The sequence below is a fragment of the Hassallia byssoidea VB512170 genome (genome assembly GCF_000817785.2).
Taxonomy (GTDB): Bacteria; Cyanobacteriota; Cyanobacteriia; order Cyanobacteriales; family Nostocaceae; genus Hassallia; species Hassallia carrinoi.
The window spans coordinates 1-57,671 of record NZ_JTCM02000032.1 but is presented as its reverse complement, the minus strand read 5'-3'; the positions used below and the strand labels follow the sequence as shown (position 1 = coordinate 57,671).

Sequence of the window (57,671 nt, the reverse complement as noted above, 5' to 3'; positions counted from 1 at the left end):
TTATTTAATCAGCCTCTCTAACTGTTCTGTTCACAGCGCTGGTTGCATCTTGAGCTGTACGCTGAACATTTGTCTTGGCATCATCAGCCGCACCTTTAGCACCTTTTGTCAAGTCACCGACAGCATTCTTAGTGTTGTCTTTGATATTTTCAATTCCTCGCTGAACTCCCTTGGCGAAATTATCAGCGGAATTGCCAGTTTTATCTTTTGTACCCTCAGTGTTTTGCTGAAGATTCTTGCCGAAATCTGCTGCGTTTTCACCTTTTTTATCTAAGATACGGCGGGTGTTTTCGCCCACAGTACTTGTTTGGTCAATGACGTTTTGTTCCGCATTTTCCTTGAGAGCTTCAGTTTTGGTTTTTCCTTCATTTGATCTGGGATCTGTATCGCTGAAGTTATTCATTCCACCTTCGTAGCGATTAAGAACTTTATCACCTTTGGGAACGGATAATTCAGAATTAGCTCCTGCTTTTGGTTCTCCTGCTGTTACCGGACCACAAGCTTGTGTAACAATCAGTAAAACCCCCATACACAAAACCGTCAATATTTTGATTGGGCGAATGTTTTTTACCCAAGCAATTACTTTGCTCATGTTGTTACTCCTTGTGTTTGTGTGAATAAGTTAAACTTTAACTAAGATAACCGAATGATTTTAAGTTTGAGATTTGGGATTTCTGCACAATCTCAAACTTCAGATAAAAAAGGGTTTTATCTGCTGCGTGCTGGATTTGGTTTTAATTCAGGTCTTGCACCCGCTTCATCTGCCTTATCTTTCAAAAAGGTTGAAGCTTCTCCAACTTGTTCTTGAACAGTGCCAAGTCGCTGTTTTAGTCTATCTCCTACATCTGGGATGCGTTGATTCAAACCACCTTGTTTAGGACGAAAATCTTTTTCAGTGATGATTGGTAATTCGGCTTCTTTTTCAGCTCTACCTTGTGGTGTTTCTGCACCTGGGTAAAGTATCCTTGAATCGTCATTTGTAGCAATCAATAGTTGTCCGCTTGGCTGTATACTAGCTTGATCGCCCTTATTGGCTTTGGTGTTATTAACTTTATTGTCTGTGGACAAATTGTAGTTTGTGTATTTGTCCCCACCACTTTTATAAGGATTGTTTGCCCCACCAGCTTGCACAGCCGGATTTTGGGGATTTGCACCTTGAGCATTTGCCCCACTACAAGCAGTGCTAACTAACAATAAAAAAGAAGCAAAAAAAACTATTACAATCTGGCGTAGTTGTAATTTTTTCCAAAAAGTTCTCAAACCGTTCACGAAGTCCTCCTTTCAACTTGAAACAAACCAATTTTTTTCGGTCAACAGATTTGTTTACCTTTAAGTTGATGAATATTTAATCAACGCTTGTCAAGCTTAGAGTGAAAAAGGCAACCTTTGCCTCTAGCGAAGGTCACATTTTGACTACTACATTCACGTCATTGTTCTCTAACTTAAGAGAGATATAAGCTACTATAATTAGCTTTGTATTCGCTTGTGCCAATTTACTTTTCTTTTCTCTTGTATGAATATTTAGTTATCAACTAATGTTTACTTATGTCAGCCTTGAGATTGAAGTTAATTAGTCTATGGGAAACTCTCGATGCGGCTTTACATAAAATTACACAAAATTTGTAGTTGTTCGCCGTTTTGAAAGAAGGAGAATGCCAACACTGATTTTTAATTTAGGAAAAAATTTAATGATGATGAGGATATGAAAACTTGTTAAGACTTCACGTTTTCAGAAAAGTTGGGTATATTTGGCTAATTTACCATAAGATTTTAGGTGTTCAGCCATAAAAAAGTTTATCAGTTAAATTACCAAAATGATGAAGCAATTTTTACGCTGGCTAATTTTGGGGGGAACGCTATTTTTTTTAGCCAGAGCTTTTAAGGATCACTGGCTTGAGGTGACAGCCATCCGCATTGATGCAGTTGGATGGGCAATTATAGCGATCGCCACAGGCGTAACTTTGCTTGCACACACTTGGGCAGGCTGGGTATGGACTTGGGTTCTGCAAGACTTAAATCAACCTGTAGAACCTGTCCATTTTATTCAAGTTTACCTGAAAACAAACATCGCCAAGTATTTGCCAGGTAATATCTGGCATCACTACGGGCGAATTGTCGCCGCCAAAAATGCCAATGTTTCACCAAGCGCAGCCACCTTGAGCGTATTGCTAGAGCCGTTACTAATGGCAGCAGCTGCTTTAATTATCATTGTCTCACTTGGTGGCACATTTGCAGCAGGCAATGTCAACTTGTTCGCGCAAATAGCCCAACTGCTAACTTTGCTGGGAGTGCTTTGTGTAGTTCATCCTCGATTTTTAAATCCGGCTATTAGCTTTTTGCAACGCTTGAAGGGGAGAATGTCTAATACTACTACCGAGTCAAACCCTAGGGTGAGTATTAGACGCTATCCGGTGCGACCTTTGTTAGGAGAACTCGGCTTTTTGGGATTGCGAAGCACTGGGTTTATATTAACTATGTTTGCTTTGGGTCCGTTGAATTTCAGTCAAATTCCTTTATTAATCGGTGCTTTTAGTTTCGCTTGGTTAGTGGGGTTTGTTGTTCCTGGGGCACCTGGGGGTTTGGGTGTATTTGAAGCCACAGCGATCGCCTTATTACAAAATCGCTTTCCGGCTGCTATAGTCATTAGTGCGATCGCTCTCTATCGTCTGATTAGCATTGTCGCTGAAACCGCTGGTGCTGCATTAGCTTGGCTCGACGAACGTCAAACTCAATCATAAGTGCGATCGTGCGATCGTTAGGAGTTAGGAGTTAGGAGTTAGGAATTAGGAGTTAGGAATTAAAAGTTAAAAGTCAAAAATCACCCTTGTCCCCCTTGTCCACGCCAGGCGCCTCAACGGAGGGAACCTCCGCACGGCGCTGGCTCCCCTTGTCCCCTTGTCTCCCTTGTCCCCCTTGTCCCCCCATCCCCCCATCCCCCCTCCGAAGTGCATCTACTTTTAACTGAGAAAACACACGATAGCCATCTAAATTCACCTTTGGTTGAGAGGTTTGCTCATCTTGTTTCATGTTAATCAAGTTATATTCAACGTTTTCGGCATAAATTGCAAAAGTGATATTAAAAATTTCTATAAAATTAATAACCCATTGGCATTCCTCTTCTGGATAGTTATCGTAATAACCAATCAAATCAGCCATTCTAATTTCTAAATGACTGCGGGCATTTTTACAAATCAAAATTACTTTTAGCAGTACAACCACCAATGTTAAAGGATGACCCTGAGAAAGCAATAAAACGAATAATGGCGAAGGTTCTCGTCCCTTTTCTGTTGTTAGACAATCAATCACTCGGTTACAGGTTCTCAATAACAATTCTTTACTAATAGGTTTTTCATCATATTCTTTCTTCCAAGGCGATATTTTATCTGACAACTGCTGTTTCAACGTTTCTACAAAGTCTTGGCGTTCTACAGAAAAAATCATATATTTTTGTAAGCTGTCTTTAAAGTCTTTGAAAGTTTGATTTTGAGTCTGTCTGAGAAATATATTCGCCAGATTTTCGTGACTAAATGCACCTTTTTTTAAAACAATTGTCTTGATTAAATGCAAAACATTATCTCCCAAAATAGTGGGATTTATGTAACGTGTTTCGCTTGATTTAGCAGACTGAGAACGAGCAATATACATCGCTAGTTCAAACTTAAATTTGTCTTTCATCTGCTTGGAACGCTTTAAAGCCGCTTCTTGTTGCTCTTTTGGATTGTTTTTATCAAAAGATTGAGCAACTAATAAATATGTTGTGTAGCGATTAGTCCAATGACCTTTGTTTTGTTCTTTATGTCTAAGAGCAAATAATTTTAGTTCTTCATAGTCGTTGCTGTTAACAAAATTTATTAACCATTTTTGGTAAATATTTATTTTATTTGAACAAGATTCAGCAGTCCATATCTGAATTTTGTAATTAACAAATAATTCCACTAATTCTTTGATGTATTTGTGTTTTCTCTGAGAATCCCAGTTATTAACTATAATGTAGCAACATCGCTTAAGTGTATGGCGAAACTCTTGTTCGTTATTCTCAGAAAACATTGCATATATACTTGGCGCAGAATTTAAATCAACTGAATCAAGACAGTCTATAAATAAAAGCTTAAATTCTTTTAAAACGTCTTCCGGCGACCATTTTTGCACAATTTCTACTAAAAACTTATAAGTTCTCTCTTGTGCAGTTTGCAGATTTATCTGTCTAGAGTTAGACTTAACAAAATGCTTATTTCCTTGACTTTTCTGTAATTTATTTGCGGTCATTGCAGTTCTCAAGACCAAAAAGTTTGCCGACTATATTCTTATCAGCTTAACCTTGGCGAACAAGAGTATCAATCTGTTATTCAAAGATTAAGTAATCTTTTTACATAAATTTGATAAACAGAATATTAAATTCATTTATTTCTTATGTATATATATATATACGTATTTATTTATACTAATTATTGTTTTAAATTACGATGTACCTGCAATTGCCATAATTAGTAACAGGACAAAAGCTGCGTGTCACACAAAAAACGTAAATTTAAGCTCGTAGTAAGCGCTTAAGCGCTTATTTTAGGCACTTCAGTGCCTACTACAGCAACTATAAAAACGACAATAGGCTTGCAGAACAAGCCTATTTGAATCTTGACTTTTTTTATGGGGGTGGAGGGACTTGAACCCACACGACCTTTTACGGTCAACGGATTTTCATTCTCCCGCAGCTTTCGCTACTGCCTAATCGGTTTTACCTTTCGGCTTTGAGAATTGGACTCTCCCTTTACCCTCGACTTGACGTTAGGGTAGCTCCCGTCGGGTCTCTGCACCTTCCCTGAATTTTAAATTTTGGATTTTGGATTTTGGATTCAAGAGCAATCACAAATCTAAAATCTGTCTTGAAAAGCTTTGATCGGAGGAAACCTCCGCTCAAACTTTTCGCAAAATCTAAAATCGCTGGGCTTGGCTCAGGATTGCCATGTCTGTTGCCAGATTTAGGTTTCCCTGAGTTTGAGAGCGGTCACTTGAGGGATTTCTCCTTCAAGGCTCAGTTAGCTAAGTCCGTAGCGTCTACCATTCCGCCACACCCCCATCAGCTATTTGGGATTTGCTTATTTTATTGAGGCAGCAAATACCTCCTCATCTATTCCACCATCAATTGCGTCTTTTGTCCAACTGAATTAAAAAAATTTTTTTCTGGCTTACCGTCAGAGTAGTAAGTGGGAGACGATCGCTCTTTGAAGTAGCGAATCATCAAACCTATATCAGACAAAGGCTTTCACGCTTATAGGTAGATTTTAGGCGATCGCGATTTTATCCCAAAGCTACGCAATTTAAATTAGCTATAGTTTAATTTCAAATTTTCTCTATACGTGTTTTTACGACTGTTTTATATAACAATTTATAACAAAAATAGTAAAATATCCAAACCCAAAAAATTTTTAGATATTCAATAAGAGTAGAACATATGGGAGATTCGCTTACTAAGCATGTAGGTCTTACTCAAGAGATTTTTTTACACCGCATTGCAAATCGCATTCGGCAATCTTTAGAACTTCAAGAAATTTTATCGGCGACGGTTGCCGAAGTCCGTTCGTTTCTCGGCACCGATCGCGTAAAAATTTATCAGTTTCAACCTGACAGTCATGGATTAGTAATTGCCGAATCAATTCAGGAAGGACGTTTACCTCCTTTGCTAGGGCTGAATTTTCCCGCAGATGACATTCCCCCCTATGCGCGTGAATTGTATGTTCGGGCACGCCAGCGAACAATCGTCAATTTGGCAACACACGAAATCGGTATCAGTCTTCTTAATTGCCGAGAAACAGGCGAATTGTTAGACCAGCAAGATATTCGTTATCGCCCGGTCGATCCTTGCCATGTAGAATATTTAACGGCAATGGGTGTAAAGTCTTCGGTTGTAGTGCCCATCGTTCTAGAAAGCAAGGAAACCGGTAAAGATTCTTTACCTTCTTTACAGCAATCATCTCAATTATGGGGGCTGTTGGTGTCTCACCATTCAGAACCACGGGTAGTAACAGAGCAGGAATTATTATTTATTCAGTCTGTAGTCGATCAAGTGGCGATCGCTATTTCTCAATCGATATTGCTCAACCAAGTGCGACAGCAAGCCCGCCAAGAAGCCATTATTAACCAAGTTACCCAGCAATTGTACAGTACTCCCATTGTTCAGCTGGAAGCTGCCCTAGAAGAGACTGTGGCAGCCTTTGCAGGCTCTGGAGGACGCCTCTACTTGCTGCCAGATAACGAGCAAAGCGCAGAAATCTACATTTGTGGGGTGCAGCCTACCCAACTCGATGGCGGGCAAGGTAGACATATTGAGGAGCATCGATTGTGGCAGAAATATCTTTATTCTGCCTCGATGTTACCCGTCGGCAATCCAGAACAGCCAAGTGCTAAATCTTGGTCGGTAAACTGGATGAGAGCCGTTTATGCTTTGACTGCCCCACCTAACGAACTAACTTCAGACTCAAATTTGTGGGCGATCGCCGACGTTTATAAAGAACCTTTATTTCGCTCGCTCGCTTGTTGTTTCCAAGCAACCCAAATTCGCGGCTTGTTAATTGTACCGCTTCTGCATGGTTCTACCGTCGTTGGCTGCTTGACTATCTTCCGAGATGAGGTAGATATTGAAACGATTTGGGCAGGCTGTTTTTCTACTGATTCTCGCCAAATGATGGCGCGTCAGTCGTTTGAAGCGTGGCGCGAATTGAAAACTGGGCAAGCACAACAGTGGGGAGAATCAGAAGTCAAGCTGGCGCAAGCATTAGGTGAGCGCTTTTCCACTGCTGTGAGACAATACCGACTTTACCAACAGGTACAAACTCTCAATACAAATTTAGAGCAACAAGTACGCGATCGCACTGCCCAACTGCAACAAACTAACACCGACTTGCAACGCTCAACTATTGAGCTACAGCGCTCTGTTGAACGGCAGCAAGCTTTGGCTGGGATCATAGCCAAAATGCGACAATCGCTGGATGTGGAAAATATTTTTTATACCACAACTGAGGAAGTTTGTCAACTAATCAAAAGCGATCGCGTCGCAGTTTATCGCTTTAATGACGATTGGGGAGGTGAATTTGTCAGCGATTATGAATCTGCAAATCCCCGATGGCACAGAAGCGTCAAACTTGGAGTAGGCATGGTATGGGACGACACCCACTTACAACAAACCCAAGGGGGACGTTATCGCCATAATCAGCCGTTTGTGGTCGATGATGTGTACAGCATGGAATTTAGCCAATGTCACATTGATTTACTCGAACAATTTCATGTGCAAGCGTTTATGATTGCGCCGATTTTTGTTGGGCAAGAGCTATGGGGTTTACTGAGTGCTTATCAACACTCAAGCAGTCGGCATTGGGAAGCTTTGGAAGTAGAGTTTTTCACGCAAATTGCGACTCAGCTAGGGGTGGCAGTGCAGCAAGCTGAATATCTAGAACAAATGCGATCGCAATCTATACAATTGGCTCATGTGGCAGAACAGCAGCAAACCCTAGCGAGTGTGATTACCAAAGTTCGGGAATCGCTCGACTTGAACGAGATTTTTCAAACCACCACGCAAGAACTCCGCCGAGTACTCAATGGCGATCGTGTTGTTGTTTTTCGCTTCTACTCCGACTCTGAATATGACGGTGGCGAAGTTATTGCTGAAGATGTTGCCCCTGGTTTGCCATCAACCTTAACCGCAAAAGTATACGATCGCTGCATAGGTGAGAAGTATACCGAGAAATTCCGTCAAGGTCATATCCATGCAGTTAGTGATATTTATAACTCTGAGCTAGACGATTGTTATATATCAATGCTGTCTCGCTTCCGAGTCAGGGCAAACTTGGTAGTTCCCATGATTAAGCAAGATAAGCTATGGGGCTTATTGTGTATTAATCAATGTGAAAAATCCCGTGAATGGCAAGACTTAGAAATTGAATTTGTCAGCCAAATTGCCTCTCAGTTAGGAGTTGCCCTCGAACACGCAGTACTGCTCAAACACACACAGCAGCAAGCCACACAACTTTCCCAAACACTCGACGATTTAAGGCAGACTCAAGCTCATTTAATTCACAGTGAAAAGATGTCGAGTTTAGGACAATTAGTTGCTGGGGTGGCACATGAAATTAACAATCCTGTCAACTTTATCTACGGCAATCTCGCTCATATTCATGAGTACACGCAAAACTTGATTGAAATGCTCAATCTCTATCAACACTACTATCCCGAACCCGAACCAGAAATTAAAAAACAAGCAATAGTGGCAGATTTAGAGTTCATCGCAGAAGATTTGCCTAAACTATTTTCTTCGCTGGAATTAGGTGCTGAACGCATTCGGGAGATTGTTCTTTCGTTAAGAAATTTCTCTCGTTTGGATCAAGCCGAGGTAAAACCCGTTAATATCCACGAGGGACTTGATAGCACTCTGTTAATATTGCAGCATCGTCTTAAGCCTAATTCACTGCATTCAGGCATTGAGTTGATCAAGCAGTATGGTGAGTTACCGCTGGTAGAGTGTTTTGCCGGACAACTCAATCAAGTTTTTATGAATCTACTCTCCAATGCAATTGACGCATTAGAAGAGTCGTGCCGTCAGTCTCGTAAATCCGGTAATGATAAATATCATCCGATCGTTACTATGAAAACCCAGCTTTTAGAAAATGATTGGGTACAAATTTCCATCAAAGATAATGGAATCGGCATGAACCAAGAAGTACACGCGAAGCTATTTGACCCCTTTTTCACCACAAAAGAGGTGGGTAAGGGTACAGGTTTAGGACTCTCAATTAGTTACCAAATTGTCGAAAAGCACCTAGGCAAATTACAATGTGTGTCCCAACCACAAGAAGGGGCTGAGTTTTTGATCGACATCCCTGTAAAACAACCCGCAAAAAAAATTGCCAGACTTTCGTCGTCTCAAAAAAGTTAAACTAATCGGCGTTCAGCCTATGATGGAAAACAGATGCACCTCTATATAGAGACACAATTATGGTTGTAGCCCTACTGTATCTGATTTTGGCTGGAGCTTATCTATTAGTCATACCAGCAGCAGCCTTAGTGTACCTCACACAGCGGTGGTATGTGGCTAGCTCCTTTGAGCGCGGTTTTATGTACTTTCTCGTGTTCTTTTTCTTACCGGGTTTGTTGCTTTTGTCACCTTTTGTGAATCTTCGACCCAAACGGCGACAAATTGAAGTTTAACGATATTTGATTGGTAGGTCATAAATCTCATGCGACGGATTGACGCTGTTGGAATTGTCTTTGGCGTTTTTGTAGCTGGCGGTTTGGCTTATGTATTATTCCTGCTAGTAGGCTTAGATAGCCAAAAAGCCGGGATTTGGAGCCAAGCCTTGCTAGTCTGTGGGTTGATTGGCTGGGTAGCAACCTATCTTTTTCGTGCGGTTGGGCAAAAAATGACCTACCATCAGCAACGGGAAGAATACGAAAAAGCTTTTTTGCAAAAGCGACTCGACGAACTCACCCCCGAAGAACTCGCAAAACTTCAAGCCGATATAGAGAGTAGGGACTCTTAAGAGATGGGGAGAGTTCTTGAGAGGGGGGGATGGGGAAGACAAGGGAGACAAGGGAGACAAGGAGGCAAACTCCTCCTGCCCGCTGTCCCCTGCCTGCTGTCCCCTGCCTGCTGCCCCCTGCCCCCCTTGTCCCCCTTGTCCCCCTTGTCCCCCCTGTCCCCTTGTCTTTCCGTCCCCTTGCCCAATGCCCAATGCCCAATAACTAATGACTGCGATTTCTGATTGCTTTGAAAATCTCTCGCGTAACTCCGAGTGTGCGCTGATTCCGTTTATTACTGCTGGCGATCCGAATTTAGAAACAACTGCCCAAGCGTTGCAGGTTCTGGATCGCAGTGGAGCGGACATAATTGAATTGGGTGTTCCTTATTCAGATCCTCTGGCGGATGGACCAGTAATTCAAGCTGCTGCTACCCGCGCTTTACAAAAAGGAACGAAATTTGATTCTGTTTTGGAAATGGTGAAAGCAACTATTCCAAGTTTGCGATCGCCTATCATTCTATTTAATTATTACAACCCAATTTTGTACCGGGGAATTGAAAAGTTTCTCACTCAGATTGTAGATGCTGGTGTGGCGGGATTGGTAGTTCCGGACTTACCTTTAGAAGAAGCTCAAGGTTTGTTGCAACCTGCTTCTGAGATGGGAATTGATGTTACTTTATTGGTTGCTCCCACAAGTTCAACTGAAAGAATAGAAGCGATCGCTCGTTCTTCTCAAGGATTTATTTATTTGGTTAGCGTCACCGGCGTGACGGGAATGCGATCGCAAATTCAATCAAGAGTGTCAGATTTACTTAAAGAAATACGTGGTGTTACTGACAAGCCTATCGGTGTTGGCTTTGGCATTTCCCAGCCAGAACAAGCTCATCAGGTGCGCGAGTGGGGCGCTGATGCAGCAATTGTTGGTAGCGCTTTTGTCAAACGTCTGGCAGAAGGTAACTCAGAACAAGGATTAAAGGCGATCGCTGAGTTTTGTCAAACCCTCAAGCAAAGCCTTGAAACTTCTGACAAGTAGCACAAATACTCCGGCTTGCTCAAATCGCTAAAGTAGATTAAAAAATTTAAAGTGCAAAGTTTTTTTGCCCTGACTTAGTAGACAATTTAACCGATATGTTCTTGAATATTAACAGCAAATATCAAGCTGTAAAAAAAATAGCTGATACGTCGGCTTATAGTTTGAGTATTATGTAAACTTGAATAGGTTATAAATAATGAGTGTGAGAGTGAGTAAGTCACAAATGGATATAATTACGTCGCACTTCAGGGGGACAGGCGATGAGTGAAAGTATGGCGTTTATCGGCGGAGTTGCTGTAGCTGGTCTAGCAGCGCTCGTGTTGCTCAAAGGGACAGGTACTCCAAACCTACAACCTAATATTGCTGTTGCCCCGCCTTTTCCAGCCACTGTAGCCGCACCGCAAGTGATGCAGCCAGGACAATATCCTGCTTACGGGCAACCATACCCCAATCCAGCGCCGATCAATCCCAGCGGTACTGAAGAGTTTCGCGTACAAATGGAACGGCAGAAAAATCAGCTTGACGTGTTACAGCGAGAAAACGATCAGCTCAAACAGCAAATTCCCCAACTTCAGTATCAAGTCGAAAATTATAAAAACCAAGCTCAATTAAGCGTCAATAACCAAGCCGCTCAACAAGCAGCATTGAAGCAGCAGACTGAAACTCCTTGGTCGTCTTCACCGATAGTTTGGGCAGTGGCAGGTATGACGCTGACGATTGGCGGTGGTGTTGTTGTAGCTGGTGTGTTGGCTTTGTTCTCACCACGGCAGCGTTCTACCCGTACCGTACAAGTAATTCATCCTTATAATGGTCCAACACCGCCACTGGCTCCTGTACGACGGGCTGAGTTTCTTCCCCCTCGTGTAGAAACCAGACGAGTTGAAGCCACAGAATACGACGAAATGCATTGAAGTTGAAGCAGTTGTAAGCACAGCACAAAGTAATACCCTATGGTCAGCTCAGTTTCGGGCATCTAGGGTGAGAATTATCAAAGGGTAAAGCCAATAAATTCTCGCCTCGGAGTTTTGTATGTAAATTATTTCTTTACGCCTAACTTGAATTGGGTAAAATTTTGTCTATGAGAAAATGATTACCCATAGGAACTTTGTATAGATAAGTAGGGGCATTGGGCCCTATCGCAATGGGCCCTATCGCAATGGGAAATTGAAGAGGGGAAAAGGGGAAAGGGGAAAGGGGAGGCAGTGCGGACCTTCCCCAGCCCCCGACGGGCGCGGTAAGCGAGCGATCGATGGGGGACTGGCTCTAGAGTTGGGTCTTGGGGTTTCACGCCACTCCCTACAACGGGGCGGCAGCTTTTCGGGGGAAGCTTCCCCCGAAAACGTGCCTTGGGAACCCCCAAGGGCGGGGTGGCTCCCCAAGTGGAGCATCTGCCTATGATTGGGACGGAGTTATTTAAAATTAGTAAAAATACTTCTTCACCTTTTCCCTTTACCCTGCTTTGGAGCGCTTTCCCTTTACCCCTCATAAATGCCCGATGCCCCATGCCCGATGCCCCATGACGGCAGGTGCTCCACGCAGGTCCGACACCAAGACCCTTCGGGTTCGCCAGTCCCCCATCGATCAGGGAGACCGCGCCCGTCGGGGGCTGGTCTCACCGCACTGCCTCCCCCATGCCCGATGCCCCATTACCAGTTTCCTACTTATGTCAAGAAAATTACTTTAAATATTAAACTACTAGTAAGAGAAATGCGCTATAAATGTAATCCTTGCAGTGTATGATTCATCATTGCAACCATACAAGTCAAGACAAAAGCCGGATGGTCGCGTGACAATTGCCTTCTTACTAACTGATTGGTATCATCTTTTATAAACTTTATTTATTAATCAGAGAATATACTGATACGTACAAAAATACTAATAAAAACTATAAGAAAAAATACTGAATAATTTTTTTTATCCCTGATGCCTTAAATATAATTTATGGGTATTCTTACTTAAGTGTTACCTGAAGATAGTGATTCGGCAGATGATCGTATATCGGCTACTAGATTATTCATTACAAACATATTGATGAGGTAGTTCAGGTGAGCGGAAATTAAGTTGCTATTGCAACTTGCCATTACTTAGTATCCATTTTTTTATTTGCTCACTTTGCTTGATGTTCAGGTGAGCGGAAAATAAATACGCATACAAATGTTTAGCAGTTTGATGATACATCAATCACGACGCTTTATATTTTGCAGCTTGATTTTCATGCAATTGCTGCATTGAGGCACTGTCATACATCCTTTAAATAAACTAACCAGATTATCGAGTGGTGTTAACTTATTGGCAACAACCTGGTAGAATCGCAGAATCATCAGTTGTGTTCATCTGTTGGCAGCAATTGCCAATACTTTTTATTCTGCACATGAATTTGAAGTAGATATATTTAGCTTGGCAGTTACCGTAAAAGTAACAAATTTTGTTTTTAAAATTGACACAGCTTTGATAACATGCTCTAATCACAAAAAAATAGAAATGTTTTTTTAGGAGTAGTTAGCAAAGCGTAATTGTATTTGGGTGCAGTAGATACAAGCAGTTAGTAAACGGTAAGCTTTCTGCCTGCTTAGTCTTGCAGTGAATTTGGAACAAAAAAGACATTTCATCTACCAAAAGGAGGAAATTTTACAATATTTTGCATCCTGAAGACTGAATTTAATTCCACTCAATCGACAGCATTGCCCCGCAAGACAAAGGAAAAAAGAGCAAGCGGACTAAGGAAAGCTGTTCGGTGCGAATTGATAAAAGCAAGTACAGTTCTGTAGGCTATTTTTCATGCGTTGCACTGAAATTTGGCTAATATTTCTGTGAATTAAGTTTCACAACTATCAGTATTGCTAATATCATGGCAGCAATAATCGCAGTGATTTAATCGTTAGAACTGAACATAGAAACGGCATTCGCATGTCAAATCATCCATTATGTGTTGAACTGATTGACACATGTTTAAGAATATGCTCTCCTACCAAAAAAAGTTAATTAAAGATTGTGTAAAAGGAATTGTGAAAAAACTGCAATTGTATCAAAGTTAAAAGACCGCTTGTTAAGATTTAGTGATACGATACTTGCGTCTAAAAAAATTTAAATTCATCCCAGAAAAGAATTAGGTTTTTCCACAAAAACCTAACTCCATAACAATCCTCTGCTATTGCTTGATGCCTTCCAATGACATCTATAAATTCATGGTTGAGGCATAAGAGCCTCTTTTTTACGTTTTTTTCATTGAGTATATTTACTTACGGAGTTATACCTGTTCTTGCTCAGACAGGAGTAATCAGGAATACCGCAGGTGCAGGTGCTGATAATCTTCCACAAGTTCGCTCAAACGAGGTGACTTTAAGCGCCGGACAAGCAGCTTTGGAGATTATCAAAACAGGTGACAGGGCAGCAGCCGAACCGGGCGAAACAGTAGTTTACCGTCTTGCCATCAGAAATGCTGGTAGGGCAGCAACAAGCCAGATATCGGTTACAGACAGACTGCCCTTAGGAGTGCGATTAATCAACAGGTCGCTAAGAGGTATCATCGGCGATCGCCAAGTCGCCTTAACCGTTGACCGGGGTTCAAATCGGACAGTGACAATTAATGCTAGTTCCGGACTGCAACCGAACGAAACCTTAGTTGTGGTATATGGCGCTGAAGTAACACCCGATGCGATTCGAGGAGATGGTAGAAACCTAGCACAAGCCAGAGCCGGAAGTTTGACAAGTAACCAATCCAGCTATCGGATACGGATTAGACCTGGTATCCTCTCCGATTGCGGCACCTTGATTGGTCGCGTGTTTGTTGATAAAAACTTTGATGGCGAACAGCAACCGAACGAACCAGGAGTACCGAACGCCGTAATTTACATGGACGACGGCAATCGAATCGTCACCGATGCCAAAGGACTCTTTTCCTTGCCAGCTGTTATATCCGGTTATCGTTCGGCAACACTGGACTTGAGTAGCTTACCAGGTTACGCATTAGCACCAAACACATACTTTATCGAAAAAAATAGCCAATCACGCATGGTGAAATTAGCACCTGGTAGTTTGGCACGAGTCAATTTTGGGGTTACGCCTGCCTTTTCAGGGGGTAAGCGATGAAAACTAGAAAAAATTGTGTATATTTTTCCAAAAATTTGGGAATGAGGCAGAACAAAGTCGGACATCAGCTACAATCCTCGATATTGCGCTTTGTCCTACTTCCCAAGGGTAGTGTCGGCATATTGCCTGTATTTTTAGCGATCGCCGCACCCTTTTTCTCCAGCAGTGTTTATGCTTCCACATTAGGCGATCGCCTCCGGGGAGTTGCTGAAACTTCGACCGCAGTCGAGGAGATGGGGGGACAGGGGGACAAGGAGATAGGGGGACAAGGGGACAAGGAGATAGGGGGACAAGGGGACAAGGAAGACAAGGAGGACAAGGCAGACAAGGGAGAATTTACTTCTTCATCCCCTACTCCCCCCCTCTCCCCCTCCCCCACTCCTCCTCTCCTCCCATCTCTCATCTCACAAATTTCCCAACTTTCCCCGACGCCGGGTGGATTTCCTGAAGATCCGGCAACTCAGTTTCAACAAAATCCGGCTTCCCCAATTCAACAGACAGTTCCTCCACCTTCGCAACAAACACCGCTACAAGCACCACCGACGACTCAGGAAGTCTTACCCAACAGTACACCGCAGACTGTTGGCGATCGCAAAGCACGAATTGAATTTGCACCTGTAGGCGATCCGCGAGTTCAAGCTGATGGACGTTCAACCATCAAGCTTTCTGGGCAAATTACCGACGATAAAGGTCAACTCATCAACAAAGATGTGATGGTGACATTGACCACCACAGCCGGTAAATTTGTTGGGGCAGACCAAGACAAAGACCAACCAGGATTTCAAGTTCGGGCGATTGGTGGTGAGTTCGTCGCCACTTTGCAATCAGAAATTAAACCGCAACAAGTCCGGATTCGAGCCGGGGTAGACAAAATTAAGACACGAAATCGTGTTAGACAACTACCACCGCGAGCGATCGGGCAACCATCAATACCATACATTGGTGAAACCGATACAACCGGCGAAAGCAAACCATTTCCCCAGCAAAACGATACCTCTTTATTTGAATTAATTGGCAACAAGCCATTAGAAGCTTATACCCAAGTTGAATTCACAACTTATCTGCGTCCATCGCTGGTGACAGGGATAATCAATTTGCGGATTGGACAGCGGGGAACTGATTATTGGGGGAGTAGGAGAGATTTTCTCGCACCTGGTGAAAGTGGCGGTACTCAAGTTGATTTTTATAGTGCTGTCTTTGCCACAGGTAAAGTCGGAGATTGGTTATTTACCGGCGCGTATAACAGCCAACGTCCGCTTAACCAAGATTGTGAAGATAGAAATCGCCTGTTTGGTGGAATTCAATTCTGCGAACAACAATATCCCGTCTACGGTGACAGTTCTACTTTCACATCAACCGCGCCCTCAATAGATAGCGTCTATGCTCGCTTTGAGCGCAGTTCTTCAGTACCTGGAGCAGAGACAGACTACTTGATGTGGGGGGACTACAATACCCAGGAATTCAACCGTTCCTCGCAGTTGTATACGGCAACCTCGCGCCAATTACACGGGTTTAAGGCTAACTACAACTTTGGTAACTTACAAGTAACTGGTTTGTATGCCAATAACATCGAAGGTTTCCAGCGGGATACCTTCGTCCCCAACGGAACTAGTGGAAATTATTTCCTCTCCAAGCGGTTGATTGTTCCAGGAAGTGAAATTGTTTATGTAGAAGCAGAGGAAATTCAGCGCCCAGGTACAGTACGTGGGCGCGAACAGTTGTATCGCGGACAAGATTATGAAATAGATTACGATCGCGGAACACTTTTGTTTCGCCGTCCCATCCTCGCAACAGACTTTTTTCCTAACTTCGGTGGCGTAACTTTGGTTCGCCGAGTTGTCGTTACCTACCAAAATGAAGGTGGTGAAGATTCCAAACTTTACGGCGGACGACTGCAATATAATCTCTCCAACGATCTAGAAAACAAAACTTTCGTTGCCGGTTCTTATTTAAGAGAAGACCAAGGCGATCAAGATTTTCAATTGTATGGAGCTGATTTCTTAGTCTCCTTGGGGAATTCAGGTAGGATTGTTGGGGAATTTGCCCGTTCTAACAGCGATTTGCTTACCGGGCAAGAAGTCACAGGTAATGCCTATCGCTTAGAAGCCTTTGGTAATATTGGTGACAGACTCAGCGCTAGTGCATATTACCGGGGAGTTGAACCAAACTTTGCGAACAACGCCACCTTTAGTTTTGCACCCGGACAAACACGCTACGGCGCTTCGTTGTTGGCAAGGGTGACTGACACCACCAGCTTTACTGTTGGCTACGACTTAGAAGAAAACTATGGCAGGTCTACAGGTAGGATTGTAGACTTTTTTGACTTATTCAATCCGCAACCACAAACGCGAGTTGGGGACAGAGTTAGTAATGAGTTGAGAACCTTCCGCGCCGGCATTTTGCAAAGAATAGGAAATGCAGATGCGAGTTTAGAGTATGTGAACCGATCGCGTGATGATAGAGTGAGCGATCGCTTTAGTGGCAATGCTAGTCAGTTAGTATCTCGCCTCAAATTGCCTCTAACTCAATCATTGACCTTTCAGGCGCAAAATGAACTGAATATAAATGGCTCTGACCCACTTTATCCTAACCGCACCACCTTCGGCTTAGATTGGAAAGCTTTTCAAGGAGTGACAGTGCGACTCGCTCACCAATTCTATGATGATAGCGAGTTGCTGCGCGGCAACTCCTTCACCACCTTGGATACGATTTTCGATCGCAAGTTAGCTGAAGATACTGCCATTACAGGTCGCTATTCGGTGCTATCCGGTTTCAATGGCTTGCAAGGTCAAGGCGCTGTAGGATTGGATCAAGGCTTTCGGGTTGCCCCAGGATTAAAGGTGAATGTTGGATACCAGTACATATTTAGAAATATCTTCAACGCCACCGCTGCTGGAAACCGCAACGAACAATATTACGCTGTTGGTCAAACCGCTTCCTCACTCGGACTGTTTGCTGGTTCAGTGTATAGTGTAGGGCTGGAATATACTGATAATCCGGATTTCAAAGCAAGCACTCGCTTTGAATATCGTGATGGCGATGAAGGCAACAATCTAGTTATTTCTGCCGCAGCTTCCGGTAAACTCTCTCCCGCTTTAACCGCACTAGTTCGCTTTCAACAAGCAGGTGAGGCAAACGTCTTTCTGCCAACTTCTGCGGGTATTGTCAGCGATGGAGTCAGATTTCAAGAACTCGGCGACACCTCCAACTTGAGATTTGGTATAGCTTATCGCGACCCCAGCAACGATAAATTCAACGCCTTGCTGAAATATGAGTGGCGGCAAAACTTTGACTCAATTCCAGAAGCCCAATTGACCGGCAGCACCGCTACCGGGCATGTCTTTTCTGCTGAAGCGATTTATGCCCCAAACTGGCGCTGGGAATTTTATGGCAAATACGCTCTCCGTAATGGTGTTACATATGACGGTGGTAACAGATACGACGGTAGTGTGAACTTGGCGCAGATGCGGGCAAGTTACAGACTCGGTTATCGCACTGATTTAGCAGTAGAAGGACGCTGGATTGGGCAAAACTCCAACAGCGGCACTGATTACGATGAATTTGGCATCGCTGTAGAATCTGGGTATTATTTAACACCGGATTTGCGCGTGGGTTTGGGCTACAGCTTTGGTAGCGTCGATGACCGCGATTTCACCGGCTATAGGTCTGAAGGCGGTTTTTATGTGAATATCAGCTTGAAGTTGAATGAACTTTTGGGCGGTTTTGGATTGCAAAAACCCGTACCCAGACAGCAACAAGAGTCGGAAGTCGGACCAACGGCTAGTAGGAATGGTAACTCACAAAGCAAGTTGATTAACCGTCTGCGGCTTTCCTCAGCACAAAATTCACCAGATAAGTTGGTTAGCCGTCTCAAACAAACTCAACCACCTGTGGTTGAGGAAAGCAAAGCTGAGTTAATTAAGCGTCTCAGATAGCACTTCGTTGCTATAGCCGGAGAATGCGAGGTGTACAGGAGTGAGTAATGTTCAGTGTGAAATTTCGTTTATTGTTGCTGATTAGTGGTATGGCTTTCGTTGTGAGTAAAAAATTCTCGCAACAATTATCAACTAACAAATATCAATTAACAATTCTTTACCTTTTACCTTTTGCCTTTTGCCTTTTACCTTCAAAAGTTGCATTTAGTCAAACCCCTACTCCCCCAGCTTTGCGGGTGGTGGTGAACAGTAACTCTGATGGGAATATTCAAGCTGATTCAGTACTGACATTGCGAGAAGCGATCGCTCTGGTCAATGGTACGCTAACAGTTGAACAACTCAGCGATAGCGAAAAAGCTTTAGTTCAACCACAAACCGGCGGGGGTTCGCGCATTGAGTTTAATTTGCCCAATGGCGCAACGACGATTCAGTTGCAGCAACAATTACCCGATTTGTCAAGTCCGGGATTGGTAATTGATGGTGCGACGCAACCGGGATATGATGCTGCTACTTCAGCTACAGCAGAAATTGCCATCCCGGTGCCGGTAGTGACAATAACTCCAGCGACAGATAAAGAAATATTTCGCGGCTTGACTATTGTCGCCGATGGTGTAACTATTCGCGGCTTAAGTATTTATGGTTTTAATGCCAGTCCGCTTAAGCAGCAGTTGGGCAACTTATTAATTTATGATGGGATTCCCAAGCCGGTGACACTGACGACACCGCCAGGAGATATTGTTATTTCTCATCGCTTTCCGCCTCCCAATACCAAACGACAGCAACCACCTAATAGTAGTTTTCCTTTTTATGACCGAGATGTCCCACCCAAGAATGTTGTTATTGAAAACAACTGGTTGGGACTGACAACTGATGAAAGGGTGCCACCAACGACATCGGCTTTTGGGGTTTATGTTTTTAATTCCCAAGGAGCGACAATTCGCAAAAATCGAATTTATTATCATGATGGTAGCGCCATTATTACCTCAGTCAGGGGTGAAAATACGGTAGTACAACAAAACATCATCGTCGGTAATGGCATAGAAGGTATGCCGGATGCCTTGCGGATTGAGGGTGTGGTTACAAAGTCGCAGATTTTAGGTAACTTGATTTGCGCCAACGATGGGGCAGGCGTGTATTTATTTAAACCTCAAGGTGACGTGTTATTACAAAATAACAAAATCACTTATAACGGTAGACGATTGCGACGGGCAGCGGTTTATGTGATGGGTAGCAATCATCAAATAATTGGTAACGAGATTGACCATCAAACAGGACCTGGGGTAGTAGTGTCAGCGTTTCCTGATACTGAACGCAACATCATCCAAGATAACTTGTTTGCCGCTTTGGAAGGTTTGAGTATTGACCTCAACACCCAGCGCAATCTTGATGTCAGCGACTTTCAACGGGGAGATGGTCCCAACCCCAAGCGCGATTCAGGCAATCGTCGTCGGGATACAGGAAATGCAGCGATTAACGCACCAGAATTTACCGCGAGGGCGTTTGTACCGAGTGGTAACGGCGTCACTTTACAAGGTAAAGCTGACCCAGGTTCGCAAGTAACAATATATCGTTTAGGAGATTATCAAAGAGGAAAACAAGCACTTTATGAACCAGGTTATGGTGCGTTGAGTCAAGTGTTGGCGACAGCGCCTGTAGACAGCAAAGGCAATTTTAGCATCACGGCGACAAACTTGCAGACCGGAGAAATGGTGAGTGCGATCGCCACCGATCCTAAATATGGGACATCGGAACCAGCGATCGCCGCCGTAATTGGCACTCCTGGGACACCAACCAACCTCACACCATCTTCTCAACCAACGCCCATACAACCACCGCAGTGTACTTCAAGACCTGCGCCACCCCCACCACCAGAACCGCCAGCACCACCACCACCACCAGCACCACCAGAACCCCTACGGATACGCGTACCGCGTAACGTTCACTTTGCCTTAGATAAATCTTTTATTAGTCCAGCGAGTGCGTTGGTTTTGGATCGGATAGCGCAGGTGTTGAAGCAATATCCGGTGATTGTCATTGAAATAGTTGGTCACACTGACCCCCGCGCCAGTGACGCCTATAACCAAGCGTTGGGTCAACGACGGGCATTATCTACGAGACGTTACTTATTACAGCAAGGTATCGCTCCCGAAAGAATGACCATTCGTTCTCAGGGTGAAACCCAGCGTGTAAGTGAAGGTTCCGGTCGAGTAGATTATGCACGCGATCGCCGTGCGGAAATCATTTTCAAAGACATTAGAGGCATCGACATCATTATTGAAGGACAAGAACAAGACTTACAAATCGAACCACCTAGAGGTAGAAGAAGGTAGCCCACAAGTATAAGTATGAAGTATGAAGTAACACAATTAAGAAGAGCGATCGCGCGTCAAGTCTGACGGGGAAAGTTTCTCTGTCAGACTTGACATGAATCCTGATATCCTCATACCCGACTTCTGTTTGAATGTAATACTTAATTGCCTTCAAAGGTAGTATTTAGGATTTGATTTCTCCTTTCTCCCTGCAAAGCTGCCCCCTTTCTTGGTTTTAATTACTATATTTGACCGCAACTCAGTATAACTTCGATCCCCACTATTGATGAAAGCTACCCCTTAAAGTGTTGTTTAGGATCTTGCAATGAAACCTTTATTTAAGCGTTTACCAGAAATCACCCACACTCAGATATTTCAACCTTTAAAACGTACACTTTTGACACTGCTGTTTACAGTGCCGCAAGTTCCCATACAATATCCATTGCTAGGAAGCATTTCATCGGGTGGGAAGGCTTTGGCACAAGCACAAACAAGCTGTCCGGCTGGGACATCACCCGCAACTTTACAGTGGAATCCCACCGCCAACCTCCAAGAATTTTTAAGTCAAAGTTTGAGCGTTGGCGGCATTAGTACCACCTTCAGCTTCTCTGAAAGCAGCCCTGGAATCATCGACCCAGGCGAAACACGTATTAATCCAGAAGAATACGGTGGTATTGAAGAACCCAATCTCAGGTTTAATATCGGAGGAAATTCGCTAGGTAGACCACCCGAAAATCGAGATAGCAGTCCGGTACCAGTTGGCAGTAGTGCCACACTCACGATTACCTTCTCACAACCAGTCACCCTAGCATCTCCGCTCACTTTTTTAGACATTGACCGAAATGGTGCGCGAGACCCTGTGGGAAGAGTCTTCCAAGATAGAGTGACAATTAGAGCACTTAATGGAACTACACCAGTTGGTGTGACAGGTACGGCATTAGGTACAAATACTAGAGTCACTAATCAAGGTAATAGCGTTCTGGCAGAGGGTATAAACGAGAATGCCGAAGTCACTCAAAATACTGGCAACATTCAAGTTACGCCAGCTGGGGCAATTACCCAAATTCAAGTTTTATATGAGCCAGGAACAGAATTTGGTGCTCCTGGGCAGGATGAAACTATCGGTCTTGCCCGGTTAAATATTTGTGCGCCTGTTCCTGGCGGCACACTTGGCGATACTGTTTATAATGACACCAACGGCAACAGTCAGCAAGACGCTGGTGAAATTGGGATTAACAACGTTACTCTCAACTTAATTGGTGCAGGTCCTGATGGTAACTTTGGCACAGCTGACGATTTCACCCGCACCACTACCACCGATAGTAATGGTAGATACAGTTTTCCTGGTTTGCCTGCGGGTAATTATAGAGTCACCGTTAATAATCCCTCTGGTTTAACAGCAACTCAAACTCAACCGAATGCGATCGCTTTAGCTACTGGTCAAAATATTGATACAGTTGATTTTGGCTTCACTCAACAGGCACGCGGCACTATTGGCGATACTGTTTTCAATGACACCAACGCCAACAGTGTCCAAGACCAAGGCGAACCGGGAATCGGCGGCGTTACCATCAACCTGAGAGATAGTAGCAATAACATTGTTGCTACCACGACTACTAACAGCAGCGGTAATTACAGTTTCCCCAATCTGGCACCAGGTAACTACACAGTATCTGTTCCCAACCCACCTGCCGGCTTTAACCCAACTCTCGTGCCGTCACTCATCACCTTACAACCTGGTCAAAATGTTGATACGGCTGATTTTGGCTTTACTCAGCAGCCACGGGGCATAATTGGGGATACTGTATTCATTGATACTAACAGCAACAACACTCAAGAACCGGGCGAACCAGGAATTGGCGGTGTGACTGTCGTTGTCAGAGATAGCAGCGGTAACACAATTGCCACCACTAATACTGATGCTAACGGCAAATACAGTGTTAACGTGCCACCTGGTAGTTATACAGTAGCTGTTACCAATGCGCCTCAAGGCTTCACCCCGACTCTCACGCAGCCGAATCCAATCAACGTCAGCAACGGTCAGAATATCGATACAGTTGATTTTGGCTTCCAGCGACCACCTGGAGGTTCAATTGGTGATTTTGTCTTTAATGATAGAAATGGCGATCGCACTCAAAACCCAGGCGAAACCGGAATTCCTAATGCTACTGTAACTCTGAGAAACTCTAGCAATCAGATAGTTGCTACCACTACAACTAATAACAACGGTAACTACATCTTCAACGGCTTGGCATTAGGCAATTACACCGTTGAGGTAACAAGACCAGGTGGTGGCTTAAACCCAACCACCAACACAACCTTGACAGCTAACCTAACTGAAGCAAATCCAGTTAACCTCAATATTGACTTCGGTTTCCGTGGTGGTACTGTCGGTCAAGCAAATACTGGTCTGCGCTTGGTAAAACGAATTACCAACGTCTTTAGAAATGGTCAGCCTGTCAACATTGCCAACTTCAACACCTTTATCGATGACCCTAATGATAATAACGACAATATTTTACAGCAAGCCGGACGCCCACCTGCTGGCGTTAGCCAACTACAAACACCTTTGCAAAGCGGTGATGAAGTAGAGTACACAATTTATTACCTTGCGGAAGGCGATCAAGACTTGCAAAACGTCAGCTTCTGCGATTTAATTCCACCGGAAACAAGCTATAGTTCCGGGGAAATTTCAGTTAATCGAGCCGGTGCAACTAGTTTGCTAACTAACGCTCAAGATAGCGACCAAGGAGCATTTTTCACTCCCTTACAACCGTTACCTCAGCCCAATCAATGTATAAGTCAAACAAATACTAAAGGTGCTGTGATTGTCAATGTGGGCACTATCACCCCTGATAGAAACTTCGGTTTCCTGCGCTTCCGCGTCAGAATCGATTGAAACTGGGGATTTACGGGTGGTCAGAAACCCGACTTCTTTAAGAAGTCGGGTTTCTATGTATGTTGATAAAATTTAATTATGAATGCATCAGTTGTCGTCACGAAAACTAATCGCTTCGTGACCAACGTTAAAGCTTTGGTTATGAATGCATCAGTTGTCGTCACGAAAACTAATCGCAACGTTCATGAACGTTGAAGCTGTCGTTATTTATAAGGTTCAGAATTCTCAAGAAGTCGAACTTATTTAGCTACTTTCGATTTTTATCTGTCTGGGGATGGTGGCGTGAAGCAGATATTAAAATTAAGCTGCTAAAAGCTTATATCTATTTCAGCGCCCGATGCTTTGTTAAGCGACAAGTGACTGAGCAAACCTTAACTCCAAATGATTCATCAATGCCTGATGAACGCATCGAAATTTCTCAATTTTATAACGTTGCTCCTCAAGAACTTGCAGTCGAGTCTCTGCCCAGTCACTTGATTGTAATTCATACTACGCCTCAGGCAGTACAAGTTGTAGAGCGTGACGATCGCCTGAAAATCAAAGAACTGGCAAAACCCGGCGATATTAACATTCTCTCAGCTAGCAGTATGGCTTATTGCCAGTGGAAAGAGGCAATTTCTTTTATTCAATTAACCGTCCCCCCTGCATTTATCGAGCTTGCAGCACAAAGCGATAATAATTCCCGCGCAGCTTACGAACTAATCAATACCTGGCACACTCACGACGCGAAAATTCTGCAAATTAGTCAATGGCTTTTAGACGAACAGCACAGCGGTGGAGTTGGCGGTAAACTATACATTGACTCGCTGCTCAACTTACTGACAGTGCATTTATTAAGAACTTATACTGACCAATTTCGAGAAGCGCGATCGCCTCAACGTTTAACTCAGCAGCAGATTAAGAGTGCGATCGATTACATGCACGCTCATTTGAATCAAGATATCTCACTAGACGCACTCGCTCAAAGTGCCAATATTAGTTCTTCTCATTTACGTCGGTTGTTTAAGCAAACAACCGGAATGGCGCCGCATCAATACTTAATTAATTTACGGGTGAATCGAGCTAAGGAACTGCTGCTTACAAACAGTTTATCAATAAGTGAAGTTGCCGCTGAAGTTGGTTTTGCTGACCAAAGCCACTTGCATCGCCATTTTAAGCGGATTTTTGGGATTACACCCAAAGCGGTTCTCACAAATTGAGGCAGGATAATCATTTTGTCCAAAAGTTTGCTTAAATCGTTCAATTTTTCCACAGTTGAAACTTTGTATCCTGATAAATGTGAACCAAAATCAAAGGACGAAGAGTCATGTCTGTTGATACTTATTACACATTGGGTCGCTCTGGTTTACGTGTCAGTCGTCTGGCATTGGGTACAATGACCTTTGGTACAGAATGGGGTTGGGGAGCTGACGAGGATACGGCTCGTCAATTATTTAATACTTATGTTGATGCGGGTGGAAACTTCATCGACACGGCAGATTTGTATACTAACGGAACGAGTGAAGCTTGGATTGGTAAATTTGTTGCAGAGCGAAAATTACGCGATCGCGTTGTGATTGCAACTAAGTTTAGCTACAATGCCGAACCCGGAAACCCCAACGCCGGTGGCAATGGACGCAAAAATATACTGCGAGCGGTGGAAGGTTCCCTCAAGCGTTTGGGGACAGACTACATCGATCTATATATTCTCCATACTTGGGATCGAATTACACCCGCAGAAGAAGTAATGCGATCGCTTGACGATTTAGTGCGATCGGGAAAAGTTCGTCATGTGGGACTAAGTGATACACCCGCTTGGTATGCAGCACGCGCACAAACCTTAGCAGAATGGCGTGGTTATGAACCTCTCACCACTTTACAGCTTGAATACTCGTTGGTTGAGCGGAATATTGAAAACGAATTTGTTCCGCTCGGTTTGGAACTCGGTATGGGTGTGATGGTGTGGAGTCCTCTGGCTAGCGGTTTGCTGAGTGGCAAATATAAACCCAGTGAGGGTAGCTTTAGCGGTGGGGGACGACTGGATACACTTAGAGACAGTCAAAATCCAGCTTTTCAGAAAATTTCCGAGAGAAACTGGCAAATTATCAGCGAATTAGAAACTGTAGCAAAAGAACTTGATCGTAGTATGGCTCAAGTCGCGCTGAATTGGACAGCAAATCAACCTGGTGTTGGCTCAGTAATTATTGGAGCGACAAAGCTGACGCAACTGCAAGATAATCTTAAAGCATTGGATTTTCAGATTTCGAGTGAATTAAGCGATCGCCTCCAAACAGTCAGTCGTCCTAAATCTCAATTTCCCTACAGTTACTTCGAGTCAGAGATTCAAGGCATGATTCATGGTGGTAAGCCAGTTGGCTTGAAACCAGCAGGATACTATCCCCATATTTTCATCGAATCTGCGGGTGCTGGAGTGTCCTAAAACATATTAATTTAAGCAAAAATAACCGAAAAAGCATTTGCTAGCAAGCACAGATGATGACAGACAATATCCGCCAACAAAATCGCCAGTTAGTTGAAGAATTTTTTACTCGTCTTGAATCGATGAACATCGACTATTGGCTAGAACTTTGGGATGATAGTGGTGTTCAAGAGATGCCTTATTCTCCAGAAGGCTTTCCCAAGCGACTTGAAGGTAAATCAGCCATTAGGCAACAGTACTCCAGCCTACCTGTAAATTATCATTCGATGCAGTTTGTCGATCGCATCTTTTATGAAACATCCGATCCTGCCGTTTTCATTGTCGAATTTAAAGGCGTTATTGACGTTAAGTTGACTGGTAAAACCTACAACAACAACTATTGCGGAGTATTCACAATTCAAAACAGCAAACTCGTCCACTATAAAGAGTACTTTGACCCGATTATCCTTCAGACTGCCTTCGGCACAAAGCTTCAAGAAAACTTTAATGTTAATGAATGATTGCGATGAAGACACATTTATCTAAGTTTCTTGCTGTTGCGCTAGCTACATCGCTCAAATAGCAGCAAACAAGATCCCCGACTTCTCGCTTTTAAGTCGGGGATCTGAGTCTATCATAAATTTGGGGTAATCTCACATCAGATGTATTAACGTAACACTGTATTAGGTATTATTATTGAGGCTTTTACTTATCGCCTTAAATATTACAGTTCCCAGCCCCAATGCAAAAAACTAAATTTATTAGCTCAATTATCACCAGTGCTGTGCTATTATCTACCTTCATCGTGGGGGGAAAATTTGCCCAAGCACAGCAGCGTCCCGTTCCTCTTTTGAGAGCGAAATGTGTTAGCAGTGGACTTGGCACTTACCGCGAGCAAAATCTTGATGTTTCTATCGGCAAAGCAGTTTATACAAGTCAGTTTTATTTAGGAGCAGGCAACCGCTCGGCTTCGTTGACTTGTAAAATTAAACCAGATAATCGCCCGGAATCTCCTTTTCAAACTTTCAATTTAGGATTTGGAATGCGTGACAATGACGCAACAACTCCAAATGTGGTAGTTAAGGTTTACTTAGATGGTCAGCAAGCTGAAAGCCGAACTGTAATTGCAACACAGCCAATTTCATTATCACTTGATGTCAGCAATGTTAGTAATGTTGCTATAGAGGCTGTTTGCTCTCGCTCAAACCAATATTGCGATAGAGTTTACTTTTATAAGGCTGATTTAGAGCGCAAAATTGTCTCTCCACAACCGAAAAAGTAAATTTGTTATTTGTTGGTGGATAGTTGATAGTTGATAGTTGATAGTTGATAGTGGATAGTTGATAACTGTTGACTGTTAACCGTCAACCAACCACTAACAACCAACCACTAACAACCAACCACTAACAACCAACAATTAACCTAAAAACCACTTTCATCAGTTTTTGTTGTAGTTTCACTATCTATATTATCGGATTCTTCAGGAGAGACGTTCCGCCGGAACGTCTCTACTTGATGCCGGCGATGATTTAGATGATGGGGATTACCTATTTTTGGCAACTCCTGTTTTGCTAAATTATCGGCTGCTTGCTTAAATAATGGTTCCATTTTATCTCGCCAATATTGAATATTCGGCAACTTTTCTGGATGGTCTTTATAAGCTAAAACTTTATCCCATTGACCGTTATCAAGTGCTTTATTGATTTCATTAGATAAAGCTTCGGCTTTTGCCCAATCTTGCTGCCATTGAGAAACTGTTTCTGCTGTTTGGTTCCAACTAGAAGAAGCGTTTGCAGGCAGAGATTTGAGGAGTGCGATCGCTCCCGCTAAATCTCCATTATCATACTTCTCTCTTGCTTCTTCTACAACCTGAGAATTGTTCTCTTTATTCTTTAATTTATCTGTTTCATCAGATGTAAATGGTTCAGCACGAAAGAAATCTGGTAATTCTTGCTTTGGCAATGAAGTTACAGCAGGTGGTTTTGGTATCGGTTGGGGAATCGGTCGAGCTGCAATTAAGTCACTATCATTTACTGTCTTAATCGCAATACCTTTGTCTCGCAAACAAGATACCCATTGTTCTGGATTGGCTATTACATGAGAGTTCGCCCAAGCTGACTTTCCTTCCTCAAGTTTAACTTCTACCCAACCGAGTTTTGTCCGCTTGCCAGTCACCTCAAAAGGAGTGTTATCGCTAAGTGTTTGTACAATATTATCAGAATTAATTGCACTCGGCTCAGAACGAATATTAGAATTACCTGTAACAACAGCTTCGCAGATATTTGCTGAAGCCGCACCATTACTAGCAAAATTAAAACCGAGATTTTTCGCACTTCCAACTAAATTGGTGGCAACAGCAGCTGCACCACCTGCCAATAATGCGGCAATGACTAGCGGCAATAAGTCGGGTCTGTTAGACTCTTTACGGGCAGGTTTGGCAGCATGATTTGCCGGCGCTACGGCGATCGTTTGCTGCCGAGACATTTGAGAAGTTGGTTTGATTGTTTGGTAGCTGCTGGGAGTTTTCGCGTATTCTTGAGGTGCGGGTACAGAAGAAAGCAATTGCAATGATAGCAGTGCTTGCATGACGCTGTTATAGCGGTCTTTGAAGTGATAGCGCACCATCTTGCTTAACACCGCTGCCAATTCCGGACTTACAGGTGCTAAATGCTGCCAGATAATTTCGCCTGTATCGGGGTCTTCTTGAAAATCCATTGGTGAGACTCCCGTCAGCGCTTGAATGGCGATGATACCCAGAGAATAAATATCACTGTTGGGACGGGGTTTGCCTTGTCCTTGTTCTGTGGGCATATAACCGGGAGTGCCAATCGCTACAGTAGCGGTGGTTTGCCCAGCAAAAGTAAGATTAGGCGATCGCAGTTGTTTAACAGCTCCAAAGTCTACTAAAACTAATTTATTATCACAAGTACGACGAATAATATTATCTGGCTTGATATCGCGGTGAATTACGCCTTCGCGGTGGACAAATTCTAAGATGTTCAGAACTTCTAGCAACATCTGAATGACTTCGCTTTCACTCCAACGCTGATTTGGTACAAGTTCTTCACTGAGGGTATGTCCTTCAATAAATTCTTGGACTAAATAAAATTCTTGATTTTCGTCAAAGTAAGCTAAAAGTCTGGGTATTTGGTCATGATTACCCAGTTTTTCTAAAGTTTCCGCTTCTGATTGAAACAAGCGCTTGGCGGTTTCAAAAACTTTCGGATCTGAGTTTGCCCCTTTGAGGTGCTTGACAACGCAGATGGGGTTGCCCGGTCGCCTAGTATCTTGGGCAATGTATGTTTCCCCAAATCCCCCCGTCGCAAGGACTCTCACTACCTGATAACGATGGTCTAACAGCTTGCCGATCATATTCCCTCCCCAGTTTGAACACCCATTTTCCGGATGGTAATAAATATCTCCAAGTTTTCTTTGATGAAATCCGCTATCTTGAGAAAAGATTTAGGCGGAAAACACAATTTTTTCACAAAAACGTTGTTAATTTTTATTTCAATCTTGCTTTGAATTTACCATGCCACCGAAAATAACCAATTCAGTCACCTGGCAGCAGGCTGAACTGCTGATGCAACCTGCTTTCATTCGCGTCGTTGATAACATTCGCAAGCAACTGGATGAATCTGCTTGGAAGGGAACTTACCAAGATGTATTAGTTTGGGCTGCTGACACAAGTGATGAAACTAAAGCGATCGTTACCCAGCTGTTGCAAGAAATGGAAGGGGCAACACCGGAACAAAGCGATTTAATCAGACAGTCTCTTGCCAATTTACCAACGCCCCATCCAGGATATCATCTATGTTTGCAGCGTCAAGATCGACAAGTGACAGTTGATTTGTGGGAACTGTGTTACAAAGTGTGTTTTATTGACTACAGTACAGGTGATGAAGCGGTAAAAATCGATACTGATTTGATTGATGAAACCGGTGATGTAGATTGGCTGCGTTTGGAAGCGAAGACAAAGGAGTTAGTTGGGCAAGTGTTTGCAAGTTTACCAGAGTAGGGAGTGGGGAGTGGGGAGTGGGGAGTAGGGGAATAAGATGCCCGCAGAATAGAATTTGCTGGCTGACGAACAAAGCTTACCTGCGTGGGCTAAGAGAGAAGGGGAGGCGATCGCTTTGTGTCTTAGGTAGTAAGGGCTTCAGCCCTTAATTTGAGCGGTAAACCGCTCACTACGAACCAGGACATTATTTTGCTGCATATACTCATAAAGGCATTTAGCAACATACTCAGCTAATTTGACGGGAACTGCATTACCTATCATTTGTTCTAAGTCAGTTTTGGAACTTTCAAAAATAAAATTAGGTGGAAATGTTTGTATATAGCTGCGTTCAATAGTAGTTAAAGGTCGTAATTGCGGCGTAACGGGTGCAGCATCACCAGGATGGATTTTATAATTTTTAGGAATCGGTCTATTAACACCTCTAATTGTCGGACTTGGTTCGTCAATACTAAATATTGCTCTTCTTTTATAGCTTCTCGGATGTCGATAATAATACTCAATGCCTAAATCGCCCAAGTATTCTCTAATTGTTTTTGGTTGCGCTGCTAATTTAGCTTGTAAATAAGATTCTAAAGCTTTATCTTCACCGTTAAATTCACCTAGACAAAAAAATCTTTTACGCTTTTGCGGTACACCACATAAACTCGCATCTAATATTTTTTCAGTGAGTCCGTATCCAGCTTGTTTAAAAATATCTCTAGCTATTTTATATTTGGCACTTTTGGCTAATCTATCTACATTTTCCATGACAAACCATTTAGGTTTGACACTAGCGACGATTTCCGCAAACACAATAGTTAAATCACCTCTTCCTAAGTTTTCATCACGTTTGCCAGCGCTAGAAAAATCTTGACAAGGTGGACCGCCAATAATTATATCTGGATTAATATTTTTGAGAAGTTCCAAATTATCTAAAGCGGCAATATCACATAATATGACATCGTGATGAAAGTTTTTTTGATAAACTTTGATGGCGGTTTCCCAGTTATCAAAGGCTGCGGCTATTTGAAAACCTGCATTTTTAAATCCTAGAGATAAACCGCCACATCCGGCAAATAAGTCTATGACTTTTAAGGATGAATGCGATTCTAATTTATAATTTTCTTTCACCATTACATTTATATAGTCTTAATCAATAATATAGCCCTCAGAATGGAATTCTGGGGCTACACGAACGAAGCCCACCTTCGTGGGCTAAGAAAAAGCGTTTTTAGCTAGTCTAGATTAGCGCTATTTTATTACTCTGGAGAGAGGAAACTTGAAACCCTATTTTCAGATTAGTCCGCGTAGGCGGACTTTGTTTGTATAGCCGCGACTTCCAGTCGTCAGGGCTTCATTTGATTGTTTGCATTGGCTTCCAACTATACAAGGATGCTTGAATTGTGGTCAATTCATGTAAGTATTGATTTAATTGGGCTTTTTGGATCTCAAGCTTTTCACGAATGCGATCGCCTTCAGCTTCCTTTGTCTCCCGTTCTTTCAGCAAGCGGTCAAACTCATCTTGAAACCTTTTAATATAGTCGTTGATTTGCTGTTCTGCATTTCTAAAGTCTTCCGCAACCTGTTTTTCAATTACTCGCTGTAGAAGCACTTGGGTTCCTGACACCTGATTATCTATCTTCTGCTTGATTAGCTTTGCTGTTTCGCGTAAGTCAACTTCGTAGAATCGACGCTTATCTTCAACTTGCACTGAAGCGTGGTATGGAATTTGCTTTGTCTCAGTTTTATCGCTCTTACACAGACTATTTGATTTTTCTGTTGTAGTTTATGAGCGGTATCTGGTTTCCGTTTTAGTCCTAGTAAATACCTCTACCTGTTGTTTAACTCGTGCATCTATTCCTTCAAATTGAAAGCGCGGAAATTGAATAGTATTTATATTTAGCTTAACCTGTAAAGATTCTCCAACATAGTTAGAAAGTTCATTAGATATTTGTTGGATATCTGCTTGAATTTTCTGAACTAACTGTTCTCTGATTAAGGTTCCTTCCCAGACAAGCTGATCTTGCGTATCTATCCACCAACTTTGAATATGGGGGCTACAAAAATCATTGATAGTACGTCCAATATCTTGAGCCTTTTTTTCAGTGTCTACCCTAATTTTATATGGTTCAGTAATCTTAGACTGAGCAGAGCGATGGCTATCAAACGGTGCTGGAGTAATTTTCCTCAATGCTTCTACTAAAGGACGCTGTACTTTGAAGGAGAATGAAAAACCACCCAAGATAGGAATAGCATTAGGTACAGTCAAATCCACGCTTACATCATTGCTGGGAATATATGGCTGTGGATGCAGTTCAGTTATTTCCTGAATGTTAGATTTCGGGTTATCGGCAGACGTAGACTTTGCAATTAGATCAATTTCCTCTTGTATCTGCCTTTTAGCACCTTCAGCAAATATGCTTATGCCTTGGCTAAAACGATTGGTTAATATTTGTTTTTGTTCATCGACAGACTTTTTTACAGCTTCTACTTTATTTTTGGCAGAATCAGAGCGTTTCCTATACTCTTCTACCTTTTGTTTTAGAGCTTCAATTCCCATCTGCCAACCGCTTATCTGTGTGTTTAAAGTATCCTCAATTCCCTTACCAGCCTTATCAAGTTTTGCCACAACATCACTCAAAAGATTCCATCCGGAGTTTTGAGTTATGGTTTGAATAACTGTTTGTTCAATAGTGATGATACCACTATCTTTTAAGGCTTGTGATGCAATTTTACGAGGCGCTGGTATAATCTGATTGCCTTCTTCATCTTCAGTCGCATACCTAGCACTGAAAAACTTTTTGAAGTCCTTTAGCTGGTTTTCTGTTACCTTTCCTTGTTGAATAAGTTTTGCTAAAAGTCCTTGTCTAGAACTTGCAGGATAAACAATTGGATTTGAAAAGCCAAAGTTAGTTAACTCGCGTTTTAAATCCTCTATTACATCAGCAATATCTCGGTCTTGTTCTGTCTTCTGATCGACTTTGTTAAGGATGAAGTAAATTTTACCTGTATTCTCCTCTAAAATTTCCTTGCGATTCTCTAGAACATCCTTAAACAAATCTGAAACAGCATTGTCTTTGTAGGAAGCGTAATTTAAAACGAACAAAATCGCATTGCAAGTTCGCAGCGCTTCAAGTGCAGTTTGCTTCAGTGCTACCGTGTTGAACTTGGCAGACTCCCACTCATTCGGACCAGGAGTGTCAACCAGAGTAAAGCCAGATAAAGATGAAAGTGCGCTAATCGCTTCGATAGGATGTTCTATCTCAAAGCGTGTCGTATTGTCAGGATTGCCTTTTTCTCTAATCTCACGGGTACGCACCAAAAATTTTTGTTGAATCTCTCCAGCGTCACCCTCAGCAATTACAAAACCTCGTCTTTGTCCCTCTCGGTATTCCAAAAGTCTGGGTACTTGTCCATCTGGAATATGTCGCACATCTGTACGGCAAATTGTACACGCTGCTGATTCACTTGCGAGAACATCTGCACCAATTACTGCATTTAAAAAGGTACTTTTACCAGCTTTCATCGCTGCAATAACTGCTACCTGATATTTCTGCTCTTTTAACGCGCTTAAGGCTTTGTTGATGTCATCCTCAATACTCTGTAAACTTTTGGTATCGTCTCCCTCGCTGAGACGACCTTGGCGAATTGCTTCAAGGTACTTTAATAGTTTTGTGCCAGTATTATAGATGCTGTCGTGTGCTGCCTGAAACTTTTCAGAGGACATAATTATGTAAAGTTAGAGAAAAAGAGTAGTTAAAACACGTACAGCTTAAATGAAGATAGAAAAGATTAGCATCAGTGATTACACTTGGATGTTAAAGGCGATCGCGCATAATTTTCCCCCCAAAATGATTTAGGATTACTATAGTATCAAGCAAAACTGAGCCTATAGAGTATATATGACTGAAATTAATCTTGATGAAATTAAACTTAAAGAACTGCTGAAAGCCGCAATTGTTGAGGTACTTCAAGAGCAAAAAGAGGTATTTTCTGATTTATTTGCAGAAATAATAGAAGATATAGCTTTTTCTAAAGCTATCAAGGAAGGTGAAAAAACTGAGCTTGTCAGTCGAGAAGCTATCTTCAAAATTTTGGAAAAGGAAAAATGAACGTAGAGTTCAGAAAAAGCTTTGAGAAAGATTTAGGCAATATTCTAGACGAAACATTACTTCAAAGAATTAAGGCAGTAATTGAAGAAGTAGAAAACGCTGAAAATTTAGGTAATGTGAGTAGTATAAAAAAACTTAAAGCTGATGGTGACTATTATCGGATTAGGGTTGGAGACTACAGAATTGGTATTACAGTATCTGAAAGTGTAGTGATTTTTGTTAGAGTCTTGCACAGAAAAGATGTTTACAGGTACTTTCCGTAATTTTAGCAGTTGCTTAAAGCGATCGCTCGAAAGCAAACCCTTACTTGATAATATTTTCATGCTGTAAGTTGATTTAAACTTGGTTTTACAATCTAAAATCCAAAATCTAAAATCCAAAATTGATATCACCATGTCCAAATCTGCAATTGACACCAACGACGCAGCAGCTATCCAAGCAGCGCAAGATTCTGTTGCTGTATGCGATCGCTCTTTTTGCGGTATCATCCGTGTTTCTGACGATGACCGCATCCGCTTTTTACACAATCAAACTACTAACGATTTTCAAAGTCTCAAACCAGGACAAGGCTGTGATACTGTAATGGTGACATCCACGGCTCGGACTATTGACCTAGCAACAGCTTATATTTTAGAAGATGCAGTGCTGTTACTAGTTTCGCCGAATCGCCGAGAATTTCTCATGCAATGGCTGGATAAATACATCTTTTTCGCTGATAAGGTGCAATTAGCTGATGTGACAAATGAAACTGCAACCTTCAATCTCATCGGTTCCGAAAGCGACACGATTCTAGAAAAATTGGGTGCTGAAGCTATTATCGGTCAACCTTACGGCACTCATCAACTATTTGATGGTGGGGTGCGGGTTGCTGTGGGTAGTGGTTTGGCTTTGCCGGGATATACTCTGATTTTACCAGCTTCTCTTAAGGCGACGGTGTGGGAGAAAATTGTCGAAGCTGGAGCGCAAGAAATGAGCGATCGCGCTTTTGATGTGTTGCGAATATTACAAGGTCGTCCAGCCCCAGAACATGAATTGACTGATGATTACAATCCTCTAGAAGCTGGTTTATGGCATACGATTTCTTTTAACAAAGGTTGTTATATCGGACAAGAAACCATCGCCCGTTTAAATACTTACAAAGGTGTAAAACAACACCTATGGGGTATTCGCCTCAACGCGCCGGCGGAAATTGAAAGTGCGATCGCTGTCGGGGATGAAAAAGTCGGCAAATTGACAAGTTATACCGAAACCGCTGATGGTTACTTTGGGCTAGGTTACATCCGCACTAAAGCAGGTGGTGTCGGCTTGAAAGTTAAAGTTGGAGAAACCGAAGGGGAAATAATAGAAATCCCGTTCGTTTCTCACGAATATCCAGAGTAGAGTGTAACTTTCAAGAAACACATTTCTGTCCCTACGCAATGTGTTTCTTAATATGAACTTTGCAGCGCTAATTGGAAGTTACTCCAGAGCAAAGAAAGAAGGCTGTTTCAGTAATTGGGTTTTGAGGAAAAAGTGAGCGCGTAGGAATCTATGTAGTGGAATTGATCAGCATGGGTTACGCTTACGGCAATTTTACACGTATTTCCTTATACCCCCCTTTTAGTTTGTTTAGTTTGTAGACTAAAAAGATGTACTATTTGACAAAAAAACCATAAAATTAGTGATACTGCGTAAGTCCTAGAAATTTAGATGCGTTTGCTCTGGGGAGACAAGGAGACAAAAAAGAAAATTCACCTCATCCTCCTTGTCCCCCTTTTCGCTAACTTCTACTAATTGGCACCTTCACAAAACTCGTCTATCCAAGAAGGTAGACTACTAGCGTTAGTGGTAGGTGATAACTTAACTTCAACCGGAACGTCTTTGCGTTGCATTTTTACACGTTTGTCTTGGGTTTCAATTGTAGCGACAGCAAGGGATTTGCTCAAGCGCGATCGCTCGTTTGTTGGATTCATCCGAATCGCATCACCCGCAAGTGCAACAACGCTCTTTTTTCCTTCTCCTCTGAAAGGAGAAAGGTTAGGGGGTGAAGTTTTGCTGTGTTTATTATCAGGTTTGCCCTTGGTTTCAACTTTAGTTGTAAATCCCAACGGCTTAGATTTTCCCTTGCTTTCAACTTTAGGTTTGTCATCATTGTTGACTTGGGTTGTCACAGCAAGCGGCGCAGGTTTGATGCTAATTTCAACGTCATTTTTTACAGCATCTCTAACCTCATGTTGGCGTTGCGTAGCTTGCCGACAGGCATCGCTAATCACCTCTGTGGTAACTATTGGGTTTTCCGATTTGATTAAATCTAAATGTCGGTCGGGATTGAAGTTAAGACCTAATGCGGCAACAATGCGATCGGGATTATTATTTAGATCCAAAATAAACGGAAAAATCTCATCGAGTTGCGGTTCTAAAACAGATAAAGTCGCCAACATAAAACCGCTGCTTGGACGCCGTTCACCATCATACGTGCCCCAAATTTGCATCTTGACTAACCAGGGACGATTTTCAAAGTAGTAATTTAGCCACTTTATTTTCAAAGATTCACGCAGATGCTGAATATTCATAGGATGCCTCGCAAAGAGTAAAAAAGAGTGCAGTCCTTTATATTTTTAATCGTCTTGGGACTCAGAATGAAACCGAGAGTACAGCATCTTTTCAACTTCGTGACCGCCGAGTAAATGCTGTTCTACTACCAAAGGCACTTCATTAGGACGGACACCACTATACCAGACGCGATCGGGCAACACCAACACCATCGGACCGTTACCGCATTGTCCCAGACAGCCGGTAGCCGTCACCGTCACCCCAGGAACTACTGAAGCCTTAAAAGCCGCTAATACCTTCGCCGCACCTTGCTTTTTACAAGTGCGATTTTGACATACCCGCACGCATCTACAAGAAGCGGATGGATCTGTAGTTGAGGAATAGGATGCTTGATTGTTTGACATTTTTTAACAAGAGGAGGGGGATGAGGGGGGGAGTGGGGGAGTGGGGACTCCTTGGAGGACAAGGAGGACAAGGAGGACAAGGAGGACAAGGAGGACAACTAACCACGTACAGACGCGAGGAACATCGCATCTCTACTTACTCCGCGCCTCCTAACTCCGCGTCTTTTGTACAGACGCGACCGGTCGCGTCTCTACAACTCCTAACTAATCTACTGACAGTCCTTTTGACGCCAGCCATTCAGGGTTGAATATCCGTGATTGGTAACGGGAACCGCTATCACATAAAATAGTGACGATGGTGTGTCCGGGTCCCATTTGTTTGGCTAGTGCGATCGCACCACCAACATTAATTCCTGTGGAACCGCCCATTAATAGCCCATCTTTTCTTAATAGCTGGTAAACTACTCGCAAAGCTTCTTTATCATCAATTTGAATCGCATCATCGGTAGGTGCCCCTTCCATATTTGCGGTGATGCGACTATTACCAATACCTTCGGTAATCGAATTACCCTCTAATTTGATTTCACCTGTTTTAATATAACTGTAAAGTCCGCTACCCATCGGGTCGGCAACTACGCATTTAATCGCCGGATTTTTCTCTTTCAGGTACATCGCCACACCCGCAAATGTGCCCCCTGTGCCGGTTGCAGCTACCCAACCATCTACTTTACCATCTGTTTGCGCCCAAATTTCTGCCGCTGTAGTTTCATAGTGAGCGCGACGATTTGCTAAGTTATCAAACTGATTCGCCCAAATTGCGTTTTCCATCTCTGCGGCAATTGTGCCAGATAGTCTAACGTAGTTATTCGGGTCTTTATATGGTACAGCGGGGACGGGACGAACTTCAGCACCCAGCGCCCTCATCGCGTCCATCTTTTCTTGCGATTGAGTATCGGGAATAATAATTAAACATTTGTAACCTTTGGCGTTGCAAATATGTGCTAGTCCGATACCTGTATTGCCAGCGGTTCCTTCAACGACGGTGCCACCGGGTTTGAGTAAACCTTTCTTTTCGGCATCTTCAATAATATAAAGTGCGGCGCGGTCTTTGACGGAACCTCCAGGATTGAGAAATTCTGCTTTACCAAGAATTTCGCAGCCAGTTTCTTCGCTAAAGCTGGTTAAGCGAATCAGCGGTGTGTTACCAACAGTTTCTACAAAGCCGTTTTTGATATCCATGTTAAATTTACCTATAAAAATTTTGGCTTATATCAATGGTAAGATTTACGCTCTACCAAACTTTAGTCGTATTTAGGATAAACCCAGGCAATACAAAATCACCACTGACCAGAGCAGGATTTTTTAGATATTAGACATAGGAGTGAAAATGAACTATGCGTTACCCGAAACCCTTGTAGAGACGCAAGGGTATCGCGTCTCTACATTGTTTTTCACTCCTAGGTCTATTGATAATACTTGCTTTGTTGAGATTTACGCTTTCCATTCGGATTCTGGAATATCTGCACCGATCATGATGTTACGTTGCGTTCCTATAGGTAAATCACGACCTTTGTGATATGGTACAATTACCTGAAGTTGTCGGTCAATGACTTCCTTTTTGAGAGACTAACTCAAAGCCGTAACGTTGCAAGATGCTTTCAACTTCCAATGCATTCATTCTTCGGGTACGGCTCATCCAATAGTAACCTCGCGTGTAACCGCTCCGGGTGCTAGTTTAATGAAGTCGGGTTCAAGATAAAGTGCGATCGCACAAGCGAATATTTTCTAAAGCTTCTTGCTCGGTTTCTCCTGCGGAAACGCAACCTGGTAACTCTGGACACCATACTGCCCATTCACCTGTTTCTAAATCTGGTTCAAGAATCACACGCCATTTCATTGTCATACCTCCTTGCTTTGATTTTAAACAAAGCTAGGATTAATTGATTGATGCTACTGGCACATGAACTGCGATCGCACATTTTATTTTTCTCACGAGTGCGATGGCGATCGCGCTCCTTCACCAGACATGTTTGACTGGATACTGGGCAATAATTGGATCGCTTGTTACCAAAACCGCATCTTCAACATTTGCTTGAGCAACCAACATCCGATCGAATGGATCTTTGTGCAGTATCAATAAATTATCTAACGCGAATGCATGAGCTTGAGTAATTGGTAAAATTTCAATCTTGTTAGTCCGCTGTTGGCTTTCAACAATTTCCGCTAAAGGTAGATTTAGTTTTAGTTTGCCTAACTGAGTTTTGATTTGCATTTCCCAGATGCTTGTCACACTAAGAAGCAAAATACTTTTTTGGTCTTGGAGCAATGCCAAAGCTTGTTGTGATAATCTATTTGGGTCACTATCCCACCAAATAAAGGTGTGGGTATCCAATAAGAGCTTCATGTACTTTGCGTCCAAAACTCTTCAGGTAACGGATCATCAAAGTCATCACTTGTCCAAATTGCACCAACATGTAATCCTGCTTTACGTGGTGTCTTTGGTTGGGGAGCGATTGAAACTAAACGAGCTAAAGGTGTGTCACCCTCTGTAAGCACAATTTCTGTACCTTCAAGCACTAGACATAATAATTCTCTTAAATTCGCTTGCGCTTCGTTCACGTCAACAGTTCTTATTTGCATTGTTGCGATACCTCCAAGATTCATTCTAAACAAAGCTAGGATTAATTGATTGATGCTATTCGCTCCGGCTCAGTATATACTTAGCTAGAATTTGTATAGCCAACAACATTAGTTAAAAAATCTGGCGCTGGAGGTATTGACTAGTTTACCGTTAATCTTGTTTACTAACTCCAGCCCTAATTGTTGCCGAAACTAAGGTTACTGATGGAACGTCTAGAGTCATCAAAACAGACTGAGCAAATTACACAAATGGATGCACAAAAAACTTCAGTTTCGGAGCATGAGGTGACAGCGATCGCTCCGATAGAATCTCCTAAAAATGAAAAACCTGCATCGCGACCTCGCAACCGCAAGCTGCTACCCCTGCTGATAGTAGGAGCGACGTTAGGTGCAGGGGCGATCGCTGGGGGAATTTATGCTTACCGCTATATGCAGTTTGCTAAATATCACCAGGTAACAGATAATGCTTATGTTTCCGCAGATATTTATCCTGTGAATTCCCGCATTGCTGGGGTAGTTATGGCAGTTGCCAGCAAAGATAACCAATCGGTAAAACCAGGGGAAGTATTAGTACAACTCGACCCCCGCGAATACCAAGTATCTTTAGCACAAGCAAAAGCCGATTTAGAACTAGCCAAGCAACAAGCAGAAGTGGCACGGCAAAATATCAATAATGTGGTGGCAATTGATACGCCTACGGTGCGTCCACCTGCGGGAAATCCGGCTGCTCAAGCAAAAATCGCAGCTAGCAGATCGCAAAGTATTAATCAGCAAGTCGAGTTAAATCGGCAACAGTACAAAACCGCACAAGCAGCGATCGCGCAAAAACAAGCACAATTAAAACAAGCTGAACTCCAGCTATCCTACACCAAAATTACTGCCATGCTCGGCGGTCAAGTTGGTAACAAAGAAGTTCGAGTAGGTCAGCAGGTACAACCAGGACAAACTCTGATGTCAGTTGTGCAGCCGAATCCTTGGGTTGTTGCTAACTTTAAGGAAACTCAGTTAGAAAAGATACGTCCGGGGCAAAAAGCGGAAATCAAAATTGCTGCTTTCCCCAGTCGCAAATTTATCGGCAAGGTAGATAGTATATCACCTGCCTCTTTTAGCAGGTTTGCCCCTACACCGCAAAATAGCCCCTCGGCTAATTCTAATAATAATACCGTGCAACGAGTTCCGGTGAAGATAATGCTTGAGCCTGAGAGTATTCGCGGTTATGAATCTCGAATTGGTCCGGGAATAAGTGCAGATGTGACAGTGGAAACTCGATAAATCACAATTGATGTGCAGGCGATCGCTTTACCAAACTTTACTTGTATTCAATACAAAACCAGGTAAAATGCGATCGCGTAGCGCGCCCTGTTGCCCAGCCTTCCTGAAAGGAAGGCTGCCCTGTTCCAGAGGAACAGGGGAGGGGTTGCCTCTCGGCAACCCCTCGGCAACATACGGGCGATCGCCACTTATGTTATCAGGATTTTCTAAACATTCCTCTGGTTGACCCGGACGATATATATAGACTCTACGATTCTTGCGGTCAATCAACCAACCTAGCTGTATTCCCGGTTCCCTCATATATTCTTCCATTTTTTCCTTCTTTGGTTGCAGGTTGTCCGAAGCTGACCTGAGTTCAATGACAAAATCAGGACAAATCGGTGCAAACTTTTGCTGCTGTTCGCTTGAGAGAGTATTCCAACGTTCTAATTTAATCCAGGAAACATCAGGAGAACGATCCGCACCCGTTGACAGCTTAAACTGCGTACTAGAGTCAAAACAAATACCCGTGCCATCCTGTTCTGCCCAAATTCCAACCTGTAAAGCAATATTAAAGTTACGATTTCCTGTTTCTGAACCAGTTGGGGGCATAATTGATATTTCTCCAAGTTTATTCCGCTCAATGCGTAAGTCACGATTCACCTGACAGAACTCGAAAAATTGCTCGTCTGTCATTTGCATTGATGGCGGAATTAACACGACAATAGGGGATGAAAGCATAATTTACTCCCTTTTTTATTTTTTATTTTCACTTTCTTTTAGCTTTGTTGGTAAATCTCAGGTAGGTTTATACAAGATTTTTACTATAAATTTCTGGAACTCAAGTTGTCCTTGCTGAATCTAATATCTAAGTAATTTTACTTTTGATTTTTTTAGCTTAATAAGCAATTTCAACTTTAATTTCGTAATATTACTGATTTTATTTATTTGCATGTCAATTAGGATACAGTATTGTTTAATTGAAGAATGCTGTGATTATTTTATTGTCCTAGATGGAGTGGACACCGATGAACTCAGAAAGCGATCGCCATAATGAACTCGAACGTCGAGAACGCGAACTGCGACAAAAAGAGGTTGAAATACGACTCCGGGAAATGGAAGCTGATATTTATGCTGACAATACACCGATTTATAAAACTGTTAAACATCAGCCAGAAAATTATCGAAAACTTTCGACCAAAAAAGTTATTCTCGCGGGGAAACTTGTCGCTATCGGTGTAGCAGCGCTGGTTGCGGTGAAAATAGCTTCAATTGTCGCAGGAATTATGATTGTCACTGCGCTGACGTGGATATCTTACAAACTATTTTTTGATTCTAAAAAAAAGCCTTAAATTAGGGATGCAATCATCATGAATCGCCAAGTTGATACTGACAAATTCATCAACGATTTAGAGCGCGTTGCTCAAGTGCGCTCAGAAATTTCCGTTTGTTTGAGCAATATTGCAGAGACAATTACTAAAGCTGAATTAGACGGAAATACATCATCAGGAAAACTCAGTTTAGAACGAGATATTGAAGATATTACGATAGCGAGTAAAAATCTGGAAAATGGTGTATTTCGGCTTTTAGTTTTAGGAGATATGAAACGCGGAAAAAGCACCTTTCTCAACGCTTTGATTGGGGAAAATCTATTACCGAGTGATGTCAATCCCTGTACCGCAGTCTTAACAGTGTTGCGATATGGTTCAGAAAAGAAAGTTACTGTTCATTTTAATGATGGCAAAAGTCCTCAAGAGCTTGATTTTCCCAGCTTTAAATATAAATATACCATCGACCCGACTGAAGCGAAGAAATTAGAGCAAGAGAAAAAACAAGCATTTCCTGACGTTGATTATGCAGTTGTAGAGTATCCTTTACCGCTTTTAGAAAAGGGAATTGAAATTGTTGATAGTCCGGGTTTGAATGATACAGAAGCGCGAAACGAATTATCGTTAGGTTATATTAATAATTGTCATGCAATTCTCTTTGTGATGAGAGCGTCGCAACCTTGCACTTTGGGTGAGCGTCGCTATTTAGAAAATTATATTAAAGGTCGAGGATTGACTGTTTTCTTCTTAATCAATGCGTGGGATCAGGTGAAAGAATCATTGATCGATCCGGATGATGAAGAAGAATTAAAAGCTTCTGAAGACAGATTGCGGCAAGTATTCAGCGCAAATCTGGCAGAATATTGTTATGTAGATGGACAAAATGTTTACGAAGAGCGTGTATTTGAGGTTTCGTCAATTCAAGCATTAAGACGACGGTTAAAAAATCCCCAAGCTGGATTAGAAAAAACTGGCTTTGGAGAGTTTATGGGAGCGTTGAATACTTTCTTGACTAGAGAACGTGCGATCGCCGAATTGCGTCAAGTCAGAACTTTAGCTAGAGGTGCTTGCAATCATACCCGCGAAGCAATTGAAAGGAGGATACCATTACTTGATAAAGATGTCAATGAATTGAAAAAAAGAATTGATTCAGTTGAGCCAGAATTTAGTAAACTGACAAATATTCGCGATGAATTTCAAGCAGAAATTATCAAAACTAGAGATAATCAAGCGAGAGCGATCGCTGATTCTTTTCGCAGCTACGTTTTAAATTTAGGCAATACCTTTGAAACTGATTTCTTGCGCTATCAACCCGAATTAAATCTGTTTGATTTTCTCAGCAGCGGTAAGCGAGAAGCATTTAATTCTGCACTCCAAAAAGCCTTTGAACAATATATCACCGATAAATTTGCCGCTTGGACTTTAACCGCTGAAAATGAAATAAATGCAGCTTTTAAACAACTTACTCGCAGCGCTTCCCAATATGGTGCATCTTACAGTCAAGTAACAGACCAAATCACAGAAAAGCTAACTGGAGAAAAGGTCAAACTCAATTCTACCACTAGCGAAGATGATAACTCACCTGAATGGGCAAAATGGGCAATGGGGTTATTATCTTTATCTAGAGGAAATCTTGCCGGCTTTGCAATGGCAGGTGCAGGATTTGATTGGAAAAATATTCTGTTAAACTACTTTACTGTAATTGGTATTGGTGGGATAATTACAGCAGTCACAGGGGTTTTACTCGGACCAATCGGATTTGCTTTATTAGGCTTGGGTGTAGGATTTTTGCAAGCAGATCAAGCACGCAAAGAGTTAGTGAAAACAGCAAAAAAAGAGTTAGTAAAATATCTGCCGCAAGTAGCGGAGGAACAATCAAAAACTGTTCATGATGCAGTGAAAGAATGTTTTGACTCTTATGAACGAGAAGTCAGCAAGCGAATTAATGATGATATCGCTTCTCGCAAATCTGAATTAGATAATTTACTTCAGCAAAAAACAACACGCGAGATAAATCGAGAAAGCGAGTTAAAACGGTTGAAGAATTTGCAGGAAGATGTAATATTTCAATTGCAGAAAATTGAAGCAGCGTATAGCAACTTATTAGCTTATTACAGCTGATATTTCTCGTTTATACTCTCGCACTCTCGTTCCCAGCTTCAAGCTGGGAATGCCTACTTGGAGGCTCTGCCTCCTAATATTATAAGAAGATGAGGCAGCAGCCCCAATGATTTTCATTCCCAGTTAGAAACTGGGAACGAGGGGACGAGGGGACGAAGAATACGAAACTGGGAACGAGGGAAAGAAAACTATGCAACAACAAAATGAAGTGTACAAAAAACTTTCTGATTCTCTCAAGTCTGCATCTGCATTACTCGATTTAGAGCGCAAATCACAACTTTATCAAGATATAATTGCTATTTCCACCCACTTAGCAAATCCTAGCTTTCGGGTTGGGGTATTTGGTCCATTTAATCATGGTAAGTCAACTTTGCTGAATGCGATGTTGGGAAATCGCACTTTACCGATTGATTTGATTCCTACCACAGGTGCAGCGATTACTGTCAAGTATGGTACTGACTTGCAAACTCGCATCATCTTGGTAGATGGTACAGAAATCTATCGCAGTGGAACGGAAATTTTAAAAGAATTCGCAATTCTTGATAATAACAGACAGATGCGAAAAGATGTTGCGTCTGTAGAAGTTTTTTGTCCTCATCCCTTTTTAGAAACGGGGGTAGAATTTCTCGATTTACCGGGAACGAATGATAGGGAAGAACAAGATAATTTAGTGAAAGAGCAGCTATTAAGTGCAGATTTAGTAATACAATTACTGGATGCACGCAAGTTGATGACTTTAGGTGAGCGCGAAAACTTGCGAGATTGGCTATTGGATCGCGGGATTAAGACAGTTATTTTTGTCGCTAATTTTCTTAACTTACTCGAACCCGATGAACAAAAACAAGTCCACAATCGCTTGTTGTTTGTTGCGGAAAGTTTTCGAGCAGAATTACCTCCAGGTTTTAGCAATTTATATCGCGTTGATGCTTTACCCGCTTTAAGAGCAAGATTAAAAGGTGATGTAACTCAAGCAAGTAGTAGTGGTTTAGTAGCTTTTGAATCGGCTTTGCAAAATATTGTAGGGATGCTGCAACAAAATCGTGGTGGTGTGCGTTTACCAAGAGTGCAGGCGATCGCTTCTCAAATTATACTATCATTAAAAGCCAAAATTGACGCGATCGCTAGTGAAATTAAATCTCTTGATGAAAAAAATAACGCCAAAATTGAAATTAAACAAAAAGCGGAAAAATTAATTCAAAAAGGCTTTAATACAAGCGTTAATGATTTACGCGATTGGCTATCTTTACCAAATTTGCTAACAAAATATCAAACTGATGCCGCAGTTGCCTTAGCAGAAAATAACTTTAAATCTTGGCAAGTAAGCACTTTAAAAAAAGACTTGACAGAATTGCAATTAGCTGTAGTAAAATGGCTTTATCAAGCTTATGAATTCTTTCAAGAAGAAAGACCAGAAGATTTATTAATTTGCTTCCCAAGCGTTCCCCAAATTACTCTACCTCCTAAGCCTAGCAATACCGATGATTTGAGTGAAACTGGTTCAATAGCCGTTGGTAGTGGTATTGGTTGGTTGTTAGGTGGTCCGGTTGGAGCGGCTGTAGTTGGCAGTATTTCTTATATATTAAATAAGAATATACAAAAACAAGATGAAAAATCAGCAACCGAATCTTATCATCAACAAGTTGCCCAAATTTGTATAGCAGCAGCTGAGGATTATTTATCTCGTTTCAGCAGTCAAGGTTTATCAATATTAGCTGAATATGAAAATAAAGCAGATAAAGTAATTAGATTTAAAGCTGATAAACCTGTTGAAATCGCTAATAAACGCGAAGAATTGCAGCAGTTACAAAATGTTTTTAATCAATTATTGCGAGAGTTAGAAAGAGCGAATATACCTTCAAATTATCAACTTTATCCAGATAGGGGAGATGGGGGGACAGGGAGACAGGGAGACAAGGGGACAGGGGGACAAGGGGGACAAGGGGGACAAGGGGGACAAGGGGGACAAGGGGGACAAGGGGGACAAGGGGGACAAGGGGGACAAGGGGAAATTTCTTCCCCTGCTTCCCCTGCTTCCCCTGCTTCCCCTGCTTCTTCTGCTTCCCCATCCCCCCCTCTCCCCATCCCCCCCTCATCCCCTTCATCCCCAGAACAAGTTGAAGCGCAATTTCGCACTTGGGAACTTGATGAAGAAATAGCGCAAATGAAAGCGGAAATGGGTTCAACTGGTAAACAGCAAAATAAAACTCAAGGGGAAAAAGACAAAAATTCTCGCGCTTATGCAACTTTAGAAGTGGAATCTAATGCTTCATTTGCTGAAGTGAAACAAGCTTATCGAATTTTAGTCAAAAAATGGCATCCAGATTTATTTATTGATAAGCCGCAACTACAAAAAGAAGCGCAAGAGAAAATGCGGCTGATTAATGAAGCGTACACAATATTATCTAAACAAAAATAGCTATTACCAAACTTTACTCATATTAAGAATAAACCCAGGTAATACCGACTCGCCACTTATGTTATCAGGATTTTCTAAACATTGCTCTGGTTTCCCTGGACGATAAATATAGACTCTACGATTCTTGCGGTCAATCAACCAGCCTAACTGTATTCCCGGTTCTCTCATGTATTCCTCCATTTTATCCTTCAAAGGTTGAAGGTTGTCGCTTGGCGATCGCAGTTCAATTACAAAATCAGGACAAATTGGTGCAAACTTTTGCTGTTGTTCGCTGTCAAGAGTATTCCACCGTTCTAGTTTAATCCAGGAAACATCAGGCGATCGCTCTGCACCTGTTGATAACTTAAATCCCGTGCTGGAGTCAAAACAAATACCTGTACCATCCTGTTCTGCCCAAATATATAACTGTCCGGCTAAATTGAAGTTACGATTTCCTGTCTCTGACCCAGTTGGGGGCATAATTGATATTTCTCCAAGTTTATTCCGCTCAATGCGTAAGTCACTATTCACTTGACAAAACTCGAAAAATTGCTCGTCTGTCATTTGCATTGATGACGGAAGTTGCAATATCAAAGGAGATGAAAGCATAATACTTAACCTTACTCACTTTTATTCTTTATTTTCACGCAAACACCCTTGGACTGAACCCGGACAAAAATGGACAGGCTTCATCTGAGTGACTCGTTGGGTGTTGAGGATCTTTAAAACAAGCCTGTCCATTTTTGTCTAGTTTTTGTGAAACCCCATAAAAGTGAAAGGTAGGGCATATACCCTACCTTTGCAAAGGAAATTATTTCCGGATTAACAAATAAAGGGAAAAGGTAAATGTCAAAGAAATTAACGAAAAACTTTCCCCTTTCCCCTTCTACTTATTCGGTTGAGGAGTCATCCGCAGATAAGGCTTGACTTCCTCGTAACCTTTGGGGAATTTCTCCTTTAGCACTTCTGGATCTTTCAGCGAGGGGACAATTACGACATCTTCGCCGTCTTTCCAGTCAGCTGGTGTGGCTACGCTGTAGTTATCAGTTAGTTGCAGTGAATCAATCACTCGTAGAATTTCATCAAAGTTGCGTCCTGTGCTGGGGGGGTAAGTGAAGCTGAGACGCAGTTTTTTATCCGGATCGATAACGAAGACCGATCGCACTGTTACGGTATTAGCAGCGTTGGGGTGGATCATATCGTAAAGGTCAGAAACTTGACGATCTGGATCTGCCAAAATTGGATAGTTGAGGGTGGTGTTTTGAGTTTCTTCGATATCTCCTACCCATCCTTTGTGGGAGTCAACATCATCAACGCTGAGGGCGATCGCTTTCACGTTGCGCTTGTCAAATTCTGGTTTCAGTTTGGCAACTGTACCTAATTCGGTGGTGCAAACAGGTGTAAAGTCTGCGGGGTGCGAAAATAGCACTACCCAGCTATCACCTGCCCAATCGTAAAAATTTATGTCGCCGTGTGTAGAGGCTTGCGTAAAGTTGGGTACTGTGTCACCTAGACGGAGAGTCATGTCAGATTCCCTGTGGTTATAAAGGCATAAAGTATTGTACTATGCGATCGCCACACATAACCCCGGTTGTCCAATCGGGGTTTGGCGGTTTGCAACAAAATTTTAAGTTATGTTGTTTACTGTAAAGAAGTTAAATTTGAGGTCAAAATTTGATTGTATGCTTGGATCGTTTGACGAGCGATCGCTTCCCAACTAAAGTTTTGCAATGCATATTCTTGGGCACGCAATCCCCGACGCCGACATTCTTCGGGGTTTTGCAAAGCGAGTCGCAACAATTCTACAAGCGATTCCACATCTGTTGTACCCACCCACCCAGACTCACTATCGCGCACCTGATGCCAAATATGCACTTGGTCTGAGATAATTACAGGTACTTGCGCTACCATCGCTTCAGCTACAGCAATCCCGAAATTTTCATAATACGATGGCAAGACGAATAAATCTGCGGCTTGCAGTAAAGCTGATTTTAATTCACCCGTAACAAAACCAGTGATAGTGGTGTGCGATCGCAAAGGTGAATTTTGTATCTGCAATCTTATCTTTTCTTCATAATCTGGATCTTGAGGATTCGTTCCCGCTAAGACAAAATAAAAATTACCACCTTCGGCTAACAGCTTTTCCAAAGCCGGAATCAGTAAATTTAACCCTTTTTTCGGGTCAATTCGCGACATAAAAAGTACCAAAGGCACATCAAAAGGGATACCAAACCGACTCCGAATAGCATTCCCCCCCTCTCCCCCTCTCCCCCTTCCCCCCTCTCCTCCAGCGGGAATAACACCCAAAGGAATCACCAAATCGTGCGTAGAAACTCCAAATCGTTCTGATATTTTTGCTTCTTGATCGCTGGTAAAATGAATTGCAGCTGCACCCGCTAAATTTGCCCGTTCTAAAATTGCGGCGTAAAGCTGTTTTAATTGCTTTTTCTTGCGTAAATCAGCGGGGTCGAGAGTACCCAAAGGACGCAAAATGTAAGGTAAATTTTTCTGCCGGCACACAGTCGCAGCCGCACTACTTATAGGAGAGAATAAAGCATGAATATGTGCTAAGTCAAATTCATGGGCGTGATTATTTAACCACTTTAATAAATCAAAAGAAAACTTATAGCGGCGAAACGGTGAACAACGAAAGTAAATTATTTCATAACCATCTTGTTTCACCGGGCAATTTAAGGGAACATCCAAAGGTTTTTGACCAGAATCACCATTACTATCTGTAGTGAGAATAGTAACTTTTACATTTTCTCGTGCCAATGCCGAAGATAGTCCCATTACCATTTGACTGGGACCACCGTAAATCAAAGAAATTGAAGGGACAATTTGCAGAATTCGCATTTTTATTAGTTGTTGGTTGTTAGGTAGAGACGTTCCGCCGGAACGTCTGTACGGGGGTTTCCCCGCCCGTAAAATTAAATTTGTAGGGTGCGTTACGGCTATGCGCCTAACGCACCGTTTGAAATTGGTGCGTTACTTCGTTAACGCACCCTACGATTATTAACCAATTCTTTATAAAACTCTAATTGCTGTTTTGCTAAAGCTTTATTCGTATATTGAACCATCGCTTTTTGATAACCCATTTCTCCCAACTTTTCGGCAAATTCTGGCTTTTCCATTAATTGCGATAAGCAATCAGCCAAAGCTTTAACATCGCCTTCCGGAAAGACTAACCCAGCATCACCAATTACATGAGGAATTTCGCCAGAGTTGGAACCAATCACCGGAACTTGACAAGCCATTGCTTCAATTAACACATGACCAAATTGTTCTTTCCAACCCGCAGAAGTTAAAGTTTTAAATTTATAAGTTGTTTCTGAAGGAAGTACCAAAGTACTCATTAAATTGATATACTTGTAAACTTCATCGTGGGGTACGCTTTCTACCAAGATAATTCTGTCTTTAAAGTTGTTTTCAGCGGCTTTGTTCATTAATTCTGATTGCAACGCACCCCGCCCAATTAAAAGTAACTTCCAAGATTTATCTTTTAAACTAGCTAAGGCATCTACAAGCGTCAGCAAGCCCTTTTCTGGCACAAAACGTCCGACAAAGCCAACTACAAATTCTCCTGGTTGAATACCCAATTTAGACGCTAATTCTGGTTGAGACTTGGGAGCAAATAAAGTTTCATCCACACCTAACTGCGGCATGACTTTAATTGAACCTTTATATCCTCGTTGTCTGAGAATTTCTGCCCCATCTTGATTTCCGGAAATGATACCGTGGCTATTATTCAGGTTGTATTTTTCTAATAAAGCTGCGGGTAATTTGAGTTCGTATGGCAGATTCCACCAAGTAAAAAATATATTTTTTGCCTTTAGTCCCAATAGCTTGTTTAAAGTAATCATTTGAGCGTAAGACAGTCCGCGAGAACCTTGTTCTACTTGGATGATTTGGGGGCGAAACTGTCGCAACAAAGATATTAAATCAGCGCCAAAGGTGAGAAGTCCTTGATGATTTTGACTGAAGTTAGAAATCGGAACTATTTTAAATGCACCTTCATCGCGGTATTGCGTTTCAATAATTTTATTTTGTACGCCTCCGGGTTTCCAGCGTTTGGGAACTACAACTGTTACTTCAATTCCCGGTTCTAGTTGAGATAAAGCGCGTAATTTTTCGCAATTAAGGTCTACAATATAAGTGTGACTGGCAACTAAAATTTTCATTAATATTGTTGGTTGATGGTTGATGGTTGTTAGGTGTTAAGTAAAAGAACTAAATTAAATGTAAGGTCGTAGTAAGGACTTTAGTCCTTAACATAATTGTTCAGAGCGATAAATCGCTCACTACGGACTCATATTTTATTTGAGATTTAGGGATGGAGAATTTTCTAGTCCCCAGTCCCCAGTCCCTAGTCCCTAGTTTTATTTGGAAGCTAAAATTTGCTCTTGTCCGGTTACAGGCAAATCGTTATAATCTTGGCGATCGCGTTGAGTGTAAATTTGACCATCATTCCAAGCTGATTGAATCACAGTACCCACAGCTTTGAGAAAACCCAAAGAATAGAAAACTAAGCGGGTGACAATTTTAATCGGGGAACCGCTTTTGTGACAAGGAGGACGTCCCAGGACGTGACAATCAAATAAACGTGCGTATAAGCGTAAAGCTTGGGTAGCGGTGAGGTTTTTCAGTCCTAATAAAAAATGGTTGTGGTAAAAGGTCATTTGATATTTGAGCGATCGCATACTAATATCATGACAACCCCCCGTTTCTTCCCCTAAATGCACTAAATCAGCTTCTGGGTCATACCAAATCTTATATCCCGTCTGCCGCACGCGCAAACAAAAGTCAGATTCCTCCCGCACTGCACTACCTTTAAACCTCTCATCAAACCTCAGTCCGTACTTAGTAAAAATCTCGCGACGGAAAGACATATTACAACCCCTCGCTGTCAGCACTTGCTGGGGTTTAACTGTATGCACCAAATCAATATGATACCAAGCAATTCCTGGGTCCATTGCTTCGGGAGGCAAATATTCAATCTCCAAGTCCCCCCCAGAATCACCCAATTTCATTCTGTCAAATACTCGCCCCGCAACGGCTCCGATTTCTGGCTTTTCTAGATAATTTTTAGCATGAGCTGCTAAAAATCCATTCTTTAACTGTACATCATCATCAATAAATAAAATTATCTCACCTGATGAGCGCCGCACAGCATAATTACGCGCACCAGGTAAACTTGCCCAATCCAAGCGGAACCATTTAATTTTATCTGCTGCTGAGAGTTCGTCTAAATAAGCTTGAATTTCCGGTTGGTGTTTTAGGGTTTGGTCTACAACCAAAACTTCAAAATTCGGGTAGTCTTGTTTGAGGACATCCACAAGGCTATCACGCAGCGGTTCCTCACGACCATAGGTCGGTATAATCACGGAAATTAAAGGATAAGTCATTATTGTTTATTTTGTTTGATAATGGTTGCAATCAGGTAGATGATTTGCCTGTAATGATATTTTGCCCAAATTTATGTCCGAAAATTTAATTTTGCTTGCTCATAACATTGCCAATAAGTTTCATTACAATTTTTTCTAATTTTGTAAATAAGATAACATAAATTGTTAAAGCAACGCTGACTATCATCAACGAAACAACTATTTTCAAAGATGAATTTACCTGAATGCTTTGCTTGAGTTTGGGTAATAAAACAAAATACAAAGGTTGATGAATTAGATAAATCTGATAAGAATAAATTCCTAAAATTGAAAGAAAACCTAGCACGCGCTGTATTTTATCTATTTTATCTAAACGAGATAACAATTTTTGAATCATCAAAAAAAAGAAAGGAGTAAATAACATATCAAAACCTAGCATATAGACAATATTGACTTTAGTGATACCCAAAATAGCGTAGAGAATAAAACCGATAGTAAAAATAATGGTTGCAACGATAAAATCTATTTTGCGGAAAGCTTTATGTTCCGCGTAAACCCATCCCCAATATAATCCCAAGCAGAATTGAAATAAGTAGCTACCTAGAAAATTGGTTTGTAAGAAAAAGATGTAAAAGAAAAAATTATTCGCTAAAAGAAAAGAGAAGGAAACTATTTTAGTGAAGAGAGCGATCGCACTTCCGAAAATTAATATATTAGGAAATTTATTTTGACAAATATAAAATAATATAGGTGTAAATATATAAGCTTCTAAAATGACTGTAAAAAACCAAAAACCAGGATTAACTGCTTGAAATTTCATTCCCGCTAATCCGAGAAATGACAAAATAAAATTCAAAAGAGATTTTCTCGGAAAATTACCAAAGAAAAAATACAACAAGCAACTTAATACAAAAGCGAGTAAATAAGCCGGATATAACCTAATTAATCTTTTTGATAACCATGATTTCCAGTTAACTTTGATTTTATCTATGCCATCTTTTCTTAATTTGGATATTAGAGCATAACTAACGTTGAAACCAGCCATTAAAAAGAATATATCTACAGCAGCGTATCCCAGCTTTGCCAGATTTCTATCTAATACAGAAACTATATTTATGCGTTCGGGATAGTTTTGAAAAAAATGGAATATGAGAATTCCTAATATTGCTAATCCTTTTGTGCGATCGATCCAATTAAATCGATTTGGTGGTGCTTGGATTTGATTGGTCATGTGTTGATGAATATAAGCTTTCAAAAGTTGGGTGCAATATTTGAGCGCGACATCACATCCGGCAAATTACCCATTTTGGTAAAGACGCTTCTGCGCGTTTTGTCTCGACGACGGTATAAATTAACGAAGAAAAAGATTTGACAAGACTAAAGCTAACTTAATCTATAAGCAAGCGACCTCCGAGAGTTTACGGGAGTATTTTAAATCAGCTTCATATTTAGCTTATTTTTTTGCTTTTTTTGTACAGACGTTCCATTGGAACATCTCTACCGCTTTTTTTTGCCTTGTTGCTCAGATTCGGTATTTGCCTTTTCTTGTTTATCGATTTCTGGTAATTTCAAGAGTATTCCAGCCGTAAACCAGTAATAGACAGCAACCGGATCGACATCGAGAGGGTAGTAATAGGTGTTGTAACTAATAAACAATACAAACACCCACATTGAGGCTGCATAACTGCGTAAATTACGATTTTTTATCGAACGGTACGCACGGTGGCAGACGACTGTTAAAGTTGTGACCAAGCCCAGAAATGCCAGTAATCCGAAAATGCCAACTTCATAGAGGACTTTGGGGTAATAGGTTTCTACCAGCTTTGTTTGACCTAAAGCACGGGCAGAATTAGTAGCTCTACCTAAACCACTTCCAAAAGGTCCGGCGACGTTTTTCCAATTTTCCTCAAATTGATCCATGATAAATTGTTGGGGGGGTGAAGCATTCCAACGACCAACAAAGCTTTCGGTTCGCTCTTGGACGACGGTAGGGTTGGTGATTGCGGCAATTGTGAGAATTAGGGCAAGTCCCATTCCTAAGGGGATAAACCGTTTGAGGTTGCCAAGTTGACCGGTAAGCAATAGTAAAAGTATGAAGCAGGTGGGGACTAAAGCTAAAGCGATTCTTTGTCCAGAAATAACTGCATTAACAAACACTGTGACTAAAGAACCTAAACCTACGATTCGCCAAAGAATTGAGGGATCGCTAAAGCCAGTGCCAAAGGTAAAAAATGTACTAGAAATGAGGAACCATGCCCACTGCCAAGGAGCAACAAAGGTTCCTGGTAAGCGAATCATCCCTTGACTGGGACTATAAACTAGAGAACCGCCAATATAACATCTAGCCTCTAGTGTGGCTTTAAATAAATCACCACCTACTGCATTTCTAGTACCTTCACAGATACCTGTTAGTAGCAAAAAATACTGAATAAAACCCAATATACAGGAGACAAGTATTAGGACAACTTGTAAGCGCGATAAAAAGAGAAAATCCCGCTTATTACGAATCAGGTAGTAATAACAAGTAATCAGGGGTAAGTAGCCTAAAAATACTTTTAGTCCGAGAATACCCATTCCTAAGGGTACTTCTTTAGGTGCGTCTTGCAGTAACCCAGCTGGAGGAGGACTGAACTGTTGAGCGCCATTGACAAATAGTAAAGTTATGGTGCAGGAGGCTAATAAAATATATAGTGGCGTTTTCAGGGCTTTGGGAATCAGCAGAGGTAGTCGCTGCCTTTTGGAAACCTGCCAAATTGAAATCAACGCTGGAATGTAGAAAGCGTCTTTGGCTAATTGAAGTATGGGACTGTTACCGATGTAGTAGGTAATGGTACCACCCAAAGGTACGTAAATGATAAAGGCAAAAAGCGCTTGTCGGGGGTATTTGAAACAAAAGGCGATGACGATGATTCCGACTACACCCGGAACTGCGGCTTTAATTCCGCCGACTACAGCCAGCAGAATGCCGGCGATAATCGCCACAGAAACAGCTTTAGTAAGTAAGCCGGTGAATTCTTTACGCGCTTTGGTTGCTTTGCGTTTTTGGGCTAACCTTTCTTGCAGGCTAAGAGGAGGAGTTTCTGGTTGGAAGTGCTTTTTTTTTGAGCGCTTGGATTTTTTCTTAAGTTTTAGCATCGGGGAATTGAATGAGTTAAAAGTTAGGAGTTAGGAGTTAGGAGTTAGGAGTTAGGAGTTAGGAGTAGGAGTTTTGATTCCTAATTTTTCCACGCCTTAACTCTTGACTTTTATACATGCTGACTCTTAATTCATCACTTTTAACTCCTCACTCTTGACTTTTATACATGCTGACTCTTAATTCATCACTCCTAACTCCTCACTCCTAACTCCTAACTCCTAACTCCTAACTATGCCAGGTGTTGCTGGACTTGTGAGACTAATTCTTTTGTCCAGTAATGAGCAAGTTTTTCATTGGCAGCTTCTACCATAACTCTGATGACCGGTTCTGTACCAGAAGCGCGAACTAGTATTCTACCGGAATCGCCCATTGCGGTTTCGGCTAAAGCGATCGCACTCTGTACGGGTTCGCAATTTTTCCATCCCAATCGGCGATCGCGATCTACAACGCGCACGTTCTGCAATAATTGCGGATAAGTTTCAAAGCTTTCATCTACCAGTTCTCTCAAGGAAACACCGGCTTGTTTGACTAAAGCGGCTATATGTAAAGCTGTTAATAAACCATCGCCCGTGATACCATAATGACGGCACAATATGTGACCGGATTGTTCGCCGCCTAGCATTGCGCCTGTTTGCAGCATTTCGGCTTGAACGTATTGATCGCCAACTGCTGTGCGAGTTAAGTTACCGCCAATTTGTTTCCAAGCTTTCTCGAAGCCTAAGTTCGCCATGACGGTGGAAATTATTAAGTTATCTGGCAGTTGTTGCTTTTGTTGCAAGCTGCGTCCCCAGAGATAGAGGATGTAATCGCCGTTAACTTGTCTGCCAATATTATCTACTGCTAAGACGCGATCGGCATCGCCATCAAAAGCAAAGCCGATGTCAGCATTATGTTCTTTGACGGTTTGGGCGAGAATATCTAGGTGAGTGGAACCGCAGTTAACGTTAATGCGAGATCCATCCGCTTCGTTATGCAAACAGATTACTTCTGCCCCCATTCTTGTGAATACTGCTGGTGCCAACTTCACTGCTGCACCCCATGCCAAATCTAAAACAATCTTCATTCCCTGAAGACTTACAGCATTCTCCAAAGGTTGTTGCAATGCCTCGGCATAATTTTTCACTAACTCCGGGCGCGAGTAATGCCGTCCACAATTACTAACAATAGCAGGTAATATTGCCTGACCGCGCAGCCCCGCTTCAATTGCTGCCTGCAACAGTTGCGGTAACTTAGTACCATTAGCCCCAAAAATTTTAATGCCGTTGTCTTCTGGTGGGTTGTGACTGGCAGAAATCATCACTCCACCAATCGCATCACTGACGCTGACCAGATAAGCGACAGTAGGAGTTGGGCACAATCCTAAATACCAAACCTCTATCCCCGCTGCGGTTAACCCAGCACTCAAAGCCATTGCCAGCATATCGCTGGAGTTTCTCGAATCTTGCCCCAGAATCACTGGTCCTGGATTGGCAGCATGGTTACGTAAAACAATACCCGTCCAAAAACCTACTTGCAATGCTAAAGGCGCACTCAGCAATTCTCCCACTTTTCCGCGAATGCCATCTGTACCAAATAGGGGATTTGCTGGTAGTGGAATTAAATTAGATGCAAAACTGTCTTCTATACCTTTTGTCGATGCTTCAAATTCAGTTGCAGAACCGCAACGATTGCCGTTTTGAGTTTGAGTTATATATGAAACCATTGATTTAAACACTCCACACAGTCACACAGGAGAATAGCACTTTACAATTTCTTCAACAATTCTGACAGAATACCTTTTCATCAGGACAATATACTACTTCCCTTGCGCCTTAAATTTATTTTGAACCACCTGTTATTACGCAATAATACTGAAATTTCTTTTATAATAGTATATGTGATTATCAATATTTAATGAAGATTTTTCTTTACTTAAGTAGCGATCGCCAAAATATCTTTTTTCCTTTATCCTTTTTTCAAGTCAGTCTGTATTTGGCAAAACATGTATTAAATAATTCATATTCTATTCATGAATCTCAGTCTTTACTATGATGTAAATTTGCCGATATTTGAAAAAAGACAGATAAAAATATCAAAAAAATTACTTTGAAGAGGGGAATGGGGAGTAGGGAGTAGGGAGTAGGGAGTAGGGAGTAGGGGACAAGGGAGACAAGGGAGACAAGTAGGGGTTTCACAAACAATAGACAAAAATGGACAGCCTTCATCCGAAAATGTCGTGGGGTGTTGAAGATCTAGTAAACAAGGCTGTCCATTTTTGTCCAG

Annotated in this window: 44 protein-coding genes and 1 pseudogene; 22 read left to right on the top strand and 23 right to left on the bottom strand. The window is 42.0% G+C overall.

Annotation, left to right across the window (positions count from 1 at the left end):
- Nucleotides 1-4: 4 nt before the first annotated feature.
- The gene (locus PI95_RS15955; RefSeq protein WP_039754801.1) at nt 5-592 is read right to left on the bottom strand and encodes a hypothetical protein; all 588 of its coding nucleotides are present in this window, start codon (nt 590-592) and stop codon (nt 5-7) included.
- A gap of 116 nt (nt 593-708) precedes the next feature.
- Entirely contained in the window at nt 709-1,269 is a 561-nt protein-coding gene (locus PI95_RS15950; protein ID WP_039754800.1) for a DUF6658 family protein, read from the bottom strand.
- Nucleotides 1,270-1,814: 545 nt separating this feature from the next.
- Here PI95_RS15950 and PI95_RS15945 point away from each other — a divergent pair.
- Nucleotides 1,815-2,738, top strand: coding sequence for a lysylphosphatidylglycerol synthase transmembrane domain-containing protein (locus PI95_RS15945; protein WP_039754799.1), 924 nt, complete (start codon nt 1,815-1,817; stop codon nt 2,736-2,738).
- A gap of 73 nt (nt 2,739-2,811) precedes the next feature.
- Here the strand turns inward: PI95_RS15945 and PI95_RS15940 are convergent, their stop codons facing one another.
- Together PI95_RS15940 and PI95_RS36845 are read right to left on the bottom strand one after the other, a co-directional pair.
- Nucleotides 2,812-4,266, bottom strand: a complete 1,455-nt coding sequence (locus tag PI95_RS15940; RefSeq protein ID WP_063842472.1) for a Sll1247 family protein — start codon at nt 4,264-4,266, stop codon at nt 2,812-2,814.
- 859 nt (nt 4,267-5,125) lie between these two features.
- Entirely contained in the window at nt 5,126-5,254 is a 129-nt protein-coding gene (locus tag PI95_RS36845; protein ID WP_268896781.1) for a hypothetical protein, read from the bottom strand.
- A gap of 195 nt (nt 5,255-5,449) precedes the next feature.
- Here PI95_RS36845 and PI95_RS15935 point away from each other — a divergent pair, with 195 nt between their 5' ends.
- The 13 genes from PI95_RS15935 to PI95_RS15875 all read left to right on the top strand — a co-directional run bounded on the left by PI95_RS15935 (nt 5,450) and on the right by PI95_RS15875 (nt 27,451).
- Entirely contained in the window at nt 5,450-8,923 is a 3,474-nt protein-coding gene (locus PI95_RS15935) for a GAF domain-containing protein (RefSeq protein WP_039754798.1), read from the top strand.
- 59 nt (nt 8,924-8,982) lie between these two features.
- The gene (gene ndhL, locus PI95_RS15930) at nt 8,983-9,195 is read left to right on the top strand and encodes an NAD(P)H-quinone oxidoreductase subunit L (protein ID WP_039754797.1); all 213 of its coding nucleotides are present in this window, start codon (nt 8,983-8,985) and stop codon (nt 9,193-9,195) included.
- A gap of 29 nt (nt 9,196-9,224) precedes the next feature.
- Nucleotides 9,225-9,527: a DUF3007 family protein gene (locus PI95_RS15925; RefSeq protein ID WP_039754796.1), complete on the top strand. Its 303-nt coding sequence runs from the start codon at nt 9,225-9,227 to the stop codon at nt 9,525-9,527.
- Between the two features lie 205 nt (nt 9,528-9,732).
- On the top strand, nt 9,733-10,539 hold the full coding sequence (gene trpA / locus PI95_RS15920) for a tryptophan synthase subunit alpha (protein ID WP_039754795.1): 807 nt from the start codon (nt 9,733-9,735) through the stop codon (nt 10,537-10,539).
- Nucleotides 10,540-10,799: 260 nt separating this feature from the next.
- On the top strand, nt 10,800-11,450 hold the full coding sequence (locus PI95_RS15915; protein WP_039754793.1) for a heterocyst differentiation related protein: 651 nt from the start codon (nt 10,800-10,802) through the stop codon (nt 11,448-11,450).
- Nucleotides 11,451-13,707: 2,257 nt separating this feature from the next.
- The gene (locus PI95_RS15910) at nt 13,708-14,628 is read left to right on the top strand and encodes a DUF11 domain-containing protein (protein ID WP_039754792.1); all 921 of its coding nucleotides are present in this window, start codon (nt 13,708-13,710) and stop codon (nt 14,626-14,628) included.
- A 41-nt stretch (nt 14,629-14,669) separates the two neighbouring features.
- A complete protein-coding gene (locus tag PI95_RS15905; RefSeq protein ID WP_236117079.1) occupies nt 14,670-18,563 on the top strand; it encodes a YML083C domain-containing protein in 3,894 nt (1,297 codons plus the stop codon).
- Nucleotides 18,564-18,610: 47 nt separating this feature from the next.
- Nucleotides 18,611-20,893, top strand: a complete 2,283-nt coding sequence (locus tag PI95_RS15900; RefSeq protein WP_236117078.1) for an OmpA family protein — start codon at nt 18,611-18,613, stop codon at nt 20,891-20,893.
- A gap of 304 nt (nt 20,894-21,197) precedes the next feature.
- Nucleotides 21,198-23,771: an SdrD B-like domain-containing protein gene (locus PI95_RS15895; RefSeq protein WP_052325911.1), complete on the top strand. Its 2,574-nt coding sequence runs from the start codon at nt 21,198-21,200 to the stop codon at nt 23,769-23,771.
- A 356-nt stretch (nt 23,772-24,127) separates the two neighbouring features.
- On the top strand, nt 24,128-24,970 hold the full coding sequence (locus PI95_RS15890; RefSeq protein WP_039754989.1) for a helix-turn-helix domain-containing protein: 843 nt from the start codon (nt 24,128-24,130) through the stop codon (nt 24,968-24,970).
- A gap of 107 nt (nt 24,971-25,077) precedes the next feature.
- The gene (locus tag PI95_RS15885) at nt 25,078-26,190 is read left to right on the top strand and encodes an aldo/keto reductase (RefSeq protein WP_039754790.1); all 1,113 of its coding nucleotides are present in this window, start codon (nt 25,078-25,080) and stop codon (nt 26,188-26,190) included.
- 53 nt (nt 26,191-26,243) lie between these two features.
- Nucleotides 26,244-26,690, top strand: coding sequence for a nuclear transport factor 2 family protein (locus PI95_RS15880; protein WP_039754789.1), 447 nt, complete (start codon nt 26,244-26,246; stop codon nt 26,688-26,690).
- A gap of 221 nt (nt 26,691-26,911) precedes the next feature.
- Nucleotides 26,912-27,451, top strand: coding sequence for a hypothetical protein (locus tag PI95_RS15875; protein ID WP_039754788.1), 540 nt, complete (start codon nt 26,912-26,914; stop codon nt 27,449-27,451).
- 140 nt (nt 27,452-27,591) lie between these two features.
- Here the strand turns inward: PI95_RS15875 and PI95_RS15870 are convergent, their stop codons facing one another.
- Nucleotides 27,592-29,541 (bottom strand): serine/threonine protein kinase, encoded by a 1,950-nt coding sequence (locus PI95_RS15870; protein WP_039754786.1) that lies wholly within the window; start codon nt 29,539-29,541, stop codon nt 27,592-27,594.
- A 160-nt stretch (nt 29,542-29,701) separates the two neighbouring features.
- On the opposite strand from PI95_RS15870, the gene PI95_RS15865 reads away from it, so the two are divergent.
- A complete protein-coding gene (locus tag PI95_RS15865; protein WP_039754784.1) occupies nt 29,702-30,187 on the top strand; it encodes a hypothetical protein in 486 nt (161 codons plus the stop codon).
- Between the two features lie 138 nt (nt 30,188-30,325).
- Here the strand turns inward: PI95_RS15865 and PI95_RS15860 are convergent, their stop codons facing one another.
- The 3 genes from PI95_RS15860 to PI95_RS15855 all read right to left on the bottom strand — a co-directional run bounded on the left by PI95_RS15860 (nt 30,326) and on the right by PI95_RS15855 (nt 33,893).
- A complete protein-coding gene (locus PI95_RS15860) occupies nt 30,326-31,300 on the bottom strand; it encodes a DNA cytosine methyltransferase (RefSeq protein ID WP_052325909.1) in 975 nt (324 codons plus the stop codon).
- 220 nt (nt 31,301-31,520) lie between these two features.
- Nucleotides 31,521-31,877, bottom strand: a complete 357-nt coding sequence (locus PI95_RS35245) for a hypothetical protein (protein WP_201280468.1) — start codon at nt 31,875-31,877, stop codon at nt 31,521-31,523.
- A gap of 75 nt (nt 31,878-31,952) precedes the next feature.
- Entirely contained in the window at nt 31,953-33,893 is a 1,941-nt protein-coding gene (locus tag PI95_RS15855) for a dynamin family protein (RefSeq protein WP_201280467.1), read from the bottom strand.
- 175 nt (nt 33,894-34,068) lie between these two features.
- Between PI95_RS15855 and PI95_RS15850 the strand changes: the two genes are divergently transcribed.
- From PI95_RS15850 to ygfZ, 3 genes are all read left to right on the top strand, one after another.
- A complete protein-coding gene (locus PI95_RS15850; protein WP_039754783.1) occupies nt 34,069-34,278 on the top strand; it encodes a hypothetical protein in 210 nt (69 codons plus the stop codon).
- A complete protein-coding gene (locus tag PI95_RS15845) occupies nt 34,275-34,541 on the top strand; it encodes a type II toxin-antitoxin system RelE family toxin (RefSeq protein WP_039754781.1) in 267 nt (88 codons plus the stop codon). The genes PI95_RS15850 and PI95_RS15845 overlap by 4 nt, the downstream gene beginning before the upstream one ends.
- Before the next feature lie 130 nt (nt 34,542-34,671).
- Nucleotides 34,672-35,658, top strand: coding sequence for a CAF17-like 4Fe-4S cluster assembly/insertion protein YgfZ (ygfZ, locus tag PI95_RS15840; protein WP_039754780.1), 987 nt, complete (start codon nt 34,672-34,674; stop codon nt 35,656-35,658).
- A 389-nt stretch (nt 35,659-36,047) separates the two neighbouring features.
- On the opposite strand, the gene PI95_RS15835 is transcribed toward ygfZ, so the two are convergent.
- From PI95_RS15835 to PI95_RS15805, 6 genes are all read right to left on the bottom strand, one after another.
- Nucleotides 36,048-36,830, bottom strand: a complete 783-nt coding sequence (locus PI95_RS15835; RefSeq protein ID WP_039754779.1) for a DUF5331 domain-containing protein — start codon at nt 36,828-36,830, stop codon at nt 36,048-36,050.
- A 45-nt stretch (nt 36,831-36,875) separates the two neighbouring features.
- A complete protein-coding gene (locus PI95_RS15830) occupies nt 36,876-37,214 on the bottom strand; it encodes a (2Fe-2S) ferredoxin domain-containing protein (protein WP_039754777.1) in 339 nt (112 codons plus the stop codon).
- 204 nt (nt 37,215-37,418) lie between these two features.
- Nucleotides 37,419-38,393: a cysteine synthase A gene (locus tag PI95_RS15825; RefSeq protein WP_039754775.1), complete on the bottom strand. Its 975-nt coding sequence runs from the start codon at nt 38,391-38,393 to the stop codon at nt 37,419-37,421.
- 511 nt (nt 38,394-38,904) lie between these two features.
- A complete protein-coding gene (locus PI95_RS15815) occupies nt 38,905-39,051 on the bottom strand; it encodes a type II toxin-antitoxin system HicB family antitoxin (RefSeq protein WP_336507227.1) in 147 nt (48 codons plus the stop codon).
- Nucleotides 39,052-39,171: 120 nt separating this feature from the next.
- Nucleotides 39,172-39,558 carry a type II toxin-antitoxin system VapC family toxin gene (locus PI95_RS15810; protein ID WP_039754773.1) on the bottom strand — a complete coding sequence of 129 codons (387 nt, stop codon included), beginning with the start codon at nt 39,556-39,558 and terminating at the stop codon, nt 39,172-39,174.
- Nucleotides 39,555-39,794 (bottom strand): type II toxin-antitoxin system Phd/YefM family antitoxin, encoded by a 240-nt coding sequence (locus PI95_RS15805; protein ID WP_039754985.1) that lies wholly within the window; start codon nt 39,792-39,794, stop codon nt 39,555-39,557. The genes PI95_RS15810 and PI95_RS15805 overlap by 4 nt, the downstream gene beginning before the upstream one ends.
- 204 nt (nt 39,795-39,998) lie before the next feature.
- Between PI95_RS15805 and PI95_RS15800 the strand changes: the two genes are divergently transcribed.
- Nucleotides 39,999-41,066, top strand: a complete 1,068-nt coding sequence (locus tag PI95_RS15800; RefSeq protein ID WP_039754771.1) for an HlyD family secretion protein — start codon at nt 39,999-40,001, stop codon at nt 41,064-41,066.
- Nucleotides 41,067-41,249: 183 nt separating this feature from the next.
- On the opposite strand, the pseudogene PI95_RS15795 reads toward PI95_RS15800, so the two are convergent.
- Nucleotides 41,250-41,786: pseudogene (locus tag PI95_RS15795) on the bottom strand (Uma2 family endonuclease); the annotation flags it as partial.
- Nucleotides 41,787-42,073: 287 nt separating this feature from the next.
- Between PI95_RS15795 and PI95_RS15790 the strand changes: the two are divergent.
- From PI95_RS15790 to PI95_RS15780, 3 genes are all read left to right on the top strand, one after another.
- Nucleotides 42,074-42,397, top strand: coding sequence for a hypothetical protein (locus tag PI95_RS15790; RefSeq protein ID WP_039754983.1), 324 nt, complete (start codon nt 42,074-42,076; stop codon nt 42,395-42,397).
- A gap of 18 nt (nt 42,398-42,415) precedes the next feature.
- Nucleotides 42,416-44,494, top strand: coding sequence for a dynamin family protein (locus PI95_RS15785; RefSeq protein WP_039754770.1), 2,079 nt, complete (start codon nt 42,416-42,418; stop codon nt 44,492-44,494).
- A gap of 190 nt (nt 44,495-44,684) precedes the next feature.
- On the top strand, nt 44,685-46,910 hold the full coding sequence (locus tag PI95_RS15780) for a dynamin family protein (protein ID WP_163518929.1): 2,226 nt from the start codon (nt 44,685-44,687) through the stop codon (nt 46,908-46,910).
- Nucleotides 46,911-46,913: 3 nt separating this feature from the next.
- On the opposite strand, the gene PI95_RS15775 is transcribed toward PI95_RS15780, so the two are convergent.
- The 8 genes from PI95_RS15775 to glmM all read right to left on the bottom strand — a co-directional run bounded on the left by PI95_RS15775 (nt 46,914) and on the right by glmM (nt 57,111).
- The gene (locus PI95_RS15775; RefSeq protein WP_039754768.1) at nt 46,914-47,498 is read right to left on the bottom strand and encodes a Uma2 family endonuclease; all 585 of its coding nucleotides are present in this window, start codon (nt 47,496-47,498) and stop codon (nt 46,914-46,916) included.
- 277 nt (nt 47,499-47,775) lie between these two features.
- The gene (locus PI95_RS15770) at nt 47,776-48,414 is read right to left on the bottom strand and encodes a peroxiredoxin (protein WP_039754767.1); all 639 of its coding nucleotides are present in this window, start codon (nt 48,412-48,414) and stop codon (nt 47,776-47,778) included.
- Between the two features lie 116 nt (nt 48,415-48,530).
- Nucleotides 48,531-49,745, bottom strand: coding sequence for a hormogonium polysaccharide biosynthesis glycosyltransferase HpsP (gene hpsP / locus PI95_RS15765; RefSeq protein ID WP_039754765.1), 1,215 nt, complete (start codon nt 49,743-49,745; stop codon nt 48,531-48,533).
- Nucleotides 49,746-49,885: 140 nt separating this feature from the next.
- Nucleotides 49,886-51,070 carry a hormogonium polysaccharide biosynthesis glycosyltransferase HpsO gene (gene hpsO, locus PI95_RS15760; protein ID WP_039754764.1) on the bottom strand — a complete coding sequence of 395 codons (1,185 nt, stop codon included), beginning with the start codon at nt 51,068-51,070 and terminating at the stop codon, nt 49,886-49,888.
- A gap of 198 nt (nt 51,071-51,268) precedes the next feature.
- The gene (gene hpsN, locus PI95_RS15755; RefSeq protein ID WP_052325908.1) at nt 51,269-52,294 is read right to left on the bottom strand and encodes a hormogonium polysaccharide biosynthesis glycosyltransferase HpsN; all 1,026 of its coding nucleotides are present in this window, start codon (nt 52,292-52,294) and stop codon (nt 51,269-51,271) included.
- A gap of 85 nt (nt 52,295-52,379) precedes the next feature.
- Nucleotides 52,380-53,504, bottom strand: coding sequence for an acyltransferase family protein (locus PI95_RS15750; protein WP_039754762.1), 1,125 nt, complete (start codon nt 53,502-53,504; stop codon nt 52,380-52,382).
- Between the two features lie 266 nt (nt 53,505-53,770).
- On the bottom strand, nt 53,771-55,408 hold the full coding sequence (gene hpsL, locus PI95_RS15745; protein ID WP_039754761.1) for a hormogonium polysaccharide biosynthesis protein HpsL: 1,638 nt from the start codon (nt 55,406-55,408) through the stop codon (nt 53,771-53,773).
- Nucleotides 55,409-55,638: 230 nt separating this feature from the next.
- A complete protein-coding gene (gene glmM, locus PI95_RS15740; RefSeq protein WP_039754760.1) occupies nt 55,639-57,111 on the bottom strand; it encodes a phosphoglucosamine mutase in 1,473 nt (490 codons plus the stop codon).
- Nucleotides 57,112-57,671 lie beyond the last annotated feature (560 nt).

Bases quoted from the DNA above. Each gene is read 5' to 3' on its own strand.
- PI95_RS15955 (WP_039754801.1), bottom strand. From the start codon at position 592: ATGAGCAAAGTAATTGCTTGGGTAAAAAACATTCGCCCAATCAAAATA.
- PI95_RS15945 (WP_039754799.1), top strand. From the start codon at position 1,815: ATGATGAAGCAATTTTTACGCTGGCTAATTTTGGGGGGAACGCTATTT.
- PI95_RS15940 (WP_063842472.1), bottom strand. From the start codon at position 4,266: ATGACCGCAAATAAATTACAGAAAAGTCAAGGAAATAAGCATTTTGTT.
- PI95_RS15935 (WP_039754798.1), top strand. From the start codon at position 5,450: ATGGGAGATTCGCTTACTAAGCATGTAGGTCTTACTCAAGAGATTTTT.
- ndhL (WP_039754797.1), top strand. From the start codon at position 8,983: ATGGTTGTAGCCCTACTGTATCTGATTTTGGCTGGAGCTTATCTATTA.
- PI95_RS15925 (WP_039754796.1), top strand. From the start codon at position 9,225: ATGCGACGGATTGACGCTGTTGGAATTGTCTTTGGCGTTTTTGTAGCT.
- trpA (WP_039754795.1), top strand. From the start codon at position 9,733: ATGACTGCGATTTCTGATTGCTTTGAAAATCTCTCGCGTAACTCCGAG.
- PI95_RS15915 (WP_039754793.1), top strand. From the start codon at position 10,800: ATGAGTGAAAGTATGGCGTTTATCGGCGGAGTTGCTGTAGCTGGTCTA.
- PI95_RS15910 (WP_039754792.1), top strand. From the start codon at position 13,708: ATGACATCTATAAATTCATGGTTGAGGCATAAGAGCCTCTTTTTTACG.
- PI95_RS15905 (WP_236117079.1), top strand. From the start codon at position 14,670: ATGAGGCAGAACAAAGTCGGACATCAGCTACAATCCTCGATATTGCGC.
- PI95_RS15900 (WP_236117078.1), top strand. From the start codon at position 18,611: ATGTTCAGTGTGAAATTTCGTTTATTGTTGCTGATTAGTGGTATGGCT.
- PI95_RS15895 (WP_052325911.1), top strand. From the start codon at position 21,198: ATGAAACCTTTATTTAAGCGTTTACCAGAAATCACCCACACTCAGATA.
- PI95_RS15885 (WP_039754790.1), top strand. From the start codon at position 25,078: ATGTCTGTTGATACTTATTACACATTGGGTCGCTCTGGTTTACGTGTC.
- PI95_RS15880 (WP_039754789.1), top strand. From the start codon at position 26,244: ATGATGACAGACAATATCCGCCAACAAAATCGCCAGTTAGTTGAAGAA.
- PI95_RS15875 (WP_039754788.1), top strand. From the start codon at position 26,912: ATGCAAAAAACTAAATTTATTAGCTCAATTATCACCAGTGCTGTGCTA.
- PI95_RS15870 (WP_039754786.1), bottom strand. From the start codon at position 29,541: ATGATCGGCAAGCTGTTAGACCATCGTTATCAGGTAGTGAGAGTCCTT.
- PI95_RS15865 (WP_039754784.1), top strand. From the start codon at position 29,702: ATGCCACCGAAAATAACCAATTCAGTCACCTGGCAGCAGGCTGAACTG.
- PI95_RS15860 (WP_052325909.1), bottom strand. From the start codon at position 31,300: ATGGTGAAAGAAAATTATAAATTAGAATCGCATTCATCCTTAAAAGTC.
- PI95_RS15855 (WP_201280467.1), bottom strand. From the start codon at position 33,893: ATGTCCTCTGAAAAGTTTCAGGCAGCACACGACAGCATCTATAATACT.
- PI95_RS15850 (WP_039754783.1), top strand. From the start codon at position 34,069: ATGACTGAAATTAATCTTGATGAAATTAAACTTAAAGAACTGCTGAAA.
- PI95_RS15845 (WP_039754781.1), top strand. From the start codon at position 34,275: ATGAACGTAGAGTTCAGAAAAAGCTTTGAGAAAGATTTAGGCAATATT.
- ygfZ (WP_039754780.1), top strand. From the start codon at position 34,672: ATGTCCAAATCTGCAATTGACACCAACGACGCAGCAGCTATCCAAGCA.
- PI95_RS15835 (WP_039754779.1), bottom strand. From the start codon at position 36,830: ATGAATATTCAGCATCTGCGTGAATCTTTGAAAATAAAGTGGCTAAAT.
- PI95_RS15830 (WP_039754777.1), bottom strand. From the start codon at position 37,214: ATGTCAAACAATCAAGCATCCTATTCCTCAACTACAGATCCATCCGCT.
- PI95_RS15825 (WP_039754775.1), bottom strand. From the start codon at position 38,393: ATGGATATCAAAAACGGCTTTGTAGAAACTGTTGGTAACACACCGCTG.
- PI95_RS15815 (WP_336507227.1), bottom strand. From the start codon at position 39,051: ATGAAATGGCGTGTGATTCTTGAACCAGATTTAGAAACAGGTGAATGG.
- PI95_RS15810 (WP_039754773.1), bottom strand. From the start codon at position 39,558: ATGAAGCTCTTATTGGATACCCACACCTTTATTTGGTGGGATAGTGAC.
- PI95_RS15805 (WP_039754985.1), bottom strand. From the start codon at position 39,794: ATGCAAATAAGAACTGTTGACGTGAACGAAGCGCAAGCGAATTTAAGA.
- PI95_RS15800 (WP_039754771.1), top strand. From the start codon at position 39,999: ATGGAACGTCTAGAGTCATCAAAACAGACTGAGCAAATTACACAAATG.
- PI95_RS15790 (WP_039754983.1), top strand. From the start codon at position 42,074: ATGAACTCAGAAAGCGATCGCCATAATGAACTCGAACGTCGAGAACGC.
- PI95_RS15785 (WP_039754770.1), top strand. From the start codon at position 42,416: ATGAATCGCCAAGTTGATACTGACAAATTCATCAACGATTTAGAGCGC.
- PI95_RS15780 (WP_163518929.1), top strand. From the start codon at position 44,685: ATGCAACAACAAAATGAAGTGTACAAAAAACTTTCTGATTCTCTCAAG.
- PI95_RS15775 (WP_039754768.1), bottom strand. From the start codon at position 47,498: ATGCTTTCATCTCCTTTGATATTGCAACTTCCGTCATCAATGCAAATG.
- PI95_RS15770 (WP_039754767.1), bottom strand. From the start codon at position 48,414: ATGACTCTCCGTCTAGGTGACACAGTACCCAACTTTACGCAAGCCTCT.
- hpsP (WP_039754765.1), bottom strand. From the start codon at position 49,745: ATGCGAATTCTGCAAATTGTCCCTTCAATTTCTTTGATTTACGGTGGT.
- hpsO (WP_039754764.1), bottom strand. From the start codon at position 51,070: ATGAAAATTTTAGTTGCCAGTCACACTTATATTGTAGACCTTAATTGC.
- hpsN (WP_052325908.1), bottom strand. From the start codon at position 52,294: ATGACTTATCCTTTAATTTCCGTGATTATACCGACCTATGGTCGTGAG.
- PI95_RS15750 (WP_039754762.1), bottom strand. From the start codon at position 53,504: ATGACCAATCAAATCCAAGCACCACCAAATCGATTTAATTGGATCGAT.
- hpsL (WP_039754761.1), bottom strand. From the start codon at position 55,408: ATGCTAAAACTTAAGAAAAAATCCAAGCGCTCAAAAAAAAAGCACTTC.
- glmM (WP_039754760.1), bottom strand. From the start codon at position 57,111: ATGGTTTCATATATAACTCAAACTCAAAACGGCAATCGTTGCGGTTCT.